Annotated in this window: 54 protein-coding genes (1 of these 54 running past the window's edge); 35 read left to right on the top strand and 19 right to left on the bottom strand. The window is 49.8% G+C overall.

The genetic code is table 11. The annotated features are described in order from the left end of the window. Together speG and hemG (ACMHXH_RS03155) are read right to left on the bottom strand one after the other, a co-directional pair. On the bottom strand, positions 1–482 hold the 5' portion of the coding sequence (gene speG / locus ACMHXH_RS03160) for a spermidine N1-acetyltransferase (RefSeq protein ID WP_039035696.1). The gene continues 52 nt to the left of window position 1, outside the view; only the first 482 of its 534 coding nucleotides appear in the window; it begins with the start codon at positions 480–482; its stop codon lies off the left edge, out of view. A 135-nt stretch (positions 483–617) separates the two neighbouring features. Beyond that, on the bottom strand, positions 618–1,157 hold the full coding sequence (gene hemG / locus ACMHXH_RS03155; protein ID WP_039035695.1) for a menaquinone-dependent protoporphyrinogen IX dehydrogenase: 540 nt from the start codon (positions 1,155–1,157) through the stop codon (positions 618–620). A 228-nt stretch (positions 1,158–1,385) separates the two neighbouring features. Here hemG (ACMHXH_RS03155) and ACMHXH_RS03150 point away from each other — a divergent pair, with 228 nt between their 5' ends. Next, positions 1,386–1,691 carry an ArsR/SmtB family transcription factor gene (locus ACMHXH_RS03150; protein ID WP_039035694.1) on the top strand — a complete coding sequence of 102 codons (306 nt, stop codon included), beginning with the start codon at positions 1,386–1,388 and terminating at the stop codon, positions 1,689–1,691. Between the two features lie 139 nt (positions 1,692–1,830). Here the strand turns inward: ACMHXH_RS03150 and hemG (ACMHXH_RS03145) are convergent, their stop codons facing one another. The 4 genes from hemG (ACMHXH_RS03145) to pepQ all read right to left on the bottom strand — a co-directional run bounded on the left by hemG (ACMHXH_RS03145) (position 1,831) and on the right by pepQ (position 5,810). After that, a complete protein-coding gene (hemG, locus tag ACMHXH_RS03145) occupies positions 1,831–2,358 on the bottom strand; it encodes a menaquinone-dependent protoporphyrinogen IX dehydrogenase (RefSeq protein WP_039035693.1) in 528 nt (175 codons plus the stop codon). Then, positions 2,358–3,815: a TrkH family potassium uptake protein gene (locus tag ACMHXH_RS03140; RefSeq protein ID WP_039035692.1), complete on the bottom strand. Its 1,458-nt coding sequence runs from the start codon at positions 3,813–3,815 to the stop codon at positions 2,358–2,360. The genes hemG (ACMHXH_RS03145) and ACMHXH_RS03140 overlap by 1 nt, the downstream gene beginning before the upstream one ends. A gap of 65 nt (positions 3,816–3,880) precedes the next feature. Next, positions 3,881–4,495 (bottom strand): YigZ family protein, encoded by a 615-nt coding sequence (locus ACMHXH_RS03135; protein ID WP_039035691.1) that lies wholly within the window; start codon positions 4,493–4,495, stop codon positions 3,881–3,883. Next, complete coding sequence (gene pepQ / locus ACMHXH_RS03130; protein ID WP_071476704.1) at positions 4,488–5,810, bottom strand: Xaa-Pro dipeptidase; 1,323 nt, start codon at positions 5,808–5,810, stop codon at positions 4,488–4,490. Before pepQ ends, ACMHXH_RS03135 begins: the two co-directional genes overlap by 8 nt. Positions 5,811–6,046: 236 nt before the next feature. Here pepQ and fadB point away from each other — a divergent pair, with 236 nt between their 5' ends. The 5 genes from fadB (at position 6,047) to ACMHXH_RS03105 (ending at position 13,736) form a co-directional block, all read left to right on the top strand. After that, a complete protein-coding gene (fadB, locus tag ACMHXH_RS03125; RefSeq protein ID WP_071476703.1) occupies positions 6,047–8,197 on the top strand; it encodes a fatty acid oxidation complex subunit alpha FadB in 2,151 nt (716 codons plus the stop codon). A 21-nt stretch (positions 8,198–8,218) separates the two neighbouring features. Then, entirely contained in the window at positions 8,219–9,382 is a 1,164-nt protein-coding gene (gene fadA / locus ACMHXH_RS03120) for an acetyl-CoA C-acyltransferase FadA (RefSeq protein ID WP_039035688.1), read from the top strand. 333 nt (positions 9,383–9,715) lie between these two features. Beyond that, positions 9,716–9,961, top strand: coding sequence for a sulfurtransferase TusA (gene tusA, locus ACMHXH_RS03115; RefSeq protein WP_039035687.1), 246 nt, complete (start codon positions 9,716–9,718; stop codon positions 9,959–9,961). Between the two features lie 27 nt (positions 9,962–9,988). Further along, positions 9,989–10,459, top strand: coding sequence for an MOSC domain-containing protein (locus ACMHXH_RS03110; RefSeq protein ID WP_335912558.1), 471 nt, complete (start codon positions 9,989–9,991; stop codon positions 10,457–10,459). A gap of 100 nt (positions 10,460–10,559) precedes the next feature. Continuing rightward, complete coding sequence (locus ACMHXH_RS03105; RefSeq protein ID WP_335912556.1) at positions 10,560–13,736, top strand: amidohydrolase family protein; 3,177 nt, start codon at positions 10,560–10,562, stop codon at positions 13,734–13,736. A 53-nt stretch (positions 13,737–13,789) separates the two neighbouring features. Here ACMHXH_RS03105 and ACMHXH_RS03100 read toward each other — a convergent pair whose 3' ends face one another. Next, a complete protein-coding gene (locus tag ACMHXH_RS03100) occupies positions 13,790–14,035 on the bottom strand; it encodes a hypothetical protein (RefSeq protein WP_160289586.1) in 246 nt (81 codons plus the stop codon). A gap of 103 nt (positions 14,036–14,138) precedes the next feature. Continuing rightward, complete coding sequence (locus ACMHXH_RS03095) at positions 14,139–14,702, bottom strand: DNA-3-methyladenine glycosylase I (protein ID WP_071476699.1); 564 nt, start codon at positions 14,700–14,702, stop codon at positions 14,139–14,141. 109 nt (positions 14,703–14,811) lie between these two features. Between ACMHXH_RS03095 and glyQ the strand changes: the two genes are divergently transcribed. Then, positions 14,812–15,717: a glycine--tRNA ligase subunit alpha gene (gene glyQ / locus ACMHXH_RS03090; protein ID WP_028780936.1), complete on the top strand. Its 906-nt coding sequence runs from the start codon at positions 14,812–14,814 to the stop codon at positions 15,715–15,717. Between the two features lie 10 nt (positions 15,718–15,727). Beyond that, positions 15,728–17,797 (top strand): glycine--tRNA ligase subunit beta, encoded by a 2,070-nt coding sequence (gene glyS, locus ACMHXH_RS03085; RefSeq protein ID WP_039035682.1) that lies wholly within the window; start codon positions 15,728–15,730, stop codon positions 17,795–17,797. Between the two features lie 55 nt (positions 17,798–17,852). Here glyS and ACMHXH_RS03080 read toward each other — a convergent pair whose 3' ends face one another. From ACMHXH_RS03080 to dnaA, 5 genes are all read right to left on the bottom strand, one after another. Beyond that, positions 17,853–18,905 (bottom strand): HDOD domain-containing protein, encoded by a 1,053-nt coding sequence (locus ACMHXH_RS03080; protein WP_335912553.1) that lies wholly within the window; start codon positions 18,903–18,905, stop codon positions 17,853–17,855. 130 nt (positions 18,906–19,035) lie between these two features. After that, entirely contained in the window at positions 19,036–21,453 is a 2,418-nt protein-coding gene (gyrB, locus tag ACMHXH_RS03075) for a DNA topoisomerase (ATP-hydrolyzing) subunit B (RefSeq protein ID WP_335908884.1), read from the bottom strand. A gap of 16 nt (positions 21,454–21,469) precedes the next feature. Beyond that, positions 21,470–22,552 carry a DNA replication/repair protein RecF gene (gene recF / locus ACMHXH_RS03070; RefSeq protein WP_039035679.1) on the bottom strand — a complete coding sequence of 361 codons (1,083 nt, stop codon included), beginning with the start codon at positions 22,550–22,552 and terminating at the stop codon, positions 21,470–21,472. A 19-nt stretch (positions 22,553–22,571) separates the two neighbouring features. Next, on the bottom strand, positions 22,572–23,672 hold the full coding sequence (gene dnaN, locus ACMHXH_RS03065) for a DNA polymerase III subunit beta (protein ID WP_028780941.1): 1,101 nt from the start codon (positions 23,670–23,672) through the stop codon (positions 22,572–22,574). 15 nt (positions 23,673–23,687) lie between these two features. Beyond that, positions 23,688–25,076: a chromosomal replication initiator protein DnaA gene (gene dnaA / locus ACMHXH_RS03060; protein ID WP_039035678.1), complete on the bottom strand. Its 1,389-nt coding sequence runs from the start codon at positions 25,074–25,076 to the stop codon at positions 23,688–23,690. A gap of 439 nt (positions 25,077–25,515) precedes the next feature. On the opposite strand from dnaA, the gene rpmH reads away from it, so the two are divergent. The 5 genes from rpmH to mnmE all read left to right on the top strand — a co-directional run bounded on the left by rpmH (position 25,516) and on the right by mnmE (position 29,321). After that, positions 25,516–25,653, top strand: a complete 138-nt coding sequence (gene rpmH / locus ACMHXH_RS03055) for a 50S ribosomal protein L34 (protein WP_011758135.1) — start codon at positions 25,516–25,518, stop codon at positions 25,651–25,653. An 18-nt stretch (positions 25,654–25,671) separates the two neighbouring features. Continuing rightward, positions 25,672–26,028, top strand: coding sequence for a ribonuclease P protein component (gene rnpA, locus ACMHXH_RS03050; protein WP_025889662.1), 357 nt, complete (start codon positions 25,672–25,674; stop codon positions 26,026–26,028). Next, entirely contained in the window at positions 25,995–26,249 is a 255-nt protein-coding gene (yidD, locus tag ACMHXH_RS03045) for a membrane protein insertion efficiency factor YidD (RefSeq protein ID WP_081737191.1), read from the top strand. The genes rnpA and yidD overlap by 34 nt, the downstream gene beginning before the upstream one ends. A gap of 3 nt (positions 26,250–26,252) precedes the next feature. Further along, complete coding sequence (yidC, locus tag ACMHXH_RS03040) at positions 26,253–27,878, top strand: membrane protein insertase YidC (RefSeq protein ID WP_144362099.1); 1,626 nt, start codon at positions 26,253–26,255, stop codon at positions 27,876–27,878. 81 nt (positions 27,879–27,959) lie between these two features. Then, positions 27,960–29,321, top strand: a complete 1,362-nt coding sequence (mnmE, locus tag ACMHXH_RS03035; RefSeq protein WP_071476697.1) for a tRNA uridine-5-carboxymethylaminomethyl(34) synthesis GTPase MnmE — start codon at positions 27,960–27,962, stop codon at positions 29,319–29,321. A gap of 477 nt (positions 29,322–29,798) precedes the next feature. On the opposite strand, the gene ACMHXH_RS03030 is transcribed toward mnmE, so the two are convergent. Continuing rightward, positions 29,799–31,244, bottom strand: coding sequence for an OmpA family protein (locus ACMHXH_RS03030; protein WP_335912551.1), 1,446 nt, complete (start codon positions 31,242–31,244; stop codon positions 29,799–29,801). Between the two features lie 432 nt (positions 31,245–31,676). Here ACMHXH_RS03030 and ACMHXH_RS03025 point away from each other — a divergent pair, with 432 nt between their 5' ends. The 3 genes from ACMHXH_RS03025 to ACMHXH_RS03015 all read left to right on the top strand — a co-directional run bounded on the left by ACMHXH_RS03025 (position 31,677) and on the right by ACMHXH_RS03015 (position 33,054). After that, the gene (locus ACMHXH_RS03025) at positions 31,677–31,961 is read left to right on the top strand and encodes a LuxR C-terminal-related transcriptional regulator (RefSeq protein ID WP_234501320.1); all 285 of its coding nucleotides are present in this window, start codon (positions 31,677–31,679) and stop codon (positions 31,959–31,961) included. Positions 31,962–32,127: 166 nt separating this feature from the next. After that, the gene (locus ACMHXH_RS03020; protein ID WP_144362101.1) at positions 32,128–32,376 is read left to right on the top strand and encodes a pilus assembly protein; all 249 of its coding nucleotides are present in this window, start codon (positions 32,128–32,130) and stop codon (positions 32,374–32,376) included. A 177-nt stretch (positions 32,377–32,553) separates the two neighbouring features. Continuing rightward, a complete protein-coding gene (locus ACMHXH_RS03015; RefSeq protein WP_177192607.1) occupies positions 32,554–33,054 on the top strand; it encodes a hypothetical protein in 501 nt (166 codons plus the stop codon). Positions 33,055–33,800: 746 nt separating this feature from the next. On the opposite strand, the gene ACMHXH_RS03010 is transcribed toward ACMHXH_RS03015, so the two are convergent. Continuing rightward, positions 33,801–34,652: an endonuclease/exonuclease/phosphatase family protein gene (locus ACMHXH_RS03010; protein WP_039035944.1), complete on the bottom strand. Its 852-nt coding sequence runs from the start codon at positions 34,650–34,652 to the stop codon at positions 33,801–33,803. Positions 34,653–34,800: 148 nt separating this feature from the next. Between ACMHXH_RS03010 and mioC the strand changes: the two genes are divergently transcribed. The 18 genes from mioC to glmS all read left to right on the top strand — a co-directional run bounded on the left by mioC (position 34,801) and on the right by glmS (position 53,864). Further along, complete coding sequence (gene mioC / locus ACMHXH_RS03005; RefSeq protein ID WP_039035945.1) at positions 34,801–35,241, top strand: FMN-binding protein MioC; 441 nt, start codon at positions 34,801–34,803, stop codon at positions 35,239–35,241. Between the two features lie 450 nt (positions 35,242–35,691). Beyond that, positions 35,692–37,581 carry a tRNA uridine-5-carboxymethylaminomethyl(34) synthesis enzyme MnmG gene (mnmG, locus tag ACMHXH_RS03000; protein WP_144362104.1) on the top strand — a complete coding sequence of 630 codons (1,890 nt, stop codon included), beginning with the start codon at positions 35,692–35,694 and terminating at the stop codon, positions 37,579–37,581. Positions 37,582–37,681: 100 nt separating this feature from the next. Beyond that, positions 37,682–38,305: a 16S rRNA (guanine(527)-N(7))-methyltransferase RsmG gene (gene rsmG, locus ACMHXH_RS02995; protein ID WP_071476691.1), complete on the top strand. Its 624-nt coding sequence runs from the start codon at positions 37,682–37,684 to the stop codon at positions 38,303–38,305. Between the two features lie 86 nt (positions 38,306–38,391). Next, on the top strand, positions 38,392–39,180 hold the full coding sequence (locus ACMHXH_RS02990; protein ID WP_039035962.1) for a ParA family protein: 789 nt from the start codon (positions 38,392–38,394) through the stop codon (positions 39,178–39,180). Between the two features lie 10 nt (positions 39,181–39,190). Next, positions 39,191–40,072 carry a ParB/RepB/Spo0J family partition protein gene (locus tag ACMHXH_RS02985; RefSeq protein WP_039035948.1) on the top strand — a complete coding sequence of 294 codons (882 nt, stop codon included), beginning with the start codon at positions 39,191–39,193 and terminating at the stop codon, positions 40,070–40,072. A 225-nt stretch (positions 40,073–40,297) separates the two neighbouring features. Beyond that, on the top strand, positions 40,298–40,681 hold the full coding sequence (locus ACMHXH_RS02980; RefSeq protein WP_039035949.1) for an ATP synthase subunit I: 384 nt from the start codon (positions 40,298–40,300) through the stop codon (positions 40,679–40,681). Between the two features lie 12 nt (positions 40,682–40,693). After that, the gene (atpB, locus tag ACMHXH_RS02975) at positions 40,694–41,488 is read left to right on the top strand and encodes a F0F1 ATP synthase subunit A (protein WP_039035950.1); all 795 of its coding nucleotides are present in this window, start codon (positions 40,694–40,696) and stop codon (positions 41,486–41,488) included. Between the two features lie 66 nt (positions 41,489–41,554). Beyond that, a complete protein-coding gene (gene atpE / locus ACMHXH_RS02970; protein WP_025011729.1) occupies positions 41,555–41,806 on the top strand; it encodes a F0F1 ATP synthase subunit C in 252 nt (83 codons plus the stop codon). Between the two features lie 37 nt (positions 41,807–41,843). Next, entirely contained in the window at positions 41,844–42,314 is a 471-nt protein-coding gene (atpF, locus tag ACMHXH_RS02965) for a F0F1 ATP synthase subunit B (protein WP_028780952.1), read from the top strand. A 15-nt stretch (positions 42,315–42,329) separates the two neighbouring features. Further along, positions 42,330–42,863: a F0F1 ATP synthase subunit delta gene (atpH, locus tag ACMHXH_RS02960; protein ID WP_039035951.1), complete on the top strand. Its 534-nt coding sequence runs from the start codon at positions 42,330–42,332 to the stop codon at positions 42,861–42,863. Between the two features lie 14 nt (positions 42,864–42,877). Then, positions 42,878–44,419, top strand: coding sequence for a F0F1 ATP synthase subunit alpha (atpA, locus tag ACMHXH_RS02955; protein WP_039035952.1), 1,542 nt, complete (start codon positions 42,878–42,880; stop codon positions 44,417–44,419). Between the two features lie 50 nt (positions 44,420–44,469). After that, a complete protein-coding gene (atpG, locus tag ACMHXH_RS02950) occupies positions 44,470–45,330 on the top strand; it encodes a F0F1 ATP synthase subunit gamma (protein ID WP_039035953.1) in 861 nt (286 codons plus the stop codon). Between the two features lie 35 nt (positions 45,331–45,365). Then, the gene (gene atpD / locus ACMHXH_RS02945; protein WP_039035954.1) at positions 45,366–46,754 is read left to right on the top strand and encodes a F0F1 ATP synthase subunit beta; all 1,389 of its coding nucleotides are present in this window, start codon (positions 45,366–45,368) and stop codon (positions 46,752–46,754) included. Between the two features lie 36 nt (positions 46,755–46,790). Next, entirely contained in the window at positions 46,791–47,219 is a 429-nt protein-coding gene (locus ACMHXH_RS02940) for a F0F1 ATP synthase subunit epsilon (protein ID WP_025011732.1), read from the top strand. A 153-nt stretch (positions 47,220–47,372) separates the two neighbouring features. Then, the gene (glmU, locus tag ACMHXH_RS02935; RefSeq protein WP_071476712.1) at positions 47,373–48,737 is read left to right on the top strand and encodes a bifunctional UDP-N-acetylglucosamine diphosphorylase/glucosamine-1-phosphate N-acetyltransferase GlmU; all 1,365 of its coding nucleotides are present in this window, start codon (positions 47,373–47,375) and stop codon (positions 48,735–48,737) included. Between the two features lie 181 nt (positions 48,738–48,918). Continuing rightward, positions 48,919–51,009 carry a TonB-dependent siderophore receptor gene (locus ACMHXH_RS02930; RefSeq protein WP_071476690.1) on the top strand — a complete coding sequence of 697 codons (2,091 nt, stop codon included), beginning with the start codon at positions 48,919–48,921 and terminating at the stop codon, positions 51,007–51,009. A 230-nt stretch (positions 51,010–51,239) separates the two neighbouring features. Then, positions 51,240–52,010: a DeoR/GlpR family DNA-binding transcription regulator gene (locus ACMHXH_RS02925; RefSeq protein ID WP_039035956.1), complete on the top strand. Its 771-nt coding sequence runs from the start codon at positions 51,240–51,242 to the stop codon at positions 52,008–52,010. Positions 52,011–52,034: 24 nt separating this feature from the next. Continuing rightward, positions 52,035–53,864: a glutamine--fructose-6-phosphate transaminase (isomerizing) gene (gene glmS, locus ACMHXH_RS02920; RefSeq protein WP_071476689.1), complete on the top strand. Its 1,830-nt coding sequence runs from the start codon at positions 52,035–52,037 to the stop codon at positions 53,862–53,864. Between the two features lie 57 nt (positions 53,865–53,921). Here glmS and ACMHXH_RS02915 read toward each other — a convergent pair whose 3' ends face one another. The 3 genes from ACMHXH_RS02915 to ACMHXH_RS02905 form a co-directional block, all read right to left on the bottom strand. Then, entirely contained in the window at positions 53,922–54,125 is a 204-nt protein-coding gene (locus tag ACMHXH_RS02915; RefSeq protein ID WP_039035958.1) for a DUF2061 domain-containing protein, read from the bottom strand. Positions 54,126–54,257: 132 nt separating this feature from the next. After that, positions 54,258–55,160 carry a 1,4-dihydroxy-2-naphthoyl-CoA synthase gene (locus tag ACMHXH_RS02910; RefSeq protein WP_028780956.1) on the bottom strand — a complete coding sequence of 301 codons (903 nt, stop codon included), beginning with the start codon at positions 55,158–55,160 and terminating at the stop codon, positions 54,258–54,260. Positions 55,161–55,270: 110 nt separating this feature from the next. Next, a complete protein-coding gene (locus ACMHXH_RS02905) occupies positions 55,271–55,621 on the bottom strand; it encodes a hypothetical protein (protein ID WP_039035959.1) in 351 nt (116 codons plus the stop codon). Between the two features lie 87 nt (positions 55,622–55,708). On the opposite strand from ACMHXH_RS02905, the gene ccoG reads away from it, so the two are divergent. Further along, a complete protein-coding gene (ccoG, locus tag ACMHXH_RS02900) occupies positions 55,709–57,136 on the top strand; it encodes a cytochrome c oxidase accessory protein CcoG (protein ID WP_039035960.1) in 1,428 nt (475 codons plus the stop codon). 52 nt (positions 57,137–57,188) lie between these two features. Here the strand turns inward: ccoG and ACMHXH_RS02895 are convergent. Beyond that, positions 57,189–57,671 (bottom strand): transposase (locus ACMHXH_RS02895; protein WP_413737583.1); only part of this gene is annotated, 483 nt, incomplete at its 5' end.

The following is a 57,671-nucleotide window of genomic DNA, read 5'->3' as shown; positions in this document are numbered from 1 at the left end:
CGTTTGACATCCGAGTATTGGCCGTTGATAAAGATCTCCTGTACCAAATGGCCTTCCTCTTTAAAACCGCACTTTTGATAGAGCTGCAACGCCTTGTCATTCTCCAGTGCCACATGCAGATAAACCTTGTATAGGTTAAGTATGGTAAAGGCGTAATTGAGCGCCTTGTTGACCATAGGTCTGGCATAACCTCGCCCCTGAAACTCCGGCGCTATAATGATCTGAAACTCGGCGTTACGATGAATGTCATTGATCTCCACCAACTCAACCAGGCCTATAGTCTGCTGCTGAGCATTTTCTGCGATAAAGCGTCGCTCCGTCTTGTCATGGATATGCTTGTTGTAGAGCTCTTCAAGCTCATCAAACGACTCATAGGGCTCTTCAAACCAATAAGCCATAATAATGCGATTGTTATTTAACTGATGAATAAATCTCAGGTCTGTTCTTTCCAGCGCCCGCAGGCGAATCTCACCGTCATTCATGACACCTCCTAAAAGTCATACAATAAAGCCGCCCATATTAAGTGGGCAACAGGCAAACAAAGCTTGCCTTGCAGTCTTTTCAACACATACAAAAAAGCGCAGTACCATGACTGCGCTTGGAAAACATCGGCTCTATCAGGATGCCAAATCACTCAAATACTCGGCATAGCGCTTTACATCTTCCCAGTCCGTGTAGTCGATAACCGTCTTGGGATCGGTTGGGCCGCCGGTCATCTTCATGATCAACCGGATCATAAAGCTATCCAGCCAGCCCCAAGAGGGGTAGTCCACCTTACCGGCGATAATCTTCACATCCTTGGGTTTCCAATCCGACAGAGCAATAAACTTCTGCAGATACTTGTTGTTTTCCGGTATTCGTTTCTCCGGTTTGCGGGCCACCACATTAACAGAGAAAAAGCTGAGCCCTTTTTCTGTCAACACCTGTTGGTGTTTGCTGCAAAAAGCGAACACACTCTTGTCGTAGGTGCCATAAAGCACACAAGCACCGAGTACCACGGCATCATATTTTTGCCAGTCGATGTTTTCCGCCTCGGCCGCAGCCAAATCCATGCTGTCACACTCATGACCCAACTGCTGTAGTCTTTCAGCTATACAGCGACTGATCTTGGCAGTGTGGCCACCACGGGAGAAGTAGAGCACAAGAATGGATTTCATAAGTTCGCCTATTGAGTGTCTGTAACTTAAATTGTGTGGCTTGTCGCCCAGATAGAACAAGTTGAGAGATCACATAATCGGCTTCAACTCTTAAGAATATTGCCGCAAATCGCGCTGAATCGGTAGTTTTCAGGCTAGAATTGCGATCCAGATAAAAGACTGATGATTGTACTCATCCCCCTATTCAATTAGAATAACCTAATCAAAAGGCGAAGAGGTTCCAAGCTGATGCAAAAAGATATTGATATCGCAGCCATGCTTTCCAATGCGGAAAATGCTGCCAAATGGCTCAAGGCCATCGCCAACCCTTATCGCCTGATGATCCTCTGCCTACTGTTGGATCAGGAGCTGAGCGTTACTCAATTGAATGAAACGGTTCCGCTGAGCCAATCTGCGCTGTCACAACATCTGGCAGTACTGCGCGCCGAAGATCTGGTGGCAACCCGCAAGAGTTCGCAGGTTGTTTACTACTCGCTCAAGAATCAACAGGTCACCGAGGTCATTTCTATTCTGCACCGTAAGTACTGCGCTTAGGGAAGGTGCGAACAAGTCCCATGTGTGCTCTGCGTCGGCTTACGGGCCTGGATGCAAGGCATGGTTCGCAGCAAATGGCCCTAGTCCTTTGCAAGAAGCACAACACAGCAGGCAGGCCTGTAAGCCACGCCCTTAGGTCTTAAAGCTCGGCAAACTCGGCAGCAAACGCTTTCACCCGCTGCCAATCGGTAAATTCATAAGTACCGCTGATATCAGTTGGCCCCTTGGTTATCCACATGATCAGCCGAATCATGCTACGGTCAAATAAGCCGTAGTTAGGATAGGCTATCTTGCCGGCAAACACGCCTTGCAACTGTGGCTGCCACAGGGATAACTGCAAAAACTTCTGCATATAAGGGTTGGTTTCCGGGGTATTCTTTTCCGGCTTACGAGCGACTACATTGACGGTAAAGAAGGCATTCTTCTTGGCATTCAGCAGCGCATGGTGGTGGTTGACGAAACGGTACAACTCCGGCCTATGCTTACCATAACGTATGCTGGCACCCACAAGGATTTTATCGAAAGTCTGCAAAGGCTCAGCTTCCGCCTCAGCCAACGATACCATAGAAACTGTCTCACCCACTTTGCTCAATTCATCGGCCATCATCTGGCATATCGCCTTGGTCTGGCCATCAACGGTCGAATAAATAATCAGAGTTTTGCTCATCAGTTCTTCCAGAAAGTCGGGGTAAACAACACCAATAAGGTAAAAATTTCCAAGCGCCCAAACAACATGGCAACCACAAGCACATACTTGGCGCCATCACCTATGCTGGCGTAATTGCTGGCAACTTCACCTAGGCCAGGCCCCAGGTTGTTAAGGCAAGCTGCGGTGGCGCTGAAGGCCGTTATCGCATCCATTCCCATGGCCATCAGGATCAGCATACAGATGACAAATACCAGCGCATAGGCGGAGAAGAACCCCCAAACAGCATCTATTACCCTATCCGGCAACGCCTTGGAACCGATACGAATGGAGAACATGGCCCTGGGATGAATTAGACGCTTAAGCTCGCGCGAGCCCTGCAACAGCAGTAACACCACGCGGATAACCTTGATACCGCCGGCTGTAGAACCACCGCTGCCGCCGATAAAGCTGGAAAACATCAACAGAATAGGCAGAAACAGCGGCCAAACATGGAAGCTCTCGGTGCCAAAACCGGCTGTGGTGGAAATGGATACCGCCTGAAACAGCGCATGATCCAGAGTTTGCTCCGGTGAATCATAGATACCCGAGTGATACAAGGTGGCGAAACAGATGGCAGTCAGCAGTAACTGAATAGCGATAAGCGCCTTGAATTCAGCATCACGAAAATAAACCTTGAAGTTGATCCCCCGGCGGGAAAACGCTGCGAAGTGCAGGCTGAAGTTCACTGCCGCAATCAGTAAAAATACCACGCAAATCAAATTGATGGTCGGGCTTTGAAAATAGCCCATGCTGGCATCATGGGTGGAGAACCCACCAATAGCGATAGTAGAAAATGAGTGACTGATGGCATCGAAGGCACTCATACCGGCGAGCCAATAGGCGCCGGCACAGGCCAAGGTCAACATCAGATAGATATACCAGAGCGTCTTGGCGGTTTCGGCAATCCTGGGGGTCATCTTGGAGTCTTTGACGGGCCCGGGGATCTCAGCCCGGTAAAGCTGCATCCCCCCTATCCCCAACACCGGCAGAATAGCTACCGCCAACACAATGATCCCCATACCACCGAGCCATTGCAGGAGGTGACGATAAAAGAGTATCGCCTTTGGCAGGTTATCCAGGCCGACTATCACAGTGGCTCCTGTGGTAGTCAGCGCCGAAAAAGACTCAAAAATACTGTCGGCTAACGACAAGTCCGGCTGTTTCGATAGTAAAAAGGGCAAGGTACCTATGGCACCAAGTACGGTCCAGAACAGCACCACGATCAAAAAACCCTCTCGGGTCTTGAGTTCTGCCTTATGGTGGCGATTGGGATACCAGAGCCAGAAACCGATAAATAGACTGATAAAGAAGGCTTTGATAAAGGCTGTACCACCGCCGTCTTCATAGATAAGGGCCACCAATGCCGGGGGCAGCATAGTGATGGAGAAAAGCCCTATCAGTAACCCGGTAATACGGGTAATCGTTCGGTAATGCATGCCGCTTTTCAATCAGTCCATTAGCCAATAAAAACTCAGCATTGTCGCACAAGTTATCAGAGTGTTCACTGTGAAAAATCTATCTTTAGTTGTCCTTGGCTCATGGGAGCCAACTCTTTATTGATACTCTCGGTAACAGATAGGGGCACGGCCAGTGTCAGGCGAATATTGTCAGTAAACTCCCGCTCTTCTATCAACACATCGAGCCTCTGCAACAGATGTTCGACATCGGGCAGTTGGTCGTAACGGCAAACCAAACTGCCTTTTTCCCTGAGCATTTTGGTCTTGGTCGCCAGCCGAGGCATCATCTGCTTGAGCCCGCTACTGTAGGCACGAACCAGCCCACCCACACCCAACTTGGTGCCGCCATAGTAACGCACGACAACGGCGCCAATCTCACCTATGCCAGCACCCTGCAAGACCGCCAACATAGGGCGACCGGCACTACCACCCGGCTCGCCGTCATCACTCGACCCCATGGCCGACAGCCCCTTGGGTGCACCACAAATAAATGCCTGGCAATAATGACTGGCACCGGGATAACGCTGCTTTATCTGTTGTAGTTGCTGTTTAAACTCTTCTGGCGAATGGCAGGGAAATACCAAAGAGATAAAGCGGCTATGCTTTATCTCCTCTTCATATTCCAGCTCTTCTGCCGCAATGGGATAACTTTCAATCAATGAGACCTGACTCTCGAGTCATATTTTCGTTACTATGGGCGTGGATTATGACATTGTCTTCAATACGGATCCCACCAAACGGGCGTAAACTGGCTACCAGATCCCAATCCACCAACGCCTTGCGGCCATCTTGCCTGAGTGGCGCCAACAGGCTATCGATGAAGTAAAGTCCTGGTTCTATGGTTACTACATGCCCGGGCGCCATAGTCCTGGTGCAGCGCAGAAACGGATGCTCCTCAGGAGGGGCCACATGGGTGCCGCGTTCGTCATTGAAGAAACCACCGACATCATGCACCTGCAATCCCAACATATGCCCCAGCCCGTGAGGGAAAAAAGCCCGGGTAATACCCTGCTCCAGCAGCATCTCTTTCGAGCCTCTGGCCAGGCCGACTTCAAGTAACAGAGTCGCCAGCTGTTGATGAGCCAGCAGATGCAGCTCAGTATAACGTTTGCCGGGTCGCAAGTGTTCAATCAGTTGAAGCTGCAGTTGATTCATCGCCTGGATAAGATCGTGGAATCGATTTTTTTCAAAAGCATAGGTACGGCTGATATCGGCAGCATAGCCGTGGAAAGAGGCTCCGGCATCGATCAGAAAAGACAACCTCTGCTGTGGGCTTTCATGCTCCAACGCAGTGTAATGCAAAATAGCGGCGTTTTGGTTGAGGGCTATAATATTGCCATAGGGAATCTGATTCTCCCCTTGTGCTATGGCACTCAAGTATTGCTGCTGGATTTCAAACTCACTGGCACCACTGTAGAAGGCGTTCTTGGCCGCGCGATGGCCCTTGACCGCAATACGATTGGCCTGACGCATACATTCCAACTCGTAATCTGTCTTACAGGCACGATAAAAGTGCAGGTAGCTCATTACAGCTTCAGGGTTACAGTTATTAAACCCAAGCACAGAAGCCACTTCCAGGTGTTCACCTATATAGGCCCAGTGACCTTCGGCCACAGGCAGGAGCTCTGCCACCTTATCGGCCTTGGTCAAAATACGGATATCAAAGCTGTCACACCAGAAGCTTTGCGGCAGATCTATCACCTTGTGCCAGAAGTCTTCGGGACGGTAAAAGATCAGCACAGGCTTGTCGCGACCATTGACCAGCAGCCAACAATGAGGCGTTTCCAGTAAAGGCACCCAGGCCTTGAAATGGGGGTTCACCTTGAAGGGGTAATCGATATCGTCCAGAAACTGCCTGTGGGGTTGACCCGAATGAATTGCCAAACCAGACAGTCCCTCACGAGCACAAATCTCGGCAACCCTTTGATTAAGAGTGTTTATATGTGATTGATAATGCTGAGCCAGTTGCATAATAAGCCGTTCCTGTTATCTGAAATCAAGGTTCCCCTTGCCATTGGACGCTGTTCACAGTTACAACAAAAGCCAATGTGCAGTGTATCACAAAGCTGAAATTTGCAGCTAACCGACAAGCAATTAAACGATCGTTTAAATTGGGTGTTGTATTTTTCCTTTTTTCGAAGCACACTGAGCAACAACTGGTCAAATGATGGCCTGAGCTGCCCTACTCCTAAGCAATAAGGATGCAAGCAATGATCTACCAAAATTCGATGATTCAAGTTGAGTTACTCGAGAATAATATCGCCCGCCTTTGCTTCAATGCCGAAGGATCGGTAAACAAATTCGACCGCGCCACCCTGACCTCTCTGGATGAGGCGCTGGACGCCATCAAAGCAGAATCCAGCGTTAAGGCACTGCTGCTGACATCGGCCAAAGCTGCCTTTATTGTCGGCGCCGACATTACTGAGTTCCTTGGGTTGTTCGCTCAGGAAGATGAAGTACTCTTGTCATGGTTGCAGCAAGCCAATGCGGTATTCAACAAGCTGGAAGACATGCCTTTCCCAACCGCTTCTGCCATCAATGGTTTTGCCTTGGGCGGTGGTTGCGAAACCATATTGGCCACAGACTTCCGCATTGCCGACATCAATGCCCGAATCGGCCTGCCGGAAACCAAGCTGGGGATCATCCCTGGATTCGGTGGCACAGTGCGCCTGCCAAGAGTGATAGGTGCAGATAATGCATTGGAGTGGATCACCACAGGCAAAGACCAACGCCCGGAAGCCGCTCTCAAAGTCGGCGCAGTAGATGCCGTCGTGGCTCCAGAGCAACTCCAGGCCGCAGCACTACAGATGCTACAGGACGCGCTGGCGGGCAAACTCGACTGGCAGAGTCGCCGTCAACGTAAACAATCGCCACTGACACTGCCCAAGCTGGAAGCCATGATGTCGTTCACCACAGCCAAGGGTATGGTGTTCTCTGTTGCCGGCAAGCATTATCCGGCGCCAATGGCGGCGGTTAACGTAGTGGAAAAGGCAGCCGGTCTGGGGCGTGAAGAGGCTTTATTGGTAGAACATCAAGCCTTTATTCAACTGGCCAAAACAGATGTGGCCAAGGCGCTGATCGGCATCTTCCTCAATGACCAACTGGTCAAAGGCAAAGCCAAGAAGGCCGCCAAACAAGCCAAAAATATAGAACAAGCCGCGGTATTGGGCGCAGGCATTATGGGCGGCGGTATCGCCTACCAAAGCGCCAGCAAGGGTACGCCGATTGTTATGAAAGACATAGCGCAGAAGGCGCTGGATCTCGGCCTTAACGAAGCGGCCAAGCTACTGACGGCACAGGTAGAGCGTGGTCGCTCCACCCCGGCCAAGATGGCCAAAGTACTCAACAACATCACCCCATCACTCGACTACAGCGCCGTCAAAGACGCCAACATAGTGGTCGAAGCGGTAGTAGAACATCCCAAGGTTAAGGCGACTGTGCTGGCCGAAGTCGAGCAGCAGCTAGCTGCCGATGCCATCATAGCGTCCAACACCTCAACCATCTCTATTAACCTGCTTGCCAAGAGTCTGAAAGACCCTTCCCGCTTCTGCGGCATGCATTTCTTCAACCCTGTGCACAAGATGCCACTGGTGGAAGTGATCCGTGGCGAACACAGCTCGGAAGAAACCATCTCCTCTGTAGTGGCCTATGCCAGCAAGATGGGCAAGACGCCGATTGTGGTCAACGACTGCCCCGGCTTCTTTGTTAACCGGGTACTCTTCCCCTATTTCGCCGGCTTTAATGGCCTACTGGCCGATGGTGCAGACTTTATCGCCGTCGACAAGGTGATGGAGAAACAGTTTGGTTGGCCTATGGGCCCGGCTTATCTGCTGGATGTAGTCGGTTTGGATACCGGCCATCACGCCCAGGCTGTCATGGCCGAAGGCTTCCCGGACCGTATGGGCAAAACAGGCAAAGATGCCATAGATATCATGTTTAACCATGAGCGCCTGGGGCAGAAAAACGGTAAAGGTTTCTATCAGTATTCTGTGGATAAGCGTGGTAAGCCGAAGAAAGACAAGGATCCTGTCAGCTACGAATTACTGCAGGCCGAATTCGGTGAACTCAAGGAGTTCAGCAGCGATGAAATCATCGCCCGCACCATGATCCCCATGATTATTGAAACCGTACGCTGCCTGGAAGAAGGCATAGTAGCCACCCCGGCTGAAGCCGACATGGGTCTGGTATATGGTCTTGGCTTCCCACCATTCAGAGGCGGTGTGTTCCGCTATCTGGATACCATGGGCGTTGCCAACTTTGTCGCCCTGGCTGACAAATACGCCCACCTGGGGGGACTCTACCAAGTGACCGATGGCATGCGTGAACTGGCAGCCAACAACGGTTCTTACTATCAGGCCTAATTTGCGGAAAGGATTTTAACCATGAAACAAGCAGTTATCGTAGATTGCATTCGTACACCCATGGGCCGTTCCAAGGCTGGTGTATTTAGAAATGTTCGTGCAGAGACACTCTCTGCCGAGTTGATGAAAGCCCTGCTGGTACGTAATCCCCAGTTGGATCCCGGCACCATAGAAGACGTTATCTGGGGCTGTGTGCAGCAGACTCTGGAGCAAGGTTTTAATATCGCCCGTAATGCCTCTCTGCTCGCGGGTATCCCCAAGCAAGTTGGTGCGGTTACTGTAAACCGTCTATGTGGCTCCTCCATGGAAGCCATTCACCAGGCAGCCAGGGCCATTATGACAGGCATGGGAGACACCTTCATCATTGGTGGTGTTGAACATATGGGTCATGTTCCCATGAGTCATGGGGTCGACTTCCACCCTGGCTTGGCAACCCGGGTTGCCAAGGCTGCCGGCATGATGGGACTGACGGCGGAAATGCTCGGTCGCATGCACGGTATTAGCCGTGAAATGCAGGATGAGTTTGCCGTGCGCTCGCACAAACGTGCGCATGCAGCCACAGTTGAAGGCCGTTTTGCCAGAGAGATCCAGGCTATCGAAGGCCATGATGCCAGTGGTGCCTTGATCAAAATCGATTATGACGAAGTGATCCGCCCTGAAACCAGTATGGAATCACTGGCAGGCCTGCGCCCCGTGTTTGACCCGGCCAACGGCACTGTTACCGCTGGTACCTCTTCGGCCCTGTCCGATGGCGCATCGGCCATGCTAGTGATGGAAGAAGAAAAAGCCAAGGCGCTGGGACTGCCTATCCGAGCTCGCATCAAGTCGATGGCAGTTGCCGGCTGTGACCCATCAATCATGGGCTATGGCCCGGTTCCAGCTACACAAAAAGCACTGACTCGCGCAGGTCTTAGCATAGCGGATATCGATCTGGTTGAGCTGAATGAAGCCTTTGCCGCGCAGTCTCTGCCTTGCGTGAAAGATCTAGGTCTTATGGAGCTGGTCGATGAGAAGGTTAACCTCAACGGTGGTGCCATCGCTTTGGGTCACCCTCTGGGTTGCTCGGGTGCCCGTATCTCCACCACATTGATCAATCTGATGGAGAGTAAAGACGCGACTTTGGGTCTGGCAACCATGTGTATTGGTCTCGGCCAAGGTATTGCCACTGTATTTGAGCGTGTCTGAGTAAATATCACCAACACAGAGAGCATCATAGAGAAGCTGCCCTTCTTAATGAAAAACCGCTTATTCCTTAAGCGGTTTTTTTATGTAAAGCTGTTTGTCCCCATCACAGAGATAATCCTTTAATTAACCTGATGTCCACAAAGACAAGGTCAGCTCGCTGACAATAAAGCGCTTTGATTAAATGTGAAGCTAGAACCAAGTACTGAATAACAAGTAGAGCCATGTTCCACGTGGAACAATGCGATAGAGCACAAAAAATAGCTATCAACTTGGTTTGACCGCTGCCTTGGAGTAATATTAGCCACTTCTGTTGTTCTCGTTGTAAGAGGTTATATGAGTCAGGTCTTTGCCAGTGCCCAACATCAACTGGATGCTTTAGGTTTGAGGTGTCCGGAACCTGTCATGATGGTTCGTAAAAAAGTCCGTCATATGGCCGAGGGCGAAACTCTGCTCATTATCGCCGATGATCCAGCTACCACAAGAGATATTCCCAGCTTTTGCCAGTTTATGGACCACACCTTGGTAGCCAGTCAAACGGATGACTTGCCTTATCAATATTTAATTAAAAAAGGTCTCTAACCTAACCCTCTCACCAGGAAGGAACCTATGATTACCCTGCTCGCTATCGCCCATAAAAAGCAAAGAAACGCGCGGATGGATTTGTTGCCCCAGGCCGAAGTCAGTTTGGCTCAAGGTGTAGAGGGCGATGTTTTTGGTAAACCAGGAAAGCGTCAGGTAACGCTGTTATCTCAACAACAGTGGCAACAAGCCTGTACTCAATTACAGACAGAGCTACCCTGGACGTGCCGCAGAGCCAACTTGCTGCTGGATGGTCTGGAGTTTGCACCTGAGTTGGTGGGTAAATACCTGAGGATTGGTGAACAACTGGTGCTTGAACTTACCGGAGAAACTGACCCCTGCGGCAAAATGGAGCGAGCATACCCAGGGTTGGAAGCAGCATTAACGCCTGGTTGGCGTGGTGGCTGTACTGCCAAAGTGATAAATCCGGGAAAAATCAAGCCTCTGGACCCGGTTCAGTTACTCGATAGCTGGCCAAATCGCAACTTAGACTTATAAAAAATGGAAAACTAATTGATACAGTATTGAGGTTTTACTGTTAACAAATTTGTGAGATAACAGACAGTCGGTAACCGATAACTAAAATAAGGCCGCTGTCATGTTGAGACCTAAACTAACCCCTCTGTACACAGCTGTTTCATTGCTCTTTTCAGCTTCGGCATTCAGTGACGATCACGCAACCAAGTGGGACGTCAATGCCCCACAGAATGCTCCCCTAGAACAAGCCAAAATTCAGGTCTCTGAAGGTACCTGGATGAACCTAAGCCTGAGCCCGGATGGCAAATACCTGGTGTTTGATCTGCTGGGTGACATCTACAGAATTCCCGCACAGGGCGGCGAAGCCGAACCTTTAGCACAAGGCATAGCCTGGCAGATGCAGCCCGTCTACAGCCCAGATGGCAAATACATTGCCTTTACATCGGATCAAGATGGCGGCGACAACATCTGGGTAATGAATGCTGACGGCAGTAATCCGCGTCCGGTAACCAATGAAACATTCCGCCTGCTCAACAGCCCGGCCTGGAGCCCTGATTCCCAATATCTGGTGGCGCGAAAGCACTTCACAGCCAGTCGCAGTCTAGGAGCCGGGGAAGTCTGGCTTTATCATATTGCCGGTGGCGAAGGAGTTAAACTCACCGAGCGGCCAAATGATCAGAAAGACTTGGGTGAACCCGCCTATTCCCCGGACGGCCGATATATCTACTTCAGCCAAGATGCCACCCCAGGCAAGACCTTTCACTACTCCAAAGACTCGGTCAAAGGCATATACAAGATAAAACGCTACGATACTCAAACCGGGGATATCGAAGTGCTTGTCGAGGGCACTGGTGGCGCCATCAGACCTACTCCGAGCCCGGATGGCAAACAGTTGGCCTACATCAAACGCGACGGTTTTCAGTCAACCTTATACCTGTTGGATCTGGCTTCCGGTAAAGAGCAAAAGCTCTATGGCGACCTTGACAGAGACATGCAGGAAACCTGGGCGATACATGGTGTTTATCCCACTATGGCCTGGAGTCCAGATAGTGCAGAGATCTATTTCTGGGCAAAAGGCAAAATCCACAGACTCGAATTGGCATCCAAACAAACGGCAGAGATCCCATTCAATGTCACCACAGAGCTTGCTGTGCAACCGGCGGTGCGCTTTAAGCAGGACATAGATCAGCAGCAACTGGATGTCAAAATGCTGCGCATGGCTCAGGTATCGCCAGATGGAACCAAAGTCATCTATGAAGCTCTGGGAAAAATCTGGATAAAGCAGCTGCCGGACGGCAAACCGAAGCGCCTGACCCGTTTGGATGACCGGGTGGATGAGTTATTCCCTCAATGGTCCCGTGACGGTAAGCGAGTGGTGTTTACCACATGGAATGATCAGCAACAAGGCAGCGTTAGAACCATCAGTGCCCGAGGAGGAAAAACCACAACACTGACCCAAGAGCCGGGGAAATATATTGAGCCCACCTTCTCTCCCGATGGCAAGCAAGTTGTGTTTCGTAAAATTGCCGGTGGCTATATTACTCCAAAAACCTGGAGTCAGGATCCCGGGCTCTACCTGGTTGACAGCAATGGTAAAGGACTAAAGAAACTCTCAGCTCAGGGCTTCCAACCACAGTTTGGTGCCGACAATGACAGAGTCTACTTTATCGAGAGTGGTGAAACGCCGCAACTAGCCTCAATAGCGCTTAGTGGTTTCGATAAGCGGGTACACTACACCAGCAAACACGCCACAGAATTCAGGGTATCTCCCGATGGTAAGCAACTCGCATTTGCCGAACGTTTCCGGGTTTGGGTCACCCCCTTCGCCAAGCATGGTGAAACCGTTGATATCGGGCCTAAGGCGACTAATTTGCCGGTAACACAGCTCAGTACCCGTGCCGGTGAGAGTATCAGTTGGGGCGCCAACAGCGATCAGCTCTATTGGACCCTTGGCCCAGAACTCTATCAAGTGAACCTGGATAACGACTATCGAGAGAAGAATGCCAAGGACAAGGTCCAAGTTACTGAGATTGGTTTTCAGACAGAGATGGATGTTCCACGTGGAACAATCGCTTTCGTCGGCGGAAAGATCATCACAATGGAGGATGATAGGGTCATAGATAAAGGTGTGGTGTTGGTGAAAGATAACCATATCCAAGCCGTGGGTGAAGCCGGCATGGCTATTCCGGATGATGCTATGCTAGTGGATATCTCAGGTAAGACACTGATGCCGGGTCTGTTTGATGCCCATGCCCATGGCGCTCAAGGTGAAAGCGAAATCATCCCCCAGCAGAACTGGCAGTTATATGCCGGCTTGGCCTTGGGGGTTACCAGCATCCATGATCCCTCCAATGACACTACCGAAATTTTTGCTGCCAGCGAGCAACAAAAAGCCGGAAAGATTGTTGGCCCGCGGATATTCTCTACCGGCACCATACTCTATGGAGCCAACTTACCAGGCTACACCAGTCACATAGACTCATTGGATGATGCCAAATTCCACCTCGAACGACTTAAAAAAGTCGGCGCTTTCAGCGTCAAGAGCTATAACCAACCCAGGCGCAATCAGCGTCAACAAGTCATAGCCGCGGCCAGAGAATTGGAGATGATGGTGGTTCCTGAGGGAGGAAGCCTGCTGCAGCATAATCTCACCATGATTGCCGATGGCCACACCACAGTGGAACATTCCCTGCCGGCCGCAGCAATCTACGACGATATTAAGCAATTCTGGAGCCAAACCCAAGTAGGTTACACCCCCACTCTGGTGGTGGCCTATGGCGGCATTTCGGGTGAAAACTATTGGTACGATAAGACAGATGTCTGGGCTCATCCACGATTGTCAAAATATGTTCCTGCCGATCTGTTGCGGGCTCGCTCCATGAGAAGGCCTACCGCACCGGATGAACATTACAACCACTTCAATGTGGCCAGAGTCGCCAATGAGGTGAATCAATTGGGGATCCATCCCAACATTGGTGCCCATGGTCAGCGTGAAGGCTTGGCTGCTCATTGGGAGATGTGGATGTTTGCCCAGGGCGGTATGAGCAATATAGAAGTGCTGAAGACGGCAACGCTTTATCCCGCCAAGACCTTCGCTATGGACCATCAGCTTGGTTCAATTAAGCCGGGCAAATTAGCCGACCTTATTGTTATCGACGGTAACCCACTAGAGGACATTAGGGTCACAGACAGAGTCACTCATACCATGGTCAATGGCAAACTCTATGATGCCGAAACCATGAATCAACTCAATGGTGATAAGAAGCAGCGCCAGCCCTTCTTCTTTGAAGAGATTTAAAAAAGATTAAACCCGACGTGAATACGGAAGGGTGTTCCACGTGGAACATCCTTTTATTTTATAAGTAGTAGCAGTACCAAAGCTAACAGTAGATAGCTAACAAAGGCCGGCAACAGGAAACGGATGAGTGTAGGCATGATGGCTTGTTTGCCAAAGCTGAGTCGCAGTAAAGTATCACCCACCCGAACGGCCCACAAGTTCACCAGCGCCAGAGTTGGCAATGTAAATAGCGCTCCAATAAACACACTTACGCCATCACTAAGCGCCAATAATCGACCAAAAACAAATGCGATAAACATCCAGAATAGCATGCACAATGGTAGATAGATTATCGTCGCAAAGGGCCCGGGCCCTGGACCCGAACTGAACAGCGCCAACAAAAAACGGCGACGCCGGGAAAACTTAATCATGGGGATAACAACAGCAATCCAACAAATGATCGTTGACCATGCCAACAGCCTGCATAAAGGCATAGCAAATCGTCGGGCCACAGAAGTTAAACCCCAGTTTTTTCAGCGCCTTGGACATCGCCTCCGACTCGGGTGTTTGAGCCGGAACCTGAGTCAGGGTTTCAAAGCGATTCACTTTGGGTACCCCGCCGACAAAACCCCAAAGAAATTCTGAAAAATCATTACCTTGTTCCACAAATGCCAGATATGCCTTGGCGTTTCGAACTATGGAATTCACCTTGGCTCTGTTGCGCACTATCCCTGGGTCTTGCAGCAATTCATCTATTTTGGCTTGATCGAACCCGGCAATGACTTGGGGATCAAACCCGGCAAAGGCGCGTTCATAGTTAGCCTGCTTTTTGAGTATGGTCAGCCAAGACAGTCCCGCCTGCTGACCATCGAGACAGAGCTTGGCAAACAGTTCTTTGGCATCGTAAACCGGCCTTCCCCACACCTTGTCGTGATATTCCTGATAGAGAGGATCATCAGTCACCCAGCCACAACGAACTATATCCATTACTCAAAATCCCTTAAATCGCTAAATCCGATAAAAAATAACCTACATAAGCCTATATCGACAAGGTATAATCGAAACCATTTTCTATTAATAGCTGACAGCAGTAGATATGACGACGAAACACGACGTGAAGACATTCCAGGGTTTTATCTTGACCCTGCAAGAATACTGGGCGCAGCAAGGTTGCGCCATAGTTCAACCCCTGGACATGGAGGTCGGTGCCGGCACCTTCCATCCACAAACCTTTTTGCGTTCATTGGGCCCTGAGCCGATGAGCAGCGCGTATGTCCAACCATCGCGCCGCCCTACCGACGGCCGCTATGGTGAAAACCCCAACCGTCTTCAGCACTACTATCAGTTTCAGGTCGTATTGAAACCTTCACCGGATAATATTCAGGAGCTATACCTCGGCTCACTGCAAGCCCTGGGTGTAGACCCAAGTATCCATGATATCCGTTTCGTTGAAGACAACTGGGAATCACCTACCCTGGGGGCCTGGGGCCTGGGCTGGGAAGTTTGGCTCAACGGTATGGAAGTCAGCCAGTTCACCTATTTCCAACAGGTTGGTGGCCTAGAGTGTAGCCCGGTAACCGGCGAAATCACCTATGGTCTAGAGCGTCTTGCCATGTATATTCAAGGCGTAGACAGCGTCTATGATCTGGTGTGGACCGACGGCCCAATGGGAAGGATCACCTATGGTGACGTGTTCCACCAAAACGAAGTGGAGCAGTCAACCTACAACTTTGAACATGCCGATGTCGACTTCCTGTTCGGTCTGTTCGATCAGTGCGAGAAAACCTGCCAGCACCTGCTTTCACTGGAAAAACCTCTGCCTCTGCCCGCTTATGAGCAAGTTATGAAGGCTTCACACGCCTTCAACCTACTCGATGCCCGTCACGCCATCTCTGTGACCGAGCGTCAGCGCTATATCCTGCGGGTGCGCACCATGGCCAAGGCGGTAGCCGAAGCTTATTACCAGGCGCGTGAAGCCCTGGGCTTCCCAATGTGCAAGTGAGGTAGAACTAATGAATTTTGACAACTTACTCATAGAGATAGGTACAGAAGAGCTGCCACCAAAAGCCCTACGCACTCTGGCAGAATCTTTTGTAAACAACTTCTGCGAAGAACTGGACAAGGCCGAACTCAGCTATAGCAAGGCACACTGGTATGCCGCTCCGCGCCGCTTGGCGCTCTACATAGAGCAACTGGCTCTGGCACAACAGGATAAAGTGGTTGAGAAAAGAGGCCCAGCGGTCAGCTCGGCCTTTGATGCCGAAGGCAAGCCAACCAAGGCCGCCGAAGGCTGGGCCCGCGGCAATGGTATCAGCGTTGCCGAAGCCGAGCGTCTGGTGACAGACAAGGGTGAATGGCTGCTGCACCGAGCCAAGGTTGAAGGTGTGACCACTGAAAGCCTGATCCCGTCCATGGCTCAACACGCTCTGGACAAGCTGCCGATCCCCAAGCCTATGCGCTGGGGCAGCAACAAGACTCAATTTATCCGCCCCGTGCACACAGTTACTATACTACTGGGCGACAAGCTGGTAGCCGGTGAGCTGCTGGGTATCAATTCAGCGCGTACCATTCGAGGTCACCGCTTTATGGGTGAAGCCAGCTTCGAGCTGGATCATGCCGACAACTATCTCAGCAGCTTGAAAGAGCGCGGTAAGGTGATTGCCGACTATCAGGCCAGAATAGATATCATCAAGACAGACGCAGAAAAAGCCGCTGCCAAGTTGGGTGGCCGTGCCGATATCGCCGATGAACTGCTTGAAGAAGTCGCCTCCTTGGTTGAATGGCCTGTGGTACTGACAGCGGCTTTCGAAGAGAAGTTTTTGCAGGTGCCCGCTGAAGCCCTGGTCTACACAATGAAAGGCGATCAGAAATACTTCCCGGTATTTGATGGCAACAATAAACTGATGCCCAACTTCATCTTTGTGACCAATATTGAGTCCAAAGATCCGGCGCAAATCATTGCCGGAAATGAGAAAGTTGTCCGCCCTCGCCTGGCCGATGCCGAATTCTTCTTTAACACAGATAAAAAGCAATCACTCGAGTCCCGCATTGCCAGCCTGGAAACCGTGGTATTCCAGAAGCAATTGGGCACCCTTAAAGACAGAGTGGAGCGTATCTCCTGTGTGGCCGAAGCCATTGCGGCCAAAATCGATGCCAACCAAGCCGATGCCAAGCGTGCCGGTCTGTTGTCCAAGGCCGATTTGATGACCAATATGGTCATGGAATTTACCGACACTCAAGGCACCATGGGCATGCATTACGCGCGCCTCGAAGGCGAAACCGAAGCGGTTGCCCAGGCATTGGAAGAACAGTACAAGCCCAAGTTCTCCGGTGATACTGTGCCAACAGCGCCGGTATCCTGCGCTGTTGCACTGGCAGAGAAGCTGGATACCCTGAGCGGAATATTCGGTATCGGCCAGGCTCCTAAAGGCGCTGCCGACCCCTTTGCCCTGCGCCGCGCGGCCATAGGTGTACTGAGGATCATTGTTGAGAACAAACTGCCACTGGATCTGGTCGAGCTGATTGCCTACGCCATCAAGGCCCACGGCAGCAACCTCAGCAATCAGAACTGCGCCGAAGAGGTGCTGGAATTCCTGATGGGCCGTTTCCGCGCCTGGTATCAAGATAAAGGCATCAGTACCGATGTGATTCTGGCGGTTCTGGCCCGTCGGCCGACTCGTCCGGCCGACTTTGACAGCCGTATCCAGGCCGTCAGCCATTTCCGCAGCCTGGAGCAGGCAGCCTCTCTGGCCGCTGCCAACAAGCGGGTTTCCAACATTCTTGCCAAGGTTGAAGGTGAATTGCCAAGCGAAGTCGATATGACTCTGCTGCAGGAAGATGCCGAGAAAGCCCTGAATCAAGTTCTGAGCTCACTTCAGCCACAACTTGACCCCTTATTTGCCAAAGGGGAGTATCAACAGGGATTGACCCTGCTGTCGACGCTGAAAGAGCCGGTAGATACCTTCTTTGAAGATGTGATGGTAATGGCCGACGATGAGGCGCTGCGCCGCAATCGTCTGGCACTGCTGAATCAACTGCGAAATCAGTTCCTGCGGGTGGCCGACATATCACTGTTGCAGTGATGGCTGTTGCTGTAATGGCAAACCGATAAAAAAACGCGCCGAAAAGCGCGTTTTTTCATTTTATTTCAAGCAGTTGCTGGTGCCATTGTTCAAACATTCCCCGGCTGATATTGGCTTCTTTCAACAAGGCGTCCAGCAATTCCGGAGGCAACTTATCCTCTTCCACCAGCATAGAACATTCACTGAGCAGATTGGCTTGCCAAATCAGCTGGCTTAAACGATTTTCCGGCTTGGCACCGACATTGGCCAAAGGTTGCAATACAGTCTCAAATGCCTTGGGCAACTGCCAACAACTCACCAGCAGGCTACTCAATGACAGGGAGCGCGCCGTCATCACCTGACGGAACAGCCAGGACTTGGGCTGCTCACCAGGCTCGGCTTGAATAAAGGCATCGAGCAGTAGTTTGAAGATGGCTATCTTGCCAACATCGTGCAGCAGCCCCACCATAAAAGCAGTATCAGGTTCTTCGGTTTCCAATTCTCCGGCCAGGAAAGCCACCTGCAGTGAATGGCGCCACAAATGGGCCCCAAAGCGGCGAAAGTAGATGGGTTTGATATCTATCATCTCTTTCATCATGCAGGTGGTCACTATCCGTCTCAACCTGTTGCTGCCCAGTTGAACCAAAGCCTGCTGAAGACTGGTTATCTGCCGCTCGCTGCGGCGAAAAGCCGCCGAGTTACAGATGCGGATCACCTCGGCACTCAACACGGGATCTTGTTGAATAAGCGCGACTATATCCTGATTATCAAATTCAGGATCGCTGAGTTTACTGTCCAGCTCCAGCATTCGGCCAGGGATCTGCAATACAGAATCGGCAATCTGCTGCGGTGAGGCCAGAGCCAGCTCAATGTCGCTCATGACCCGCTTTTCGAGTTTATTGGCTACGTCACCGCTATTTTGACTGCTGACGGAGAACAGTAAACTGTAAAATAGCGCCGTAGCATCAACGGCGGTCACCAACTCATCGCTCTCGGTGGCTGTCTCCCGGGAGCGGCTCAAGGTTTTCCGCTCATGCTGGATATTGGGCGGGGCTTCGTTGAAGCTTTTCGGTCGCTCTACTTCAACCTTTTCCCTGAGATTAAACAGTTTCCTGAAGAGTCTTATCAATTGATTTCCTGCGCAATTATTCCACCCAAGATGGTTCAGTATAATCGCTATTTAACAAAGTAAACGCGGCGAACATCCAATAAAAAAGGAAGGCCAGAAGCCTTCCTTTTAAAGATAATAAGCAGTTTGATTAAATGTCGAGGTTAGCCACGTTGAGGGCGTTGGCCTCAATAAAGTCGCGTCTTGGCTCAACCTGATCGCCCATCAGAGTGGTAAACAGCTGATCAGCGGCAATCGCATCTTCAATGGTAACCTGCAACATGCGACGGCTCTCTGGATCCATGGTGGTTTCCCATAGCTGCTCAGGGTTCATTTCACCCAGTCCTTTATAGCGCTGGATATAGAGACCGCGCTTGGACTCGGCTATCAGCCAGTCAAGAGCTTCAACAAAACTGCTGACCTCTTTGACCCTCTCACCGCGTTTAACATAGCCACCGTCTTCAATCAGATCACAGATCTGCTCACCCAGCTTGGCAATGCGCTCATAATCGCTGGAATGGAAGAAGTCATAACCAAACAGATAATGGGTATCTATGCCGTGTTTGCGCACAATGAGCTGCGGCAGATACACCTTACGCTCAGGATCCAGCACAGTTTCCATCTTGTAGATCACGCCGCCGTTCTCTTCATCTTCAAGATCCTGCAGCAGCCCGTTGCACCAAGTGGTCATAGCGGCTTCGTCGGCCAACATTTCGGCTGTCACCCGTGGACGATACAGCATGCGGTTGGTCACATTGGTTGGATAACGTTTTTCCAAGCGCTCAATGATGGCTTCCACTTCACGATATTGGTAAACCAGACGCTCCAGGCCTTCACCAGACATAGCCGGTGCATCCTTGGATGGATAGATGCTGCCGCCATCCAAAGCCTGAGTGGTCAAGTATTCAGTCAATGCCGGTTCATCTTTCAGATATTGCTCCTGCTTGCCTTTTTTCACTTTGAACAAAGGAGGTTGAGCAATATAAACAAAGCCACGTTCGATCAGCTCTGGCATCTGACGGAAAAAGAAGGTCAACAGCAGCGTACGAATGTGCGAGCCGTCGACGTCAGCATCCGTCATGATGATGATGTAGTGGTAACGGGTCTTGTCCGGATCATATTCATCACGGCCGATACCACAGCCAAGGGCGGTGATAAGAGTGGCCACTTCCTGAGAAGACAGCATCTTGTCGAAGCGAGCCTTCTCTACGTTAAGAATTTTACCCTTGAGTGGCAAAATAGCCTGGTTCTTTCTGTTTCGGCCCTGTTTGGCACTACCGCCGGCCGAATCACCCTCCACTATGTAGATTTCAGAAAGACCTGGGTCTTTTTCCTGACAGTCTGCCAATTTACCCGGCAAACCACCTAAATCCAAAGCACCTTTACGGCGGGTCATCTCGCGCGCTTTTCGGGCCGCTTCACGGGCGCGGGCAGCATCGATAATCTTGCCAACAATCATCTTGGCATCGGCTGGGTTTTCCAGCAGATAGTCATTCAGCTTCTCACCCATGGTCTGTTCCACGGCGCCTTTGACCTCACTGGAAACCAGCTTGTCTTTGGTCTGGGAGCTGAACTTGGGATCCGGAACCTTCACAGATACCACCGCGGTCAGACCTTCACGGGCATCGTCACCTGTGGCGTTGGTCTTGCCCTTCTTGTTGAAGCCTTCCTTCTCCATGTAGTTGTTCAGGTTACGGGTCAATGCCGCCCGGAAACCTGCTAAGTGAGTACCACCATCACGCTGCGGAATGTTGTTGGTAAAACAGAAAATGCTTTCCTGAAAACCGTCGTTCCACTGCATTGCCACTTCGACAGTAATGCCATCTTCCCGCTCTTGAGAAAAATGGAAAACATCCTTATTCACCGGAGTCTTGTTGCGGTTCAGGTATTCTACGAAGGCCTTGATACCGCCCTCATAATGGAATAACTCATCTTTGTTGTCACGCTCGTCAACCAGACGAATACCCACGCCGGAGTTCAGGAATGACAGTTCGCGAATACGCTTGGCCAGCAGCTCATAATGAAACTCGGTATCTGTAAAGGTTTCATGGCTGGGCCAGAAACGAATTTCAGTACCTGTCTTGGTCGCTTCACCGATTTCCTTGATAGGCTCTTGCGGCTCACCATGTTTGTAAAACTGCTCATAAACCTTGCCATCGCGGCGAATAGTCAGTTGCAGTTTTTCCGACAGTGCGTTAACCACGGATACACCTACACCGTGCAGACCACCGGAAACTTTATAGGAGTTGTCATCGAACTTACCGCCGGCGTGCAGCACTGTCATAATAACCTGAGCTGCCGATACTCCTTCTTCAGGGTGAATGGCAACCGGAATACCACGACCATCATCTTTTACAGAGACTGAACCATCAATATGGATGGTGATCACTATGTCACTGCAATGGCCCGCCAAAGCTTCATCGATAGAGTTATCGACGACTTCGAATACCATGTGATGCAGACCCGTGCCATCGTCGGTATCACCAATATACATCCCAGGTCTTTTACGTACCGCATCAAGGCCCTTAAGGACCTTAATACTCGAAGAATCGTAACTGTTCTCTGACATATTATTCTCTCATCGGTTATTCAATGACCGTTACCCGCCCCTGTTCCACCTGAAAAATTCGGCTGGGGGGCGTGCTTAATGAATCTGATATTGCCGCCGGGTCAATCGCAGTGACAAACACTTGCGCCCCGGTTTCGCTCAACTGCCGCAGCAATAACTTCCTGTGTTTCGCATCCAGCTCTGACGGCAGATCGTCGACCAGATAGATACTATTCTTATCTATTTGTTGTTTAAGTAACTTTCCCTGTGCTATTCGTAATGCACACACCAACAACTTCAGCTGACCACGAGACAAAGCATCCTGAGCAGGCAAATTACCCACTCTGAGTCTCAAATCAGCTTTATGGGGGCCACTGACAGTGTGCCCCATGGATAGATCCCGGGAATAAGACGCCTGCAACAGGGCCGCAAACTCAGTTTTACTATCCCAACCACGGGTAAAAGAAACCTTGATATCAACCTGTGGTAGAAACTCCCCGATTATACCCTTAAGTAGTTCATTTAACGAGTCTACATATGCCTTTCGTATCTCAGTGACCAACTCGGAGTAACGGACAAAATCCCGGTCCCAGAATGCGATTTGCTGATAGGCAGCACCATCCTTAAGTAACTGATTACGCTGTTTAAGGATTCTTCTTACATTAACCCAAGCCTGATAAAACTGCGGATCACAATGAAAGGCGCCCCAGTCGATAAACTGACGCCTGGCCTTAGGGCCTTCAAACAGCAGCGAAAAGCTCTCTGGAGTTATCACCTGGATCGGAAGAGTGTCGGCCAGCACAGACAGGCGCTTAATCTTCTCGCCATCCATTCTGACCTCGGTTTCGCCGCTGCGAAACCGTCGCAGTCCCAACTTACTGTCACCGGAGGGCAGGTTCAAATTGGCAAACAGGGTCAACTGATCCTGTTGGTTATTGATCACCCTCTGAGACAGATGACTGCGAAATGAACGTCCCATCCCCAGAAAGTAAATCGCCTCCAGGACACTGGTTTTGCCACTGCCATTTTGGCCGTAAATAAGATTCAGCCCAGTGCCGGGGAGCAGTTGGGCTGAATCGATATTACGAAAAGCTTGGATATTGAGACGAGTTAGACTCATTTAAGGCCCAAAGTCACCCCTAGAGGCGCATCGGCATCACCACGTACATGGAGTCTTCCTCGACGTGGTTTTCAATCAAGGCGCTGGAGTTACCGTCACTGAGGGTAATCCTGACTTCGTCGGCCTTGAGGCCATTGAGCACATCCAGCAGATAAGAGACGTTGAAGCCAATTTCAAGCGGCTGACCGGCATAATCCACATCGATGATCTCTTCGGCTTCTTCCTGCTCCGGGTTATTGGCGGTAATCTTGAGTAGCGCATTTTCCAGCTGCACCCTGACACCGCGGAATTTCTCATTGGACAGGATAGATGCCCGCAATAGTGCTTGTTTAAGCTGATTACGGCTGGCCAGCACTATCTTGTCACCACCCTTGGGCAATACCCGACGATAATCAGGGAAGCGGCCGTCCACCAGCTTACTGGTGAACACTGCGCTGGCGGTAGTAGCACGAATGGCGTTATCACCAATGGCAATATGGATATCCTGATCCTCACTGTCCAGCAGGCGAGCCAGCTCCATCACCCCTTTACGAGGCACGATCACCTGATTTTCCGGCAAAGAGGCTGCTATCTCTCTGTGACTCAGAGCCAAGCGGTGGCCGTCTGTTGCAATGGCGCGCAGTACATTACCCTCGGTTTCCAGCAGCAAGCCGTTGAGGTAGTAACGCACATCCTGGTTGGCCATGGAAAACTGAGTAGCATCTATCAGTGACTTGAGTGTGCCCTGCTTGAGGCTAAATTCGATGGCAGGCTGGAAACTCTCGACATTGGGGTATTCTTCCGCCGGTAGCGTCGCCAATGAGAAACGGCTGCGACCGCTGCGAAGCAGCCACTTGTTTTCCTGCTGTTCGATTTTGATTTCGCTCTGCTCAGGCAGAGACTTGACGATATCGAGCAGTTTCTTGGCCGGCACTGTGGTGCGACCTTCCTGCACTTCGCCACTCACCTCGGCACTGCCGACCAGTTCCACCTCAAGATCTGTACCCGTCATCTTGAGTGAGTGATTGCTTACTTCCACCAGGAGGTTTGCCAGAATGGGCAAGTTATGGCGTCTTTCCACCGCGCCACTGACCAACTGGAGCGGCTTTAATAGGGCATCCCTATCGATCGAAAATTTCATGGTCCTGTTCCCTGATTAAGAAGATAAGGTTCTAATCAAGTTGGCATAATCTTCTTTAATGTCGTGACTCTCTTCCCGCAGCTGCGCAATCTTGCGGCAAGCATGCAGCACAGTTGTATGGTCACGGCCACCAAAGGCATCACCTATCTCAGGTAAGCTCTGATTGGTTAATTCTTTAGACAATGCCATGGCCATCTGCCTCGGTCTCGCCACACTGCGGGAACGGCGCTTGGACAGCATATCGGCCATCTTGATCTTGTAGTATTCAGCCACTGTTTTCTGAATGTTGTCTATAGTGACTAATTTTTCCTGCAGAGCCAAGAGGTCACGCAAGGCTTCGCGCACAAAATCAATGGTTATTGGCCGACCGGTAAAGTTGGCATTGGCGATAACCCGGTTCAATGCCCCTTCCAATTCACGCACGTTGGAACGTAAACGCTTGGCAATGAAGAAGGCCACTTCATCCGGCAAGTTGATCCCGCTCTCCTGCGCCTTGCGCATCAAAATGGCGACCCGGGTTTCCAGCTCCGGCGGCTCAATGGCCACGGTAAGACCCCAGCCAAAGCGCGACTTGAGTCGATCTTCCACACCATCGATCTCTTTCGGATAACGATCCGATGTCAAAATGATCTGGTGATTGCCCTCAAGCAAGGCATTAAAAGTATGGAAAAACTCTTCCTGGGATCTATCTTTATTGGCAAAGAACTGAATGTCATCAATAAACAGGGCATCTACGCTACGGTAGTAACGCTTGAAGTCTTCAATGGCATTATTTTGCAGCGCTTTGACCATGTCTTGAACAAAACGCTCGGAATGCATATAAACCACTTTGGCGTTGGGATTATTCTTGATAATGCCGTTGCCTACGGCGTGCAACAGGTGAGTCTTACCCAGACCGGTACCGCCATACAAAAACAGAGGGTTATAGGCACCACCCGGGTTTTCTGCCACCTGCAATGCGGCCGCCTTACCCAGTTGGTTAGACTTACCTTCAACAAAGTTGTCAAACTGGTAAGTGGGATTAATATTACTGCGATAACTGTGGTTTACAGCCGGTTCAGCAGCAGTGTTAAAGGTTGCACCTTTACCGGCTGCACTCTTGGGCGCGCTGACAGACGCCTTGGTCGCAGTTGGGGCCTGTACCTGGGGCTTGGCCGACGGACGGCTACCAATATCAAACCTGAGTTTCGGTGCATCATTGCCCAAATGCTCAGTAAAAAACTGATTGATAATGTTGAGATATTTATCTCTAACCCAGTCAAGCACGAACCGGTTGGGCGCATAGAGCACCAGGGTATCCCCATCCATTTCGGCTTGTAACGGTCTGATCCACATACTGAATTGTTGAGCAGAAAGCTCATCTTGTAGTCGTCCGATACATTGCTGCCAAAGTGAAACCGCCACGTACTTATCCCCAAAAGATCGCCTCGAAAGGAGGGTATTCTATAGTGAGATCTGAATAATCGCTATCCTTTAAGTGTAATTATCCCCAGGCAGATCCCAACAGTCAGATCTGTCGGATCCAGATCGATCCCCCAGGATCCGCTATTTGGCGAGACGGTTAAAATCCCGCTTTATAAAGCGATCCACCCTGATCTATAATCAACACCCGCCGATCTGCCAAGATATTAATGGATCCACAAGATGTAGTGTCCGTACACAGAGTTATCCACATCTTGTGGTGACCTCTGCTCAACAGATCGCGAAAATGCCGAGATAAATTACCTTGAGAGGGGCTGCACGTGTTGACTGCCTTGACTAAAGTGATTACAATTCGGCCTCTTTTTTGCCCTTACCTCAAACAGAGATAAGGTAAATTCACTAACAAAGACGGATTGCCATCATGAGTAAACGTACTTTTCAACCTAGCAACCTGAAGCGCAAGCGTTCTCACGGCTTCCGCGCTCGTATGGCTACAGCGAACGGCCGTAAGGTACTGGCTCGTCGCCGTGCCAAAGGTCGCGCTCGTCTGTCTGCTTAATTGCGAGTAGACAACTAGGTGACTCGTTACACCTTTACGCGGGAGTTACGCTTGCTAACTCCCGCGCAATTCAAAACCGTATTTACCAACCCCATTAAAGCCTCCTCAGCTGAAATAACCCTGCTTGCTGTACCCAATGAGATGCAACATCCGCGTCTGGGACTCACAGTGGCCAAACGCCATGTAAAGAGAGCCAATCAACGCAATCGTATCAAGCGGGTGATCCGGGATAGCTTCCGCCTCAATCAACATGATTTGCCACCACTGGATATTGTAGTGCTGGTGCGCGGCGGTGTGCTGGATATGGATAATGAACAGCTCAGAAAGCTGGTAGAAAAGTTATGGCGCAAACTCAGTCGCCGTTTCAATGGCTGATAATTAAGGCTATCAGAGCCTACCAACTCCTTATCAGCCCTCTGCTGGGGCCTCGTTGTCGCTTTAATCCAACCTGCTCTCACTACGCCATAGAAGCGGTGCGAGTGCACGGAACGATTAAAGGGAGTTGGTTTGCAATCAAACGCATATTAAAATGTCACCCTTTACATCCGGGCGGCAGTGATCCCGTCCCCCCTAAAAATGACAGGTGTAATAAATAGGCTATGGAATCTCAACGCAATTTACTGCTTATCGGCTTGCTGTTTGTCAGCTTCTTGCTGTGGCAACAATGGCAAACCGATAAAGCACCCAAACCCGCTGTAACTGAAAATACAGTTGCCACTTCCGTTCAAGAGACAACTCACAGCGCTGACGTTCCGGTTGCCGAATCAGGCATGCCAGAAGAAACAGCCGTGGCGTCCAAAGATCTTATCAGAGTCACCACAGATCAACTGGATGTGCTGATCAACCCTGTCGGCGGTGACATTGTTCATGCGGCTCTGGTTTCTCATAAACTGGAGCTGAACAAAGACGAGCCCTTCGTCCTGTTGGAACAGAAGCCGGGGTTTGTGTACATAGCCCAGAGTGGCCTGATGGGCAGCGGCGGTACAGACAGTACCAAGGGCCGTTCTACCTACTCAGCCAGCGCCAAAGAATTTACTCTTGCCGATGGTCAGGACACACTGACTGTTCCATTGAGTTACACAGCAGCAAACGGCGCCAAGTACACCAAGATCTACACCTTCCACAAAGGCCAGTTTGCCGTAGACGTTGATTACAAGATTGACAACACCACATCTGAGCCACTGCAGGTTCAGATGTACGGTCAGATAAAACAGACCATCAAGCCTTCAGACAGCAGCATGATGATGCCTACTTATCGTGGTGCGGCCTTCTCAACTGCCGATATCCGCTACGAAAAGTATAACTTTGAAGATATCCAGGAAAAGAACCTGGAGAAGAAGACTGAAGGTGGCTGGGCCGCCATGCTGCAACACTACTTTGTGTCAGCCTGGGTTCCACCAAAGAATGAAACCAACACCATATTTACCAGAGATAGTTCAGGTACCGCCAACATTGGCTTCATGGGCGAGAAAAAGACAGTTGCCCCTGGCACTGAAATGACCCTGAGCGCCGACTTCTACGTAGGTCCAAAGGATCAGGCCGCCCTGTCCGAGCTGTCTGACACCCTTAACCTGGTTGTGGATTATGGCTTCCTCTGGTGGCTGGCAGTGCCTATCTACAAGCTGCTGATGTTCTTCCAATCCATCGTGGGTAACTGGGGTGTGGCCATCATACTGATCACCCTGACGGTGCGCGGTATTCTATTCCCGCTGACCAAGGCGCAATACACCTCTATGGCCAAGATGCGTAACCTGCAACCAAAACTGCAGGAGCTAAAGGACAGATTCGGTGATGATCGCCAGAAGATGGGCCAGGCCATGATGGAGCTGTACAAGAAGGAAAAAGTGAACCCTATGGGTGGCTGTCTGCCTATCTTGCTGCAAATGCCTATCTTTATTGCCCTTTACTGGGTACTGATGGAAGGCGTGGAACTGCGCCATGCGCCATTCATGCTGTGGATTGACGATCTGTCGGTACAGGATCCTTACTACATCCTGCCGCTGCTGATGGGTGTCTCCATGTTCCTGATGCAAAAAATGCAGCCAATGGCACCGACCATGGATCCTATGCAGCAGAAGATGATGCAATGGATGCCGGTCATCTTTACCGTATTCTTCCTCTGGTTCCCATCCGGTCTGGTACTCTACTGGTTGGTGGGTAACATAGTTGCCATTATCCAGCAGAAGATTATCTATGCCGGCCTGGAGAAAAAAGGCTTAAAATAAGCCGATTTCGGGTCAAATGATCAAGGGCGGCCTAAGGGTCGCCTTTTGTTTTTTATAAATACGTTTTCAAGGGTTAATGCAGTGACAACAGATACTATCGTGGCGCAGGCCACCGCTCCAGGCCGCGGTGGTGTAGGCATAGTCAGAGTTTCGGGGCCCAAGGCCCAAGCCGTTGCACAGGCATTGCTGGGCCATCAGCCCAAGCCAAGATATGCCGATTACTGTGACTTCAAGGGAAGTCAGGGAGAAGTGCTGGATCAGGGTATAGCCCTGTTCTTCAAAGGCCCCAATTCTTTTACCGGTGAAGATGTGCTGGAACTTCAGGGCCATGGTGGTCAAATCGTCATGGACATGCTGATCAAAAGAGTCCTGGAAGTCGAAGGACTCCGCTTGGCACGCCCGGGGGAATTCAGCGAACAGGCCTTTATGAATGACAAACTGGATCTGACCCAAGCAGAAGCGATAGCCGATCTCATTGATGCCACCAGCGAACAGGCCGCCAAGAGCGCCCTGCAATCACTTCAGGGCGAGTTTTCCCGCGAAGTGCATGAGCTGGTGGAACAGGTTACCAACCTGCGCCTCTATGTCGAGGCCGCCATCGACTTCCCAGATGAAGAGGTAGACTTCCTCTCTGATGGCAAGATTGCCAATGCTCTTTATCGCATCATAGATAAACTGGACTTGGTACAGGCCAGTGCCAAACAGGGCGCCATCATCCGCGAAGGGATGAAAGTAGTGATAGCCGGCCGCCCCAACGCCGGTAAGTCCAGTCTGCTCAACGCCCTGGCGGGAAAAGAGTCGGCGATTGTCACCGAAATAGCCGGCACCACAAGGGATGTATTGCGGGAGCATATCCACTTGGATGGCATGCCGCTGCATGTCATAGACACCGCCGGCCTGCGCGACACTACTGACACAGTGGAACAAATAGGCATAGAAAGAGCCTGGGCCGAAATCGCCACCGCCGACAGAGTGCTGTTTATGGTAGATGGCACAGAAACCCAAGCCGTTGATCCCCATGAAATCTGGCCGGACTTTATTGATCGCCTGCCGGAAAACCTCGGCGTCACTGTGGTACGCAATAAGGCGGATCTGACCGGAGAGTCACTGAGCCCCGGCGAAGAGAAAGGCTATGACGTCTTTAGGATCTCAGCCAAAACCGGGCTCGGGGTCGATGCACTGAAACAGCACCTCAAGAACCTGATGGGCTATCAGAGTAACCTGGAAGGCGGTTTTATCGCCCGTCGCCGTCACCTGGAAGCCTTGGAAGTCGCCGGTGAACATCTACAGCAGGGCAAAGTACAGCTGGAAGTCTATCAGGCAGGTGAGCTGCTGGCCGAAGAACTGCGCATGACTCAACAGGCTCTGGCCGAAATCACCGGCCAATTCACCTCGGACGATCTGCTGGGAAGAATTTTTTCCAGCTTCTGTATCGGGAAGTAAAGCGGGCAAATAACGGAAAACAACAGCAAACAACAGTAGATAACACACTGATTTTATTAGTTCTTTATTTTCTGTTCGTTGCCAAATCTAGTCCCCAGTTGGGCCCCAATGACATGATAAATGCCGTATTGGGGACCAATTGGGGGCTATTTCCATTGAAAAACGAACACTTAGAACTGACGGCACACGCTCACTACGCCTAGTTTATGACTATGGCTACACCACAAATATACAAGGTGAACGCCAAAATAAACGTAAACGCAGCTAAGAAACCTTAAACCTGTACGTTCACGACAAACCTAAAACACCCACCCACTTATAAATATCTTCGTCTGCCAGCTATGGTACAAAGACCTGTCAGAGCAACAGCCAGAGTAAAGTCATCTGCAATTATGTGGTCTATTTCCCTACGTAACCAACGGGTTAACCTCACCGTTGATGACAGTACAATGTAACCGGCTGCAAAGGTTCAGTGGGTTACTTTTTGTCAGAGCGGAGCACCAGCTCCACACGGCGATTCAGCCGCTGGCCTGCTTCGTTGGCATTGCTGGCAACGGGGCTGTACTCGCCATTGCCATGGGCTGCTAATTGGCTGGCGGGGATCTGGTATTGCTCGGTGAGCTGTTTTATCACTACCGCCGCTCGGCGCTGTGACAGGCTCTGGTTATAGCGGTTGTCGCCCTTATCGTCGGTGTGGCCGACCACGTAAAAATCCAGCTTCGGGTGCTGCTTAAGGTAGCTTGCCAGTACTTCCAGCACTGGCTTGGACTCTGACAGCATCTGGTCACTGTCGTAATCGAACAGCAGGCCTTCCAGAGTAGCCTTGCCGGATTGGGTAATGGCCTTGGTGAGAGCATCGAGGTCAATGACAACCCTGTCATCTTTCAGTGCCGAAAGCTCCATCACTCGCACAGTGGTGTCTGCCGGCGTGCCATCGTAGCGGCCCTGGGCATAGATATCGAAATACACATCACCACCAGGGCGGCTCAGTTTAAATAGCTGATAGTCCTGCCATTCATCGGTGTTAACATCCTGATGTAACCCCATGGACTTTATCAATTCGGCATCGTCACCACAGGCTTTACCCTCGCAATGGAATACGGACTCAGCGGCCAGCTTGTTGGCTGCGGCGGCGTAGTTACTGCTGATTTCAAACAGCGAGTATTCCTCTGGCATCCGATAACGTATCTCGGTGAGTTTGGCATTGAGTGGCTGGGTCTGATAACCGGCTGCAGATATGCCGACAATCACAGGGACTTGGGTAAAATTGGTTTGCTTGTAGCGACTAATGAAACTGCCGGGCATGCGGCCAAGCAGCGGATGATCTGCCGAGTCCTGACTATCTTCACTGCGTCTATCTTTTATCTCCACCTCTTGTGGATCCTGCTGTAAAAACGCCGGGTTTGCCTCAATCAGATCCAGTGGCTCGGGAATACTCTCAAGGGTCACAAGCTGTACCTTGGTGTAACGGTCCTCACGGTGAAAAGCATAGATGACGCTGTAAACATCCCCGCTGGAACCTGTTAGTTTTGCCGCCACGTATGCGCCGAGATAACTGGTATCTACGGTTATCCTAGGTGCCAACTGGTCCCTTAGGACATAGGGATCACCGCAGGCTTCCTGCTGGCATAGAAACACTATCTCAGCATTTATTTTTTTAAGTTGTGCCAAATAGTTATTGATAACAAGCTCCAGCGTATAGCTGTCTGGGAGCTCGAAGCTGTGTTGAGTCAGTTTTCCTGACACAGGCAAAACGGAGAGCTTGTCTCCATCAACGGCAGTAATGAGATCAAATGGCGTAAAATGAATGCGTTTTTCTGCGGGATATTTGGCATCAGGGAAAGTGCTGAAAAGCGTACTGGCAGAGGCACTGAAGGCAGTAACAACCAAAAATACTGCACTCAATAAAGTATTTTGTCCCATAAAAAAAATCCTTTTCAGCGGGCGAATCTTACTTTAGCGTATTAATTAAGAGAGTAGGATGATACGATAAAACAATTAAAGTGTCAGCCTTCGTATTTGTTTCAGCTGAATATTATATGGATATACGAAATGGATATACGAACTCGCACCAGTATACGCCTGGAGGGAGAGGTTTTTGACTTACAGCCTGAGTTAAAGCAGTTTTACCTTGCGAATGGTCGGTGTTTACGCAAAGCATTATCATACACGGATGAACAGCATATCAATAGCGTGGTTTTTGTAGATTGAACACAAAAGCCAGAGCCCTGCGTATCTTCGACGCGAAAGCCCTCTACAGCCTATATAGTGATAGTCAATAACCTCGATACTCAAATCGAAGTCGAATTACTGCGGACAGGGTTTCACGGCCAATTGATAAGAAATAGTTCTTTAGTGTTGCAGCTAACTGTTATCGATTTCCTTGTTAAAGAAGAGATGTACTTTTCACGAAAAGCACTTTCGCAATATGTTCTTAAAACATCATTTAAAAACAAGGTGGTCAGTTCTGAAAGAACGGCTCTTGATGTCACCCTGAAAGAACGGCAAATAGTGGATTGTATTTTTAAAGGAATAAGCAATCAGGAAATCGCAAATGCGCTGAATATTTCGCTAAACACTGTGAAAATGCATCTCCAAATATTTACAGAAAAAACAACCTTAAAGGGCGAATTCAATTAATGTCATCATACTAATTAATTAATCCTTTAAGGTGTAATGCCTGAGCAATTTTTATCCTCCGGAGTAATTGAGTCATAGATGGATTACTCTAATAATAACCGCGAAATTACTATCAATTGCTTCAAGGAGTGAAACTATTTTCCAACGTAAAATTCGCGGTCAGGGTATGACTGAATACATCGTAATTGTTGCTCTAATTGCCATTGCGGCTATCGGTGCGTTCACTATGTTTGGTGATGTGGTACGTAACCAAACGGCTTCTATGGCCGCTGAACTTTCAGGTAGTGCAAGTGAAACTAAGACTGCCAATAGTGAAGCTGAAAAAGCAGGTAAAAAAGCGGTAACTGACGCTGCCAAGGCTGGTGGCTTGAACGCTTACAACGAGACTGCTTCAAAGGCCAGTACTCGTAAGTAACCAGCACAAGTAAGGATAAAGGCCATTGTTATAAATGGCCTATTCCTGTTTCTGGATAAATAACTTAGTCCTTCAGAGGGTTGTAGAATGTCATTTCGCTTGATGCCATCGTTTTCAAAGTCAACTTTCACCCGCGTCGCGCTCGGTGTGTTCCTTTTGGGAACTACCTCCATTTTGATGGCAGACGAGAGTGGCGAACCAGCGCAATTACTGATGGACAGGTTCCCCAAGCCCCATGAGATAGAGCTTGCGCGCCAAGGTGTGGCCGAGGCCAATATCAATAAGCCTTGGGAAAAATCTTGCCCCTATCGAGAGCTAACAGGCACTGCCGAGGCAGAGGACGAGTTTTTCTTTCGCTGCCAACGTTGGGACGACTGTGTGTCTGCGGGTGGTTCGGCCAGCATCTACAGCGAGGCGTTCTTCCAGAATCATCAACGACAACCTAAAGATCAGATACCTTGGGAGTCTTACAGGGATGGCAGCATATTTCTTCTCGAGCCATCCGATTTCGAGAGGATCACCGGTCACTTGAGACAGTATGCCCTGAAATCTGCAGAGGAAAATTGGCGCTTGTTTGAGGGACGGGATGCAGCTGCGGCAAGTGACTTGGTGGAGAAGAAATTCTGGCAATGGTGCTCTGCCGAACCTTTGACTTTGTGGAAGGCAGAATATCAGTAGCCGGCGTACCTACTCACACCCAAACAACAAATTTAATTTGAATAAAGGCTAAGAATTCAAGCATCGCCGTCGGCTATTCCATGCACTCGATATCGGAAGAGTTAACGGCGTGCGCCACTGAAGGACAGAAACCACGATCAAGGATTGAGCCATGCAAGTGTTCTACCGCTACCTGTTATACAGAGTCGCTGCATAATGTCCTTAAATCCTCACCTCTGGCCTGAATATGGCCGATGTCGAGCGCCTGCTCGAACTATTTACCTTACTCGCAGTTGAAGGAAAAACATTGCTAATCATCAAGCATATTCTTGAGATGATAGCCAATGCCGACCACGTAATAGAAATGGGCCCGGGAGCCGGAAAACATGGCGGAAAGATAATCTATCAGGGCCCTCAGTTAGGAATGCTGACTTCCGCTACTTCGGTCACAGGTCCTTTTTTGGAGGAACCGGTGTCAGGGAAACATGAGTTACTTAGGGAAGGTGCGAATAAGTCCTCGCGGTACTCTGGCTTACACAGCAATTGGCGTTCAAGGCATCTGACTGAAGGCATGCCGGGGCCTGTCAAAGTCGGATAACGCAGAGAGCCGGTTGCTGTGTAAGCCCCGAAGGGCGTGGCTTACAGGCCTGCCTGCTGTGTTGTGCTTCTTACAAAGGACTAACCATTTGCTGCGAACCACGCCTTGCATCCATGCCCGTAAGCCGACGCAGAGAACGCATGGGACTTGTTCGCACCTTCCTTATGGCCTAGTTCTCAGCAATCACAAAGCTGGCGACCATAGGATTGTGATCAGACACATCTGTTTCCGGCACATACAGCTCTTTGGGTTTCAATCCTCGATAAAAGAGATGATCCAAAGGATACCCCAGAACTCTCACCCTGTTATCCTCGCCAAAATGAGCCTCATTCAATCCCAAAGAGGAAGCAAAGGCGGCCAGCAGCATACTGCGTTCCTCACTCCAGGTATTGAAATCACCCGCCAGAATAATAGGCCCCATAACTCTTTCCTCAGCCAGGGCTTCAGTCAAAGACTTAAGTTGCTGCCGATATTCTTCGATACCGACACTGAAGTTAATTCCATGGACATTGACCACAGTCAATAATGAGCCATCAGACAAAGGATATTCAGCGACCAAGGCCGTCTTGGGCAACCGCAACCAAGGCTCAAGAGTACGGTAGCCACAACTGCTCAAAGGAGCGCTGCGGGAAAGATTCATTACCCCAGCTGGGGTATCCAATACACTGAAAGCATTAGCGAAACGCCAAAACCACTGCGCAGTATTCAGATAAAGATACATGCCGGGATCCAAACTGGCTTCCTGCAACAGCACCAACTGCCTGCCAGTTGTAAAATCATCGAGACGAGAACGCCACTGGCCGTTTTGCTGCTTCTGAATATTCCAGATCAATACACCAAACTCACCATTATTATCCAGCGCCTTTGCCGTTGGCGTTTGAATACAGGCCGCGCCGGTATTGGAATCAACCCTGTCAGATTGCAGTTGAACATTTGCCGGTACAGTAAACAACCAATGCCATCCCCCGAGTATCACCAGCAAAGAAAGCAACGGGAAGATCAGCAACCACTTCAGTTTCATATCAGCCTCAAGCGCAGAAAGAGCCTACAACAGGATTAATGCAATAGTGCTCAAACTCAGGTTACCCAAGGCTGTCTGTCACCGCAAATTGGATTAATATGGGCCGATTAAATCAAGGCGCCAGGCGCTACATACAGAGAGGAATATCATGGCGAAAGTCGAAGTATTGGTCGGAACCACCTTGGGAGGAGCCGAATATGTCGCCGAAGAACTCATCAATAAGCTTGAACAAAACGGCCACCAGACAAACCTGTATTTGACCCCACAGTTGGATCAACTGGATCCCAAAGCCCTTTGGTTGATCGTTTCCTCCACCCATGGGGCCGGCGATCTTCCGGACAATTTGCAGCCCTTCTATCAGGAATTACTCCAGTCAAACCAAAATCTGCAGGACTGTCGGTATGCTTTATGTGCGATCGGCGACTCGAGTTACGACACTTTCTGCCAAGGCCCGGAAAAGCTGCTACACCAACTGAGCGCACTTGGCGCCCAATCCTATGTGGATAAGATCCAGATCGATGTTCAATACGATCCCGTACCGGAAGATCCAGCATTGGCGTGGCTTGATGGCTGGTTAGGCAAACTCTAAAACGTATTTAAAACTGAATAAGCTATCAAATACTCACAATTTAGATCTAACTTACCCACAATTTTGCTCAATAAAATATAACTCTGTGGATAATACTTTATTTTGATCTGATCAATCGTTGCATGAATCGGATCCTGAATGCATACCAGATCCTCCTTGTGGATAAGATCGCGATCTATCCCCAGCTTTAATGGAGATAGATCGCCAACTGATCACAGGATCAATTTGCGTTAACCTCTTGTTTTTACGTAAATATAACCGTTACCCACAGAAAAGCCCAATCCTAATAGTAAACATAACAAGAAGATCTATATAAAGATCTTAAGATCTATAAGGCAGATCCCTTGCGATCCATCAGCATGAAATAGATCATTCACCTGAATCCTTACAGGTGCTAAAATGATCGGCTGAAATTCCTTTTTCATCCCTTGCTCAGCCAAAGGTAAATCTATGCGTTTTCATGAACGGTTTGATGTAATTGTTGTAGGTGGTGGTCATGCCGGAACTGAAGCCGCATTGGCAGCTGCCAGAATGGGAGTTAACACCCTGCTCCTAACCCATAATATTGACACTTTGGGTCAGATGTCCTGTAACCCGGCTATCGGGGGTATAGGTAAAGGGCACTTGGTTAAAGAGATAGATGCCTTGGGTGGCGCCATGGCAACAGCAACTGATTATGCCGGGATCCAATTCAGAACCCTGAATTCAAGTAAGGGACCAGCAGTAAGAGCTACCAGAGCCCAAGCAGATCGCGCCTTATATCGACAAAAGATCCAACAGATATTGCAAAACCAGCCCAACTTAAGGATCTTTCAACAAGCTGTTGACGATCTGGTTGTTGAAAACAACAGAGTCATTGGTGTTGTTACCCAAATGGGACTGGCTTTTGAAGCTCCTGCTGTGGTGCTGACAGCCGGTACTTTCTTGGGAGGTAAGATCCATATTGGATTGGAAAATTACAGTGGTGGGCGTGCCGGTGATCCTCCAGCGATCGCTCTAGCTCATAGACTCAGAGAGTTACCTATTCGAGTTGGCCGTCTCAAAACGGGTACGCCGCCTCGTATCGATGCTCGCAGTGTCGACTTCGAGCAGATGACAGAACAGCAAGGAGATAATCCTCTTCCTGTGATGTCTTTTATCGGTGATGTGAACCAACATCCTCAGCAAATCTCTTGCTATATCACCCATACCAATGAAAAAACCCACGAGATAATTCGTGGCGGTTTGGACCGAAGCCCGATGTATTCTGGGGTTATCGAAGGAATAGGCCCGAGATACTGTCCGTCTATCGAAGACAAGATCCATCGCTTTGCCGATAAGAGTTCGCATCAGATCTTTATTGAACCTGAGGGACTCAATACCAATGAGTTATACCCCAACGGTATCTCAACCAGTTTGCCATTCGATGTGCAAATTGCTTTGGTCCGCTCGATCAAGGGGATGGAAAATGCTGAGATCATGCGCCCTGGCTATGCCATTGAATATGATTACTTTGATCCCAGAGATCTGAAAAATTCGCTGGAAACCAAAACCATAAATGGGTTGTTCTTTGCAGGTCAAATCAACGGCACCACAGGTTATGAAGAGGCTGGAGCTCAAGGCCTGTTGGCCGGCATGAACGCGGCTTTACAGGTGCAAGGTAAAGACGCTTGGGCACCTAGAAGGGATCAGGCTTATCTTGGCGTGCTGGTGGATGATTTGTCGACGTTAGGCACTAAAGAGCCCTATCGTATGTTTACCAGCCGCGCCGAATATCGCTTGCTGCTGCGCGAAGATAATGCCGATCTGCGCCTGACCGAGAAAGGCCGCGAGCTGGGTTTGGTTGACGATCAGCGCTGGGCCAAGTTCTCAGCCAAGGTTGAGGCGATAGAATCTGAGCTGCAACGTCTGCGCAGTCAATGGATCCATGTGAATTCCCCTCTGGTTGAAGCGCTGAATCCGCATCTCAATACACCAATATCTCGCGAAGCTTCGTTTGAAGAGCTGCTACGGCGTCCTGAATTGGACTATGACAAGCTTATGGGGATTGAAGGTTTCGGGCCGGGGCTCGAAGATCGTCAAGCGGCCGAACAGGTGCAGATCCAGGTTAAATATGCTGGTTATATTCAGCGCCAGCAGGAAGAGATCGCCAAAGCACAGCGTAACGAAAATACCGGATTGCCGCTGGAGCTTGATTACAATGAAGTGCCAGGCTTATCCAACGAAGTGATCGCCAAGCTCAATGCCCATAAACCAGAGACCATAGGCCAGGCCTCCAGGATCTCGGGGGTAACTCCGGCAGCCATCTCCATTTTGCTGGTGCATCTGAAAAAACGGGGATTACTGCGCCGAACGGCCTGATACAGTAAACCATTCCAGAGCCGGGGAAGCTGTAGATGCTTCCCTTGGCCGTTTTGGGGCCGCATAATAGCCCCGCAGTATTTTTCTGGGGAGAATACCCGTGCTTGCAGCACAGTTAAAAACATATCTGGCTGAGACAGGCCTCAATGCATCAGATGAACAGCAGCAACAGTTGCTTGGTTTTGTTGCCATGCTCAACAAATGGAATAAAGCCTATAACCTGACCTCGGTGCGCGAACCTGAGCAGATGCTCATCCGTCATATCATGGATAGCCTGGTCGTCTCTCCTCATCTCAAGGGACAGCGTTTTATCGACGTGGGCACAGGCCCTGGGTTGCCCGGTATCCCGCTGGCGATTTTGAATCCGGATAAAGAATTTGTATTGCTCGATAGCTTGGGCAAGCGGATCCGTTTTCAAAAACAGGTCCAGATTGAACTCAAATTGAAAAATATACAGTCGGTAGAGAGCCGGGTGGAAGCCTTTGAGGATCCGCAAGGGTTTGACGGCGTGCTAAGCCGCGCCTTTGCCTCAGTGGCAGACATGTTAAGCTGGTGTCAGCATTTGCCGGCGCAAAATGGGGTATTCTATGCCCTTAAAGGGCAACTGAACCCTGATGAGTTAACCGGGATCCCTGAGGGGTACAGTATCAGGGAATCCATTGAACTCAAGGTTCCAAAATTGGATGAACAGAGACATCTGCTGATCATAGCTCCCCAGGTTTGAATGCCTTGCAATTGGCTGGCGTATCAAGCAACTTGATGCAAACGGAACCGGGCATCAATAACAAAATTGACAGACAAGGTGACAGTGTGGCGAGAATTATTGCCGTAGCCAACCAGAAAGGTGGCGTTGGAAAAACAACAACTTGTGTTAATTTGGCTGCCTCTTTGGCGGCAACCAAGCGGCGGGTGCTATTGATCGATCTGGATCCCCAGGGCAATGCCACCATGGGGAGTGGTGTCGACAAGTACGAAGTTGAAAACACCGCCTATGAGTTACTGGTGGAAGAAAAGAGTTTTGACGAAGTCGTCGTACGTAACACTGCCGGGAAATACGATCTCATTGCCGCCAACGGTGATGTGACTGCCGCCGAAATCAAATTGATGGAGTTCTTTGCCAGGGAGATTCGCCTGCGCAACGCTTTGGCAAAGGTGCAGGATGAATACGACTTTATCTTTATCGATTGTCCTCCCTCGCTGAATATGTTGACTGTGAACGCCATGTCGGCGGCCGACTCAGTACTGGTTCCCATGCAGTGTGAGTATTATGCCCTGGAAGGCTTGACTGCCCTGATGGATACCATTTCCAAGTTGGCGGCCATGGTTAACCCTAAACTCGGGATCGAGGGAATACTCAGAACCATGTACGATCCCCGCAACCGTCTGGCCAACGATGTTTCCGATCAACTGAAACAGCATTTCGGTGACAAGGTTTACCGCACTGTGATCCCAAGAAATATTCGCTTGGCCGAAGCGCCGAGTTTTGGCGCTCCGGCTATGTACTATGACAAGAGTAGCGCTGGGGCCAAGGCCTATCTGGCTTTAGCCGGCGAAATCATTCGTCGCTCAGAGCAGAATCAGCAAGCGAAACAGGCATAAAGGAATGAGCATGACACTGAAAAAACGGGGTCTGGGCAAGGGCCTGGACGCACTTTTGAGTACCAGCCATGCAGCGAGTAAGAAGCGTGATGATGCCGAGCAATCTAAAGTTGATGCCGGCGAAACCTTGCTGACTTTGGATGTGGATCTGCTGCAACCCGGTAAGTATCAACCCCGTAAAGATATGTCGCCGGAGGCGCTGGAAGAGCTGGCTGAATCTATCAAGGCTCAGGGCGTTATTCAGCCCATAGTGGTGCGTAAGATCAGTGATGACAAATATGAAATAATCGCCGGTGAACGTCGCTGGCGTGCGGCGCAGCTGGCCAAGTTGGACAAGGTGCCCTGTATAGTCAAGCAGGTTGCCGATGAGGCTGCTGTGGCTATCGCCCTGATAGAAAACATTCAGCGGGAAGATCTCAATGCTATGGAAGAAGCCATTGCGCTTAACCGTTTGATCGAAGAATTTGATCTTACTCACCAACAAATAGCTGATGCTGTGGGAAAATCACGGGCTACCGTTTCGAACTTGCTGCGACTCAATGGATTGAATGAACCGGTAAAGCGGTTACTGGAGTACGGTGATATTGAGATGGGTCATGCCCGAGCCTTGCTTGCCTTGCAAGGTGAGGAGCAAACTTCTGTTGCCCGATTGGTGGTAGCGAAGGAATTGACCGTTCGTGAAACAGAACGATTGGTTAATAAAGTCTTAAATCCTGCCAAAGAGGCCGAAAAGCCTGTAAAAGATACCGATGTTGCTCGTCTGGAGAGTCAGTTAATTGAGAGGCTAGGTGCAAAAGTTTCTATTTCCCACGGTAGTAAGGGAAAGGGAAAAATTGTAATTAACTATCAAAATCTGGCTGAATTAGACGGCATTCTTGCCAAAATCCATTAAAAAAACGTCGTTAACGCTTTTTAGTGTAAATTTGTGACGTTTGTTAATATTGCATTTATGCGAATTTGGGGCTGTATCACGTTAAAAGGTGAGGTTTTTACTTATCTCAAAGTTGCAAACAAGACTTGAAAAGGTATACTTTCGCAAGCTTTTTGTACCTCGACTCTATACGGATATTTGTAGTCCGGTCATCGAAACAAAAAGTAGGAATGCGGAGAAGAATAATTGAGTAAGGTTTTAGCGCGTCGTGGCCGTTGGTCAGCCTATAAATTGGTGATGATGCAGGCGGCGATAGCTGGGGGTGCTTCAATTATCTTCTTTGCCGTGTGGGGAGCCCAGTTTGGCTATTCTGCTCTGGCAGGAACTGCCATAGCTGTGCTCCCTAATTTTGTATTCGCTACCCTGGCTTTTTCCCATATGGGAGCAAGCTCTGCCGGTAAGGTCCTAAAAGGCTTTTACTGGGGGGAAGCGGTAAAGTTGCTGTTGACAATAGCGTTGTTTTCGCTGGTATTTATCAATTTAGAGGTCGCATTTATGCCCCTTTTTATTTGCTATGTACTGGCGTTGATAGTGCATTGGGCAGCTCCTTTGTACTTCAAGCAAAGTTAAGTGGGATGAATCATGGCTGCACCTGGTGAAACATTAACACCGCAGGGCTATATCCAGCATCACCTTACCAACCTTACCGTTGGTGAAGGTTTCTGGACATGGCATATTGATTCATTGCTCTTTTCGGTTGGTCTTGGCGTGCTGTTTCTGTGGTTGTTCCGCAGCGTTGGTAAAAAAGCAACCTCTGGCGTTCCCGGTAAGCTTCAATGCTTTATCGAGATGATCGTCGAGTTTGTCGACAACAGCGTTAAAGATACATTCCACGGTCGCAATGCTTTGATTGCACCTCTTGCTCTGACTATTTTTATGTGGGTATTCATGATGAACCTCATGGATATGGTGCCAGTTGACTGGATACCACATACTGCCGCTTTGGCCGGTGTGCCTTATCTGAAGATAGTACCGACTACTGACCTTAACATCACTTTCAGCCTCGCGTTGGGCGTGTTTGTGCTGATTATTTACTACAGCATCAAGGTCAAAGGTGTGTCAGGATTTGCGAAAGAACTGACGCTACAGCCCTTCAACCATTGGGCAATGATACCCGTCAACTTCCTGCTCGAAACTGTTACCTTGATAGCTAAACCTATTTCATTGGGGCTACGTCTTTTTGGTAACTTGTATGCAGGTGAGTTGATCTTCATCCTTATTGCGCTGATGTATGGTACCAACTTGGCGATTGCCGCTCTGGGTGTGACTTTGCAACTGGGCTGGCTGATCTTCCATATTCTGGTTATCACGCTGCAAGCGTTTATTTTCATGATGCTGACTATTGTTTATCTAAGCATGGCTCATGAAGATCATTAAGGACTGCTGAAGAAATTTTTTAAACTAAATCATCAACCAACACAGATTTAGATACTGGAGATACAGATGGAAACGATTCTGGGCTTTACTGCAATTGCTGTTGCTCTGCTCATTGGTTTGGGTGCACTGGGTACCGCTATCGGTTTCGGCCTTTTGGGTGGTAAGTTCCTGGAAGGCGCTGCGCGTCAGCCAGAAATGGCTCCTATGCTGCAAGTTAAGATGTTCATTGTAGCGGGTCTGCTCGACGCCGTGACCATGATCGGTGTAGGTATTGCACTTTACATGCTGTTTACTAACCCACTGGGTGCAATGCTGTAATAAACGCTTCTGTCTTAACTCTAAATAGGAGGCTGTTGTGAATATCAACGCTACCCTAATCGGTCAGACGGTCGCCTTTATTATCTTCGTGTGGTTCTGCATGAAGTTTGTATGGCCCCCTTTGATGAATGCCATCGAAGCGCGCCAGAAAAGGATTGCTGATGGTCTTGCTGACGCTGACCGTGCAGCAAAAGACCTGGAGTTGGCTCAAGCGAAAGCGACTGACCAACTGAAAGACGCCAAGGCTACAGCCAACGAAATCATTGAGTCTGCCAACAAGCGCAAGGCTCAGATTATTGATGAAGCCAAAGCTGAAGCAGACGCTGAGCGTGCGAAAATCATTGCTCAGGGTAAAGCAGAAATTGAAGCTGAACGTAATCGCGTGAAAGAGGAACTGCGTAAGCAGGTTGCGACTCTTGCCATCACTGGTGCAGAGAAGATCCTCGAGCGTTCGATTGATGAAGCCGCCCAAAGCGACATAGTTAATAAACTAGTTGCTGAAATTTGATAAGGGAGTTGAGTTATGGCTGAGTTAACCACCATTGCTCGCCCTTACGCTAAGGCAGCTTTTGACTTTGCTGTTGAACATCAAGCAGTAGAAAACTGGGCAGAAATGCTCGATTTCGCGGCAATGGTGAGTGAAAACGAATCCATGAAGCCACTGCTGGCTGGATCTATGTCCAGCAATAAGCTAGCTGCACTCTTTATCAATATCTGTGGCGAGCAAATTGATGAGCACGGTCAAAATCTGATCAAGGTAATGGCTGAAAACGGTCGCTTGGAGGTACTGTCTGCTGTATCTCAGCTCTATGCTGAGTTTCGCCACGAATGGGCTAAGGAAATCGAAGCCAACGTGGTATCTGCTACTGAGCTTAGCTCTGAGCAGCAACAGCAGATCAGTGTTTCTTTAGAGAAACGTCTCGCACGCAAAGTTAAGCTGAATTGCAGCGTCGATGCCGAGCTTATCGCCGGTATTATTATCAAGGCAGGGGATCTGGTGATAGATGGATCCGTCCGCGGCAAATTAAACCGCCTGTCTGATAAGCTGCAGTCGTAATTGGGAGTTTGAGCATGCAACTGAATTCCACTGAAATCAGCGATCTGATTAAGCAGCGGATCGAGCAGTTCGAAGTCGTCAGTGAAGCCCGCAACGAAGGTACTATCGTTTCGGTCAGTGACGGCATCATCCGCATTCACGGCCTGGCCGATGTAATGCAGGGTGAGATGATCGAACTGCCTGGCAACCGTTATGCAATCGCGTTGAACCTTGAACGTGATTCTGTAGGTGCCGTAGTTATGGGTCCTTATGCCGGTTTGGCTGAGGGCGTAAAAGTTAAAACCACTGGCCGTATTCTGGAAGTTCCAGTAGGTCGTGGTCTACTGGGACGTGTTGTTAACACTCTGGGTGAGCCAATCGACGGTAAAGGACCAATCGACAACGATGGTTTTGCACCTGTTGAAATGATTGCTCCTGGTGTTATTGAGCGTCAATCCGTATCTCAACCGGTACAAACCGGTTATAAGGCGGTTGATGCCATGATCCCTATCGGTCGCGGTCAGCGTGAGCTGATCATCGGTGACCGTCAAACTGGTAAAACTGCGATGGCTATTGACGCCATCATCAACCAGAAAGATTCCGGCATCAAGTGTGTGTACGTTGCAGTAGGCCAGAAGGCTTCTACTATTGCCAACGTAGTACGCAAGCTGGAAGAGCACGGTGCTCTGGCCAACACTATTGTTGTGGTTGCTACTGCTTCTGAAGCGGCTGCCCTGCAATACCTGGCACCATACTCTGGTTGTACCATGGGTGAATATTTCCGTGACCGCGGTGAAGATGCACTGATCGTTTACGATGACCTGTCCAAGCAGGCTGTTGCTTATCGTCAGATCTCACTGTTGCTGAAGCGTCCACCAGGCCGTGAAGCTTACCCAGGTGACGTATTCTATCTACACTCTCGTCTGCTGGAACGTGCTTCCCGCGTGAACGAAGAGTACGTTGAGAAGTTCACCAATGGCGAAGTAAAAGGCAAGACTGGTTCTTTGACCGCTCTGCCAATTATTGAAACCCAGGCAGGTGACGTATCTGCGTTCGTACCGACCAACGTAATTTCTATTACCGATGGTCAGATCTTCCTTGAAACCGACCTGTTCAACTCTGGCCTACGTCCAGCGGTTAACCCAGGTATCTCTGTTTCTCGTGTAGGTGGTGCGGCTCAGACCAAGATCATCAAGAAACTGTCCGGCGGTATCCGTACTGCTCTGGCACAGTATCGAGAGCTTGCTGCGTTCTCACAGTTTGCGTCTGACCTTGACGATGCAACTCGTGCCCAGCTGGAGCACGGTGAGCGTGTAACCGAACTGATGAAGCAAAAGCAATACGCTCCTATGAGCGTAGCTGACCAAGCTGTATCTATTTTTGCAGCTGAAAAAGGCTACCTGAAAGGTATTGAGCTGAAGAAGATCGGTGACTTCGAAGCCGCTCTGCTCTCTTTCATGAACGGCGAGCATGCTGAGCTGATGAAGCTGATCAACGATAGCGGTGATTACAATGCCGAAATCGAAGCTGAGCTGAAGGCTGGTCTCGACAAGTTCGTGGCAACCCAAACCTGGTAAATACATGCGAGGTGTCATAAGGCACCTCAGGTCCAGATTGGAGAGTAGAGATGGCCGGCGCTAAAGAGATTAAAACCAAGATCGCGAGTGTGAAAAACACTCAGAAGATCACGTCCGCCATGGAAATGGTGGCAGCCAGCAAAATGCGCAAGGCGCAGGATCGCATGGCTGCAAGCCGTCCATATGCGGAGAGCATGCGTAAGGTGATCGGTCACGTCGCTCAGGGTTCTCTGGAGTACAAACACCCCTACCTGGAGGTGAGAGAACCCAAGCGGGTTGGTTACATAGTAGTGGCAACCGACCGTGGCCTTTGTGGTGGTCTGAACGTCAACCTTTTCAAGAAGGTTGTCGCAGACGTGAAAAGCTGGAAAGAGCAAGGTGCGGAAGTTGAATTCTGCCCTATCGGTGCTCGCAGTGTTCAGTTTTTCAAAAGCTTTGGTGGCAAGGTGCAGGCCCATGCTTCAGGTTTAGGTGATGCTCCCAAGCTCGCTGACCTGATTGGTACTGTGCGGGTAATGCTCCAGGCTTACAACGAAGGCAAGCTGGATCGTCTGTATGTGGTATTCAACAAGTTTGTTAATACCATGACGCAGACTCCTGTGATCGAGCAGCTGCTACCTTTGCCTAAATCAGACGAAGATGACGTAGCGCATCGCTGGGACTACATCTATGAGCCAGATCCAAAGGTCTTGTTGGACAAGCTTTTGGTTCGTTATGTGGAGTCTCAGGTGTATCAGGGTGTCGTTGAAAACATTGCTTCCGAGCAGGCTGCCCGTATGGTGGCCATGAAGGCAGCAACAGACAACGCCGGCACGCTGATCGATGATCTGCAACTGGTATACAACAAGGCCCGTCAGGCGGCGATTACGCAAGAACTGTCGGAAATTGTGTCAGGTGCAGCCGCGGTTTAGGCTGGGTAACGAATACAAGTTTTAGAGGATTAATCATGAGCACAGGTACTGTTGTCCAAGTGATTGGCGCGGTTGTGGACGTTGAGTTTCCACAAGATACCGTACCTCAGGTATATGACGCTCTGAAGATCACAGGCGAAGGCGCCTGTAAAGGCTTGGTGCTGGAAGTTCAGCAACAGCTGGGTGGTGGTGTAGTTCGTACCATCGCCATGGGTTCTTCCGATGGTCTGCGTCGTGGTATCGAGGTAGAAAACTCTGGTTCACCAATTTCCGTTCCGGTTGGGGCTGCGACCCTTGGCCGTATCATGAACGTTCTGGGTGAACCTGTGGATGAAGCGGGCGCTATCGGTGAAGATGAGCGTTATATCATCCACCGTGATGCTCCTTCTTATGAAGAGCAATCTAACACCACTGAATTGTTGGAAACCGGCATCAAGGTTATTGACCTGGTATGTCCGTTCGCCAAGGGTGGTAAAGTAGGTCTGTTCGGTGGTGCGGGTGTTGGTAAGACAGTTAACATGATGGAACTGATCAACAACATCGCTAAAGCCCACTCAGGTCTGTCCGTATTCGCCGGTGTAGGTGAGCGTACCCGTGAAGGTAACGACTTCTACTACGAGATGAAAGACTCAGGCGTACTGGACAAGGTAGCCATGGTGTACGGTCAGATGAACGAGCCACCAGGTAACCGTCTGCGTGTTGCTCTGACCGGTCTGACTATGGCCGAGAAGTTCCGTGACGAAGGTCGTGACGTACTGTTGTTCGTTGACAACATCTACCGTTACACCCTGGCTGGTACCGAAGTATCGGCACTGTTGGGTCGTATGCCTTCTGCTGTGGGTTATCAGCCAACACTGGCTGAAGAGATGGGTGTTCTGCAAGAACGTATTACTTCTACCAAAGTGGGTTCTATCACTTCGGTACAAGCGGTATACGTACCTGCGGATGACTTGACTGACCCAAGCCCAGCAACCACCTTCGCTCACTTGGATGCGACCGTGGTACTGTCTCGTCAAATCGCTTCTCTGGGTATCTACCCAGCGGTTGACCCACTGGATTCCACCTCTCGTCAGCTGGATCCACAGGTTGTTGGCCAAGAGCACTATGACGTGGCAAACGGTGTACAGACAGTTCTGCAGCGTTACAAAGAGCTGAAAGACATCATCGCTATTCTGGGTATGGACGAGTTGTCAGATGACGACAAGATGACAGTATCCCGCGCCCGTAAGATCGAGCGTTTCCTGTCTCAGCCATTCCACGTAGCTGAAGTCTTTACCGGTTCTCCAGGTAAGTACGTGCCCCTGAAAGACACCATCCGTGGCTTCAAGGGAATTCTGGACGGTGAGTTCGACCACCTGCCAGAGCAAGCGTTCTACATGGTTGGTTCTATCGACGAAGCCGTTGAGAAAGCCAACAAGAAATAACTAGGCAATATTGCATAGTTTGGTAAGGAGAACGGGATGGCAGCCATGACAGTACAGCTTGATATCGTCAGTGCAGAGAGCAAAATCTTCTCAGGCCTTGTTGCCCATTTACAGGTAACTGGTTCTGAGGGTGAACTGGGTATTATGCCCGGCCACACTCCGCTGCTGACCAATATCAAACCTGGCATGGCGCGCATCGTCAAACAAAATGGTCAGGAAGAGGTGTTTTACCTTTCAGGTGGTTTACTGGAAGTTCAACCCAACTCCGTGTCCGTATTGGCTGATGTTGTAATGCGTGCCGATGAGATTGACGAGCAGGCTGCAGTAGAAGCCAAGCGTCGTGCAGAAGCCCATATGGCCGATGCCGGTGCTGACTTCGATTATGCTGCGGCAGCAATTGAACTGGCTAAAGCCGTGGCTCAGTTGCGGGTCGTTGAGACCATCAAGAAGAACATTGCCAGATAACAGCACTGCTGAAAAAAGGCGCCTCAGGGCGCCTTTTTTGTGTCTGTTATTCCTATTGTCCAAGCAGGTTTGCAAGCTTCCAAGCTGCCTGAGCGCTGCATTTTTACCGCGATTCCGGTACACTTGCGCCAGCCCAAAGAAAAGGAATCTCTCATGTCATTGAATGTTGTTATTCTCGCCGCCGGGAAAGGGACCCGGATGCGTTCTGATCTACCCAAAGTTCTGCATAAGGTCGCCCATAAACCCATGGTGCAGCATGTGATTGATACGGCTCATTCACTAAATGCCGACAAAATCAATCTGGTTTATGGTTATGGCGGCGATAAGCTGATGACGGAACTGGGCGAGCAACCGCTTAACTTTGTGCTGCAGGCTGAACAGCTGGGCACAGGGCACGCGGTAGCCCAGGCGATTCCCCATATAGATGACAATGACACTGTCTTGGTGCTCTATGGCGACGTTCCCCTCACCCGTAAGGAAACACTGGAAGCTTTGCTTGCTGTCAGGCAAAACGATGGCGTAGCCGTACTGACAGTGCATCTGGATGACCCAAGCGGCTATGGCCGTATGGTGCGCGAGCATGGCAAGGTAGTTGGCATAGTCGAACAGAAAGATGCTTCTCCCGAGCAACTCAAGATTAATGAGATCAACAGCGGCATCATGGCATTGCCGGGCAAACAATTAAAAAACTGGCTTGGGCGCTTGGAAAACAACAATGCTCAGGGCGAGTACTATCTTACCGATGTGATCGCCATGGCTCACGCCGATGGGGTGGCCATAGATACGGCTCATCCTGTTAATTCCATTGAGACTGAAGGCGCCAACAACAGAGTGCAGTTGGCGGCGTTGGAACGTGCTTATCAGCAGCGCTGTGCAGAAGCCTTGATGCTGGATGGGGCTAACCTAAGGGATCCGGCACGCATTGATGTTCGCGGTGAAGTGACAGTCGGCATGGATGTGATGATCGACGTCAATGTGATCTTCGAAGGTAAAGTGGTGCTGGGTAATAATGTGACTGTGGGTGCCGGCGCTATCCTTATTGATTGTGAGATAGCCGATAACGCCGAGATTAAGCCTTACAGCATAGTCGAGGGCGCCAAGTTGGGTGATGGCGCCAGTGCCGGCCCGTTTGCTCGTCTGCGTCAGGGCGCTGAACTTAAGCAGGATGCCCATATAGGCAATTTTGTTGAAATGAAGAAAGCCATACTCGGTGTGGGCTCCAAGGCTGGACATCTGGCTTACCTCGGAGATGCACGCATTGGCCAAGGGGTAAATATAGGTGCAGGTACCATTACCTGTAACTATGATGGCGCCAATAAACATCTGACCGTTATTGAAGATGAGGTGTTTGTCGGTAGTGACACCCAGTTGGTTGCTCCTGTCACCATAGGTAAAGGAGCGACTCTGGGAGCCGGTTCCACTGTAACCCGTGATGTCGGCGCCGATGAGTTGGTTATCACCCGAGTTAAACAGAAACATATCAAGGGTTGGAAGCGTCCACAAAAGCAAAAGAAATAATTCCTCTAATTGAAAGCACCCACTCGGGTGCTTTCAATCTCACAAACCCGTCAATGGGTTTGAAGTCAATCATATTTAATTGTAAATATCTGTAAAGAAACTTAAATACTAATCCTTCTCATTTATATTTGCTGGCAAAAATAGAACTGATTGCCGGTCCGGCATAGAGAATGAGGTGATTATGAGGTTTAAGTTTTCCTGTGTAGGTATGGCTGTGGTGGCCGCTATATCTTCAATGCCACTGGCGGCAGAGCAAGTGCCAGAAGACATTGAGCGTATCAGTGTTACCGGCCGTAGCTTCAATGATTATAAGACTGGCGTCGCCTCTGGCGCGATGCGTGGTGATATTAATCTGATGGATACACCTCAATCCGTTACCGTTATCCCCGACTTTGTTACTGATGAACAGCTGGCAACCAACCTGGCTGAAGTATTGGTGAATGACTCAAGCGTGACCAGTGGCAGTGAAAAATGGAATCGCCAGGTATTTAATATTCGTGGCTTTGAGTTGGACTCTGGTTCTGGGTACCTGATCAATGGTCAGCAGCAGTGGTCGCACTATGTGCAACCTATTGAAACTCTGCAGCAGGTAGAAGTGCTTAAGGGCCCCTCCAGTATGCTCTACGGCCAGTCAGGCCCTGGTGGCTTGATCAATATGGTGACCAAGAAGCCGACCTACGACACACTGTTTAACCTGGGATTTGATACCGATGATAACGGCTCTACCCGCTTTCAACTGGATGCCGGTGGTAGTCTAAACGAAGCTCAGACTATCCGTTATCGCACTGTGCTGGTTAAGCAGGATACCCAGTATTGGCGTGAATATCAGAATGGTGAAAATCAGGAAAGAGATCGTTGGTTGGGCTACCTGAATCTGGAGTTTGATATTACCGATGATCTTTTGCTGTCACTGAAATATGACCGTACCCAAGATAAAACCGGAATAGACCGTGGCGGTTGGTTGAACAGCAAGGGTGAGCTCATTGGTGGTCGGGATATTATCTGGGATATGCCATGGGCGTTTACTGACAATACCATCGAAAACTTAGGGGCCGAACTCACTTACTTTATCAGCGACAACTGGAAAGTGAAGGCCGGCTATAATGATCAGCAGTTCAACCGCCAAAGGTTGGACTCTCTTCCAAGTTTGATCAAAGGTTCTGAGGATCCATTTACTGATGGCTACACTGTGAGTCCATTCGATCGTTATGATGATTGGCAACATAAAACAGGATTCATTGATATTACCGGTAACTTCAGTACCGGCGTTTTGGAACATCAGTTCCTGATCGGTGCCAATATGTTGGACTACTACTATGGGCAGTTGCGCGAAAAAGGCGAAAGTGTTTCTGTTATGCCTGGCCAGCCCATCGCAAATCCAGGTTTGGACTATCATAACGATACTTCACTCAGTGAAAGCGACTATAAGCACTATGGTTTCTATATTCAGGACCTGGTTACTATCAATGAACAGTGGAAACTGTTGGCCGGTGTTCGTTATGACGAACAAAAGAAAGATGGTGCCGGGAACAACAGTTATGCCGTTTCACCTAAATTTGGGGTGATCTATTCGCCGATGGATAACGGCAGTATCTATGTCAATTACTCAAAGAGCTTCAGTCCCCAAGGGAGCGTTAATGATCCTAATGATGTCAATGACAAGATGAATCTGGATCCTGAATATGGGGAACAGTATGAAATAGGCACCAAGTGGGAACTGTTCGATGGTGGGTTATTACTGACAGGCGCCGTGTTTGATATAACCGTCTCCAATGTTACCGTGACTCAAGACTTAGGGGCAGGTGAATCAATAACAACTCAGAGTGGTGAACAGCGTCATAAAGGGTTTGAGATGGGCGCTCAGGGACGACTCAGTGATAAGTGGTTTATGACAGGTTCCATGATGTATCTGGATGCAGAGTATGATCGCCCTGCAGAAGATAGTCTCAATGGTAAAACGCCGATAGATGCGCCTGAGTGGTCGGCCAATATCTGGACCCGTTATGAGATGACAGAAGCGTTGGCTCTGAATTTTGGTGCTGTCTATGTCGGTGAACGCTTTGCCGATAAAGAGAACATGATCACCAAAGATGGTTATGTACGTTTTGACCTGGGCGCTGCCTACACTATGGATGTGATGGGAACAGATGTCAGCGTAAGGGTTAACATGAAGAATCTGTTTGATAAAGAATATCTTGCCGGCGGTACCAATACAGATGTGACTGTTGGTGAAGGTCGTCATGTGAGCCTGGCGCTGGAAGCCAAGTTTTAATCGCCAATAGATAACATGCCAACAGCAATGCCGGCCACTCCAGTGGCTGGCATTTTTTATGGATGAAATCTAATGCTTTCGGCTTATTGGGGCGCGCCCAGGCTCGGGCTGGCTTTAAGGCATGCCTGTATATCGGCTGAACTACTAACGAGCTTTTTTCACTCAGCAATTGCGTTTAGGTTTCGAAGTTATATAATTCGCCTTTCGAATCGAAACTTATTCAATCTGGAATGACCAAACGCAACACCCAACAAAGGCGTCACGCCATAGTTACCCTGCTGCAGCAGCAGGGTGAAGTCAGTGTCGATGCCTTGGCGCTGAAGTTTGAAACTTCGGAAGTGACCATACGTAAAGACTTGGCAGCCCTGGAGAAAACCGGTTTGCTGCTGCGTCGTTATGGTGGTGCCGTCGTTGTTCCTCAAGAGATAACCCAGACCTTGTCTGAACCGCCTTCCCGCAATAAGTTGGCCATAGCTCAGGCCGCTGCCGGGCTTATCAAAGATCATAATCGCATCATCATAGATTGTGGCAGCACCACTTTGGGACTTATTCCTGAGCTTAACGATAAGCGCGGGCTGGTGGTCATGACCAATTCCCTGCAGTTGGCCAATGCGATACATGAATTGGAAAACGAGCCCACACTCTTGATGACGGGGGGCACCTGGGACCCCCACTCCGAATCTTTTCAAGGACAGGTGGCTGAGCAAGTACTGCGTTCCTACAACTTTGACCAGCTTTTTATCGGCGCCGATGGCATTGACTTGCAGCGAGGCACCACCACTTTCAATGAGTTGATTGGGCTGAGCCGGGTGATGGCGGAAGTTTCCCGGGATGTAGTGGTGCTGCTCGAATCGGAAAAGGTGGGCCGCAGAATTCCTAATCTTGAGTTGCCCTGGGAGTTGGTCACTACCCTGGTGACAGATAATAGGCTGCCAGATGCAGCCGCTGAAAGTATTTCAAATCAAGGGGTAAAGCTGATCTTGGCCCCTTTTACAGCGTAAACTTTAAACTAAGCGGATATTGATATGTGTGGAATTGTTGGCGCAGTAGCGCAAAGGGATGTTGCTGAAATCTTGATCGAGGGACTGAAACGCCTGGAATATCGTGGCTATGATTCGGCCGGTGTGGCTGTCATTCACCAAGGTGAACTGACCCGTACCCGCAGAGTTGGCAAGGTGCAGGAGTTGGCCGATGCCTTGCAAACTGCTCCTTTGGCCGGTGGTACCGGCATCGCCCATACCCGCTGGGCGACCCATGGTGAGCCCAGTGAGCGCAACGCGCATCCACATCAATCCGGCAGTGACATAGCCGTGGTGCACAACGGGATTATTGAAAATCACGCTAAGTTGCGGGAGATGCTCAAGGGCTTAGGCTATCAGTTCAACTCAGATACAGATACAGAAGTCATTTGTCATCTGGTCGACCATGAGCTCAAGTCTGCCCCCGGCTTGCTGGCGGCGGTACAAGCCACAGTCAAACAACTGGAAGGTGCCTATGGCACTGTGGTCATCGACCGCCGCGACCCTGAACGGCTGGTGGTCGCCCGCAGTGGCAGCCCATTGGTAATAGGCTTTGGCCTGGGAGAAAACTTCGTCGCCTCGGATCAACTGGCACTGCTGCCGGTGACCCGTACTTTTGCCTTTCTGGAAGAGGGCGATGTTGCCGAAGTGACTCGCCGTGAGGTTCATATCTATGATCTTGACGGAAACCCGGTAGTGCGTGAAAAGAAAGAATCTGAAATCACTCATGATGCCGGTGACAAGGGCGAGTATCGTCACTATATGCTTAAAGAGATCTATGAGCAGCCAATGGCGCTGGCCCGTACTCTCGAAGGCCGAATAGCCCAGCAGCAGGTGCTGGATACAGCCTTTGGTGATAATGCTGCCGAGCTTCTCAAAGAGATCAAACATGTACAGATCATTGCCTGTGGTACCAGTTACCATGCCGGTATGGCGGCACGTTATTGGCTGGAAGATTGGGCCGGTGTTTCCTGTAATGTGGAAATTGCTTCTGAATTCCGCTACCGCAAGTCGCATCTGTTCCCCAACAGCCTGTTGGTCACCATTTCTCAATCCGGTGAAACGGCCGATACCCTGGCGGCAATGCGTTTGGCCAAAGAGATGGGGTACAAGGCAACCTTGACCATATGTAACGCCCCCGGATCCTCGCTGGTTCGCGAGTCCGATATGGCATATATGATGAAAGCCGGTGCCGAGATAGGTGTGGCTTCCACCAAGGCCTTTACCGTGCAGTTGGCCGGTTTGTTGATGCTGACGGCGGCACTGGGACGTTATAACAGCATGAGTGTGGAAATGCAGGCGGCAATCGCCCAGAGTTTGCAGTCTATGCCGGCTAAAGTGGAGCAGGCTCTGGGGTTGGATGACGCCATAGCTGAGTTGGCTGAAGACTTTGCCGATAAGAGTCATGCCTTGTTCCTGGGACGTGGCGATCAGTATCCCATTGCGATGGAAGGCGCGCTGAAGCTGAAGGAGATTTCCTATATTCATGCCGAAGCTTATGCATCCGGAGAGCTGAAACATGGACCATTGGCGCTGATCGATGCCGACATGCCTGTGATAGTGGTTGCACCCAATAATGAACTGCTTGAAAAGCTTAAGTCCAATGTGGAAGAAGTGCGTGCCCGTGGTGGTTTGATGTATGTGTTTGCTGATGTTGATGCTGAATTTGCATCCGATGACACCATGAAGGTAATTCCTGTGCCACATTGTGATGAGTTTATGGCACCGCTTATTTACACTATTCCGCTGCAGTTGCTGTCATACCATGTTGCCCTGATCAAAGGGACTGATGTGGATCAGCCAAGAAACTTGGCCAAGTCGGTTACTGTAGAGTAATTGGCCGGAATCAAGCGCAAGCCTGAAAGTGTTGCCACTAATCGCCTGAGTGTATGCTCAGGCGATTAATTGCGTTAGCCGCTGCTGCTTTTTTGCTTCGTATCTCTTCCAGACCTTTTCGTGGAAGTAGAAAACAACAGTGTTGATGCTGGGTTCTATCAGGGCCACGGCACCACCTATAAGCGCACTGCCGGTAAGCAGGTAAGTGATGGTAAAGGCTACGCTGAAGTGCAGTATGGCAAAGGTCATTGTCTTAATCATGGTGGTTCTCCTCTCTCGATAATTTAATGATAATAATTCTCATTAATAATTAAAAGGGGGTTTAACAGATTAATTTGACCGTTTTTATCTATTAAAAAGGCCGCTTATGCGGCCTTTAGTAGTCTAAGGCTATCAGTAATGCCAAGGGAAGCTGGAAAAGTCCTGATCGCGTTTTTCAAGAAACGCGTCTCGGCCTTCCTGGGCCTCGGCTGTGCCATAGGCTAAACGGGTCGCTTCACCGGCAAACAGTTGCTGGCCAACCAAACCATCATCAGGCAGGTTAAAGCCATATTTGAGCATGCGCATTGCGGTTGGGGACTTGGAGTTGATCTCCTTGGCCCAGCGCAGAGCTTCGGTTTCAAGTTCTGCATGAGGAACCGAACGGTTAACCATGCCCATGGCAAAGGCTTCATCGGCACTGTAGTTAAAGCCACAGAAAAATATTTCTCTTGCCCGCTTCTGACCTATCATCTTCGCCAGATAAGCGCTGCCATAGCCAGAATCAAAGCTGGCTACATCCGGGTCTGTCTGTTTGAAAACGGCGTGTTCTTTCGATGCCAGTGTCAGATCGCACACTACATGCAGGCTGTGACCGCCACCAACCGCCCAACCGGGAACTACGGCTATGACGACCTTGGGCATAAAGCGGATCAAGCGCTGTACTTCGAGAATGTGCAGGCGGCCCATGCGAGCCAAATCGGCCTTGCCGGCTTCCTCACCTTCATATTTGTAGCCGTCTTTGCCGCGAATACGCTGATCGCCACCGGAGGAGAAGGAATATTGCCCTTTGGCTGATGGGCCATTACCTGTTAACAGCACACAACCTACATCAGACCATTGCCGGGCGTGGTCCAGAGCTATGTAAAGTTCATCAACTGTCTTGGGACGAAAAGCGTTCAGACAGTCGGGACGGTTAATGGCAATTCGCACCGTACCTTGAGATTTGGCTCTGTGGTAAGTGATGTCTTCAAAAGCGAACCCGGCAACCTCTTCCCACAATTCAGGTTCAAAAGTATCGGAAACAAAAGATGTCATAACAAACAGCCCCTATATTGATAATGGCTCAAAGGCTAGGTGGATTGGCGTGGGAGGTCAATGATTTCAGGTGCGGGTTTTGCAACAGTCGACAAAACCCGGTGCTTTATTCAGAGGTTATCACAGATGAACAACAGGTTATCTTTGCTGAAAACCGGATGAGATATGACATTGCCACGACAATACTCGTCCTTGAAGTCCATTAAAGTCTCTGGCGAGGTCAGTATGCCGTCCAACTCCTGCAGCTCTGAAGCTGACAAACGCTCGGCAATATCGGCCTTGAGGCGGGCCTTTTTCTGATCGAGGCGAATGATCTGTGTGCCCGTCATGGCATCCAGCTTGCGTTCAATTTTCTTTACTAATGCTTCGGTTTGGGCAATAGGCTCATCGAGCTTATCTGTCTGAGTGACCAAGTAATAAAGCACTCCGGCCAATATTGCCAAAATAATCCAGCCTTTCATCATTTAGTCCAACTAAGGTTAATAACCCTTGTGTTACAAGGTATAATACGCCAGTTTTTATACAATAAGCAGTAAAAGGCTGTAAAGATGAGTGAAGAGTCGAGCAATAAGGATTATTCGAAAGCCAATCGAATCAAGATTCACCAGCCTGATGCGAGTAAAGCAGACCGCTTTAATCCTCGCAACCGAATTTACGTTCGTGCGGTTGATGGTCTATGGAGTTCGTTAAGGCGGCGGATGGGATGGATAGCTATGCTGTTTTTCCTGATTTTGCCCTGGCTTCCCTGGGGAGATAGGCAGGCAGTCTGGTTTAACCTGGCAGAGCAGAAGTTTCATGTATTCGGCCTGACTATCTGGCCTCAGGATCTGACGTTGCTGGCAGCCTTGTTTATGATTGCTGCCTTCGCACTGTTTTTTGTCACTACCTACCTGGGAAGGGTCTGGTGCGGTTACACCTGCCCGCAGACAGTGTGGACCTTCATCTTTATCTGGTTTGAAGAAAAGCTCGAAGGGGCACGCAACAAAAGGATGAAGTTGGATCAGATGCCCTGGAGTTTTGACAAGCTCTGGCGCAAAACGGCCAAGCATACTGCTTGGTTGCTGATTTCCCTGCTGACGGCCATGACATTTGTGTCTTACTTTGTGCCCTCCAGAGAAGTATACCTCGAGGTGTTTACCTTACAGGCCAGCGGCGCCGTGTACTTTTGGGTTATTCTCTTCACTTTGGCAACCTATGGTAATGCCGGCTGGATGCGGGAAATCATGTGTATTCACATGTGTCCCTATGCGCGTTTCCAGGCGGCCATGTTCGATAAGAACACTTATATTGTTGGCTATGACACCAAGCGTGGTGAAACTCGCGGCCCCCGTTCCCGTAAGGCAGATCCCAAAGCTCTGGGGCTGGGCGACTGTATCGATTGCGATCTCTGTGTTCAGGTTTGTCCGACAGGGATTGATATCCGTAATGGCCTGCAGTACGAATGTATCAACTGCGGCGCCTGTATCGATGCCTGCGACTCCACCATGGAACGTATGGGATATGCCAAAGGCCTTATCAGTTACACCACGGAAAACAAACTGGAAGGGATCAAGGAAAAAGTGCTGCGTCCCAAGCTGGTGGGCTATGGTGTTGTGCTTACTGCGATGATTTTGGTGTTCATTTACGCCAGTGCCAATATCGCCCCTGTGCGCATCGATATCATTCGTGACCGGAATCAGCTCTATACCGAGAATACTCAGGGGATGACAGAGAATACCTTCACTTTGAAGATATTGAACAAAACAGAAACGGCCCACGAGTACCAGATGCACATTGATGGGTTAAATAACTATAAGTGGTACGGTCCACAAACAGTGCAGATTGCGGCCGGTGAAGTATTGACGCTGCCAATCAGTGTGGCGGTCGACCCTGTGGAGCTGAAACGTCCCATTACCAAGATAGACTTTATTGTCACAACCGAAGTCAATGGTGAGACGGTTGAAGCCAAACAGGAGTCCCGTTTCTTCGGGCCTTAAGCTTTAGTAAGCGACGCTAGATAGATAAAAAGGGGCGTGAGCCTAATGCCGTTCACTTAGTGTGAACGGCATTTTTCTTAGGCTTAATGGGATACTTGTTTTTACTCATTTTTAACGCACGTGGATAGGCTCTATCGCGTTTCCCATCAAGCTTGAACTGCCTCGCATTACGCACTATGTCCAAGACATCTCTCGGGACATTTCCGGGCGTTTGAGATGACAGCTGAGTCAGTTTAAAAATGATATAACTCGATGCATCTCTAAAGCTTAATTGGTTCGGATGTAACGACGGTAAGCTTTTAGCCATCAACACCATCTTGTATCTGATGAGGTTATAGGCCAACAGTACCCCCCACAATTCTTGGATAACCAGCTCTGGCAATTGACTGCGTAACGTAAAGCGACTCTCCAGAAGATGCTGCTTCATCTCCCGATAGCCCACTTCTATCTCCCATCGATGAGCATATAAATCCGCTATTTCTGCCCCCGGATAACGCAAGGGGTCCGTTAATGAGGTCAAAATGGAAACCGACTT

Origin of the sequence: Shewanella sp. BJSY2023SW001 (assembly GCF_047314685.1) — a bacterium.
Taxonomy (GTDB): Bacteria; Pseudomonadota; Gammaproteobacteria; order Enterobacterales; family Shewanellaceae; genus Shewanella; species Shewanella indica.
This window is presented reverse-complemented; position numbering and strand designations above follow the sequence as displayed.

Bases quoted from the DNA above. Each gene is read 5' to 3' on its own strand.
- hemG (WP_039035695.1), bottom strand. From the start codon at position 1,157: ATGAAATCCATTCTTGTGCTCTACTTCTCCCGTGGTGGCCACACTGCC.
- ACMHXH_RS03150 (WP_039035694.1), top strand. From the start codon at position 1,386: ATGCAAAAAGATATTGATATCGCAGCCATGCTTTCCAATGCGGAAAAT.
- hemG (WP_039035693.1), bottom strand. From the start codon at position 2,358: ATGAGCAAAACTCTGATTATTTATTCGACCGTTGATGGCCAGACCAAG.
- ACMHXH_RS03140 (WP_039035692.1), bottom strand. From the start codon at position 3,815: ATGCATTACCGAACGATTACCCGTATTACCGGGTTACTGATAGGGCTT.
- fadB (WP_071476703.1), top strand. From the start codon at position 6,047: ATGATCTACCAAAATTCGATGATTCAAGTTGAGTTACTCGAGAATAAT.
- fadA (WP_039035688.1), top strand. From the start codon at position 8,219: ATGAAACAAGCAGTTATCGTAGATTGCATTCGTACACCCATGGGCCGT.
- tusA (WP_039035687.1), top strand. From the start codon at position 9,716: ATGAGTCAGGTCTTTGCCAGTGCCCAACATCAACTGGATGCTTTAGGT.
- ACMHXH_RS03110 (WP_335912558.1), top strand. From the start codon at position 9,989: ATGATTACCCTGCTCGCTATCGCCCATAAAAAGCAAAGAAACGCGCGG.
- ACMHXH_RS03105 (WP_335912556.1), top strand. From the start codon at position 10,560: ATGTTGAGACCTAAACTAACCCCTCTGTACACAGCTGTTTCATTGCTC.
- ACMHXH_RS03100 (WP_160289586.1), bottom strand. From the start codon at position 14,035: ATGTTTATCGCATTTGTTTTTGGTCGATTATTGGCGCTTAGTGATGGC.
- ACMHXH_RS03095 (WP_071476699.1), bottom strand. From the start codon at position 14,702: ATGGATATAGTTCGTTGTGGCTGGGTGACTGATGATCCTCTCTATCAG.
- glyQ (WP_028780936.1), top strand. From the start codon at position 14,812: ATGACGACGAAACACGACGTGAAGACATTCCAGGGTTTTATCTTGACC.
- glyS (WP_039035682.1), top strand. From the start codon at position 15,728: ATGAATTTTGACAACTTACTCATAGAGATAGGTACAGAAGAGCTGCCA.
- gyrB (WP_335908884.1), bottom strand. From the start codon at position 21,453: ATGTCAGAGAACAGTTACGATTCTTCGAGTATTAAGGTCCTTAAGGGC.
- recF (WP_039035679.1), bottom strand. From the start codon at position 22,552: ATGAGTCTAACTCGTCTCAATATCCAAGCTTTTCGTAATATCGATTCA.
- dnaN (WP_028780941.1), bottom strand. From the start codon at position 23,672: ATGAAATTTTCGATCGATAGGGATGCCCTATTAAAGCCGCTCCAGTTG.
- rpmH (WP_011758135.1), top strand. From the start codon at position 25,516: ATGAGTAAACGTACTTTTCAACCTAGCAACCTGAAGCGCAAGCGTTCT.
- yidD (WP_081737191.1), top strand. From the start codon at position 25,995: ATGGCGCAAACTCAGTCGCCGTTTCAATGGCTGATAATTAAGGCTATC.
- yidC (WP_144362099.1), top strand. From the start codon at position 26,253: ATGGAATCTCAACGCAATTTACTGCTTATCGGCTTGCTGTTTGTCAGC.
- ACMHXH_RS03030 (WP_335912551.1), bottom strand. From the start codon at position 31,244: ATGGGACAAAATACTTTATTGAGTGCAGTATTTTTGGTTGTTACTGCC.
- ACMHXH_RS03020 (WP_144362101.1), top strand. From the start codon at position 32,128: ATGACTGAATACATCGTAATTGTTGCTCTAATTGCCATTGCGGCTATC.
- ACMHXH_RS03015 (WP_177192607.1), top strand. From the start codon at position 32,554: ATGGCAGACGAGAGTGGCGAACCAGCGCAATTACTGATGGACAGGTTC.
- ACMHXH_RS03010 (WP_039035944.1), bottom strand. From the start codon at position 34,652: ATGAAACTGAAGTGGTTGCTGATCTTCCCGTTGCTTTCTTTGCTGGTG.
- mioC (WP_039035945.1), top strand. From the start codon at position 34,801: ATGGCGAAAGTCGAAGTATTGGTCGGAACCACCTTGGGAGGAGCCGAA.
- mnmG (WP_144362104.1), top strand. From the start codon at position 35,692: ATGCGTTTTCATGAACGGTTTGATGTAATTGTTGTAGGTGGTGGTCAT.
- ACMHXH_RS02985 (WP_039035948.1), top strand. From the start codon at position 39,191: ATGACACTGAAAAAACGGGGTCTGGGCAAGGGCCTGGACGCACTTTTG.
- atpB (WP_039035950.1), top strand. From the start codon at position 40,694: ATGGCTGCACCTGGTGAAACATTAACACCGCAGGGCTATATCCAGCAT.
- atpE (WP_025011729.1), top strand. From the start codon at position 41,555: ATGGAAACGATTCTGGGCTTTACTGCAATTGCTGTTGCTCTGCTCATT.
- atpH (WP_039035951.1), top strand. From the start codon at position 42,330: ATGGCTGAGTTAACCACCATTGCTCGCCCTTACGCTAAGGCAGCTTTT.
- atpA (WP_039035952.1), top strand. From the start codon at position 42,878: ATGCAACTGAATTCCACTGAAATCAGCGATCTGATTAAGCAGCGGATC.
- atpG (WP_039035953.1), top strand. From the start codon at position 44,470: ATGGCCGGCGCTAAAGAGATTAAAACCAAGATCGCGAGTGTGAAAAAC.
- atpD (WP_039035954.1), top strand. From the start codon at position 45,366: ATGAGCACAGGTACTGTTGTCCAAGTGATTGGCGCGGTTGTGGACGTT.
- ACMHXH_RS02940 (WP_025011732.1), top strand. From the start codon at position 46,791: ATGGCAGCCATGACAGTACAGCTTGATATCGTCAGTGCAGAGAGCAAA.
- glmU (WP_071476712.1), top strand. From the start codon at position 47,373: ATGTCATTGAATGTTGTTATTCTCGCCGCCGGGAAAGGGACCCGGATG.
- ACMHXH_RS02930 (WP_071476690.1), top strand. From the start codon at position 48,919: ATGAGGTTTAAGTTTTCCTGTGTAGGTATGGCTGTGGTGGCCGCTATA.
- ACMHXH_RS02925 (WP_039035956.1), top strand. From the start codon at position 51,240: ATGACCAAACGCAACACCCAACAAAGGCGTCACGCCATAGTTACCCTG.
- glmS (WP_071476689.1), top strand. From the start codon at position 52,035: ATGTGTGGAATTGTTGGCGCAGTAGCGCAAAGGGATGTTGCTGAAATC.
- ACMHXH_RS02915 (WP_039035958.1), bottom strand. From the start codon at position 54,125: ATGATTAAGACAATGACCTTTGCCATACTGCACTTCAGCGTAGCCTTT.
- ACMHXH_RS02910 (WP_028780956.1), bottom strand. From the start codon at position 55,160: ATGACATCTTTTGTTTCCGATACTTTTGAACCTGAATTGTGGGAAGAG.
- ACMHXH_RS02905 (WP_039035959.1), bottom strand. From the start codon at position 55,621: ATGAAAGGCTGGATTATTTTGGCAATATTGGCCGGAGTGCTTTATTAC.
- ccoG (WP_039035960.1), top strand. From the start codon at position 55,709: ATGAGTGAAGAGTCGAGCAATAAGGATTATTCGAAAGCCAATCGAATC.